The 54,608-nt window shown below is 69.5% G+C and carries 53 protein-coding genes (2 of these 53 cut by a window edge); 16 read left to right on the top strand and 37 right to left on the bottom strand.

Features of this window, described 5'->3' with window-relative positions; translation table 11 throughout:
* The 3 genes from AC07VX_RS23810 to AC07VX_RS23800 all read right to left on the bottom strand — a co-directional run.
* Positions 1-492: the 5' portion of a hypothetical protein gene (locus AC07VX_RS23810; RefSeq protein ID WP_493166894.1), read on the bottom strand. Its footprint begins 759 nt before the window's first position; 492 of the gene's 1,251 nt are visible here — the first part of the coding sequence; the start codon lies at positions 490-492; its stop codon lies off the left edge, out of view.
* A gap of 153 nt (positions 493-645) precedes the next feature.
* A complete protein-coding gene (locus AC07VX_RS23805) occupies positions 646-870 on the bottom strand; it encodes a hypothetical protein (protein ID WP_493166895.1) in 225 nt (74 codons plus the stop codon).
* Between the two features lie 138 nt (positions 871-1,008).
* Positions 1,009-2,991 (bottom strand): alpha/beta hydrolase family protein, encoded by a 1,983-nt coding sequence (locus AC07VX_RS23800; protein WP_493166896.1) that lies wholly within the window; start codon positions 2,989-2,991, stop codon positions 1,009-1,011.
* 72 nt (positions 2,992-3,063) lie between these two features.
* Here AC07VX_RS23800 and uvrA point away from each other — a divergent pair, with 72 nt between their 5' ends.
* Positions 3,064-5,958, top strand: a complete 2,895-nt coding sequence (gene uvrA / locus AC07VX_RS23795; RefSeq protein WP_493166897.1) for an excinuclease ABC subunit UvrA — start codon at positions 3,064-3,066, stop codon at positions 5,956-5,958.
* An 11-nt stretch (positions 5,959-5,969) separates the two neighbouring features.
* On the opposite strand, the gene AC07VX_RS23790 is transcribed toward uvrA, so the two are convergent.
* Positions 5,970-6,770 carry an MHFG family PEP-CTERM protein gene (locus AC07VX_RS23790; RefSeq protein WP_493166898.1) on the bottom strand — a complete coding sequence of 267 codons (801 nt, stop codon included), beginning with the start codon at positions 6,768-6,770 and terminating at the stop codon, positions 5,970-5,972.
* 218 nt (positions 6,771-6,988) lie between these two features.
* On the opposite strand from AC07VX_RS23790, the gene AC07VX_RS23785 reads away from it, so the two are divergent.
* A complete protein-coding gene (locus AC07VX_RS23785) occupies positions 6,989-7,381 on the top strand; it encodes a response regulator (protein WP_493166899.1) in 393 nt (130 codons plus the stop codon).
* 227 nt (positions 7,382-7,608) lie between these two features.
* On the opposite strand, the gene AC07VX_RS23780 is transcribed toward AC07VX_RS23785, so the two are convergent.
* The 7 genes from AC07VX_RS23780 to AC07VX_RS23750 all read right to left on the bottom strand — a co-directional run bounded on the left by AC07VX_RS23780 (position 7,609) and on the right by AC07VX_RS23750 (position 14,109).
* Complete coding sequence (locus tag AC07VX_RS23780) at positions 7,609-8,040, bottom strand: SWIB/MDM2 domain-containing protein (RefSeq protein ID WP_493166900.1); 432 nt, start codon at positions 8,038-8,040, stop codon at positions 7,609-7,611.
* A 298-nt stretch (positions 8,041-8,338) separates the two neighbouring features.
* The gene (locus AC07VX_RS23775; protein ID WP_493166901.1) at positions 8,339-8,884 is read right to left on the bottom strand and encodes a cytochrome b/b6 domain-containing protein; all 546 of its coding nucleotides are present in this window, start codon (positions 8,882-8,884) and stop codon (positions 8,339-8,341) included.
* A gap of 6 nt (positions 8,885-8,890) precedes the next feature.
* Complete coding sequence (locus AC07VX_RS23770) at positions 8,891-9,175, bottom strand: PepSY domain-containing protein (RefSeq protein WP_493166902.1); 285 nt, start codon at positions 9,173-9,175, stop codon at positions 8,891-8,893.
* A gap of 10 nt (positions 9,176-9,185) precedes the next feature.
* Positions 9,186-10,316, bottom strand: coding sequence for an alpha-hydroxy acid oxidase (locus AC07VX_RS23765; RefSeq protein WP_493166903.1), 1,131 nt, complete (start codon positions 10,314-10,316; stop codon positions 9,186-9,188).
* Positions 10,313-10,996 carry a Fe2+-dependent dioxygenase gene (locus AC07VX_RS23760; protein WP_493166904.1) on the bottom strand — a complete coding sequence of 228 codons (684 nt, stop codon included), beginning with the start codon at positions 10,994-10,996 and terminating at the stop codon, positions 10,313-10,315. The genes AC07VX_RS23765 and AC07VX_RS23760 overlap by 4 nt, the downstream gene beginning before the upstream one ends.
* A gap of 24 nt (positions 10,997-11,020) precedes the next feature.
* Positions 11,021-13,264 carry a TonB-dependent receptor gene (locus tag AC07VX_RS23755; RefSeq protein ID WP_493166905.1) on the bottom strand — a complete coding sequence of 748 codons (2,244 nt, stop codon included), beginning with the start codon at positions 13,262-13,264 and terminating at the stop codon, positions 11,021-11,023.
* A gap of 98 nt (positions 13,265-13,362) precedes the next feature.
* On the bottom strand, positions 13,363-14,109 hold the full coding sequence (locus tag AC07VX_RS23750; protein WP_493166906.1) for a TonB family protein: 747 nt from the start codon (positions 14,107-14,109) through the stop codon (positions 13,363-13,365).
* A gap of 125 nt (positions 14,110-14,234) precedes the next feature.
* On the opposite strand from AC07VX_RS23750, the gene AC07VX_RS23745 reads away from it, so the two are divergent.
* The gene (locus AC07VX_RS23745) at positions 14,235-14,588 is read left to right on the top strand and encodes a phage holin family protein (protein ID WP_493166907.1); all 354 of its coding nucleotides are present in this window, start codon (positions 14,235-14,237) and stop codon (positions 14,586-14,588) included.
* Here AC07VX_RS23745 and AC07VX_RS23740 read toward each other — a convergent pair.
* Entirely contained in the window at positions 14,560-15,213 is a 654-nt protein-coding gene (locus tag AC07VX_RS23740; RefSeq protein WP_493166908.1) for a TetR/AcrR family transcriptional regulator, read from the bottom strand. The genes AC07VX_RS23745 and AC07VX_RS23740 overlap by 29 nt on opposite strands.
* 69 nt (positions 15,214-15,282) lie before the next feature.
* On the opposite strand from AC07VX_RS23740, the gene AC07VX_RS23735 reads away from it, so the two are divergent.
* Both AC07VX_RS23735 and AC07VX_RS23730 read left to right on the top strand, forming a co-directional pair.
* Positions 15,283-15,912 (top strand): glutathione binding-like protein, encoded by a 630-nt coding sequence (locus AC07VX_RS23735; protein ID WP_493166909.1) that lies wholly within the window; start codon positions 15,283-15,285, stop codon positions 15,910-15,912.
* A 98-nt stretch (positions 15,913-16,010) separates the two neighbouring features.
* Positions 16,011-17,537, top strand: a complete 1,527-nt coding sequence (locus AC07VX_RS23730; RefSeq protein ID WP_493166910.1) for a DVUA0089 family protein — start codon at positions 16,011-16,013, stop codon at positions 17,535-17,537.
* A gap of 25 nt (positions 17,538-17,562) precedes the next feature.
* Here AC07VX_RS23730 and AC07VX_RS23725 read toward each other — a convergent pair whose 3' ends face one another.
* Positions 17,563-19,164, bottom strand: coding sequence for a M48 family metalloprotease (locus tag AC07VX_RS23725; protein ID WP_493166911.1), 1,602 nt, complete (start codon positions 19,162-19,164; stop codon positions 17,563-17,565).
* 238 nt (positions 19,165-19,402) lie between these two features.
* Here AC07VX_RS23725 and moaC point away from each other — a divergent pair, with 238 nt between their 5' ends.
* Complete coding sequence (gene moaC / locus AC07VX_RS23720; RefSeq protein ID WP_493166912.1) at positions 19,403-19,891, top strand: cyclic pyranopterin monophosphate synthase MoaC; 489 nt, start codon at positions 19,403-19,405, stop codon at positions 19,889-19,891.
* Here moaC and AC07VX_RS23715 read toward each other — a convergent pair.
* From AC07VX_RS23715 to recA, 16 genes are all read right to left on the bottom strand, one after another.
* Positions 19,883-21,583, bottom strand: coding sequence for a PglL family O-oligosaccharyltransferase (locus tag AC07VX_RS23715; protein ID WP_493166913.1), 1,701 nt, complete (start codon positions 21,581-21,583; stop codon positions 19,883-19,885). The two genes, moaC and AC07VX_RS23715, sit on opposite strands and share 9 nt — an antisense overlap.
* A 25-nt stretch (positions 21,584-21,608) precedes the next feature.
* Positions 21,609-23,186: an NAD(P)/FAD-dependent oxidoreductase gene (locus tag AC07VX_RS23710; protein WP_493166914.1), complete on the bottom strand. Its 1,578-nt coding sequence runs from the start codon at positions 23,184-23,186 to the stop codon at positions 21,609-21,611.
* Complete coding sequence (locus AC07VX_RS23705; RefSeq protein WP_493166915.1) at positions 23,183-23,641, bottom strand: GtrA family protein; 459 nt, start codon at positions 23,639-23,641, stop codon at positions 23,183-23,185. The genes AC07VX_RS23710 and AC07VX_RS23705 overlap by 4 nt, the downstream gene beginning before the upstream one ends.
* The gene (locus AC07VX_RS23700; RefSeq protein WP_493183965.1) at positions 23,638-25,521 is read right to left on the bottom strand and encodes a hypothetical protein; all 1,884 of its coding nucleotides are present in this window, start codon (positions 25,519-25,521) and stop codon (positions 23,638-23,640) included. The genes AC07VX_RS23705 and AC07VX_RS23700 overlap by 4 nt, the downstream gene beginning before the upstream one ends.
* A gap of 111 nt (positions 25,522-25,632) precedes the next feature.
* The gene (locus tag AC07VX_RS23695; protein WP_493166917.1) at positions 25,633-26,088 is read right to left on the bottom strand and encodes a pilin; all 456 of its coding nucleotides are present in this window, start codon (positions 26,086-26,088) and stop codon (positions 25,633-25,635) included.
* Between the two features lie 147 nt (positions 26,089-26,235).
* Positions 26,236-26,691, bottom strand: a complete 456-nt coding sequence (locus AC07VX_RS23690) for a pilin (RefSeq protein ID WP_493166918.1) — start codon at positions 26,689-26,691, stop codon at positions 26,236-26,238.
* A gap of 238 nt (positions 26,692-26,929) precedes the next feature.
* Positions 26,930-27,715: an MBL fold metallo-hydrolase gene (locus tag AC07VX_RS23685; protein ID WP_493166919.1), complete on the bottom strand. Its 786-nt coding sequence runs from the start codon at positions 27,713-27,715 to the stop codon at positions 26,930-26,932.
* Positions 27,716-27,990: 275 nt separating this feature from the next.
* On the bottom strand, positions 27,991-28,644 hold the full coding sequence (locus tag AC07VX_RS23680) for an FHA domain-containing protein (protein ID WP_493166920.1): 654 nt from the start codon (positions 28,642-28,644) through the stop codon (positions 27,991-27,993).
* A gap of 37 nt (positions 28,645-28,681) precedes the next feature.
* Positions 28,682-29,491 carry a Stp1/IreP family PP2C-type Ser/Thr phosphatase gene (locus tag AC07VX_RS23675; RefSeq protein WP_493166921.1) on the bottom strand — a complete coding sequence of 270 codons (810 nt, stop codon included), beginning with the start codon at positions 29,489-29,491 and terminating at the stop codon, positions 28,682-28,684.
* A complete protein-coding gene (locus AC07VX_RS23670; protein WP_493166922.1) occupies positions 29,488-30,627 on the bottom strand; it encodes a serine/threonine-protein kinase in 1,140 nt (379 codons plus the stop codon). Before AC07VX_RS23670 ends, AC07VX_RS23675 begins: the two co-directional genes overlap by 4 nt.
* A 10-nt stretch (positions 30,628-30,637) precedes the next feature.
* Positions 30,638-31,333 carry a TerC family protein gene (locus AC07VX_RS23665; RefSeq protein WP_493166923.1) on the bottom strand — a complete coding sequence of 232 codons (696 nt, stop codon included), beginning with the start codon at positions 31,331-31,333 and terminating at the stop codon, positions 30,638-30,640.
* A 131-nt stretch (positions 31,334-31,464) separates the two neighbouring features.
* On the bottom strand, positions 31,465-32,358 hold the full coding sequence (sucD, locus tag AC07VX_RS23660; RefSeq protein WP_493166924.1) for a succinate--CoA ligase subunit alpha: 894 nt from the start codon (positions 32,356-32,358) through the stop codon (positions 31,465-31,467).
* 21 nt (positions 32,359-32,379) lie between these two features.
* A complete protein-coding gene (gene sucC / locus AC07VX_RS23655) occupies positions 32,380-33,540 on the bottom strand; it encodes an ADP-forming succinate--CoA ligase subunit beta (protein WP_493166925.1) in 1,161 nt (386 codons plus the stop codon).
* Between the two features lie 25 nt (positions 33,541-33,565).
* Positions 33,566-34,141: a DUF2889 domain-containing protein gene (locus AC07VX_RS23650; RefSeq protein WP_493166926.1), complete on the bottom strand. Its 576-nt coding sequence runs from the start codon at positions 34,139-34,141 to the stop codon at positions 33,566-33,568.
* 174 nt (positions 34,142-34,315) lie between these two features.
* The gene (locus AC07VX_RS23645) at positions 34,316-34,822 is read right to left on the bottom strand and encodes a regulatory protein RecX (RefSeq protein WP_493167099.1); all 507 of its coding nucleotides are present in this window, start codon (positions 34,820-34,822) and stop codon (positions 34,316-34,318) included.
* Between the two features lie 12 nt (positions 34,823-34,834).
* The gene (gene recA / locus AC07VX_RS23640) at positions 34,835-35,872 is read right to left on the bottom strand and encodes a recombinase RecA (protein WP_493166927.1); all 1,038 of its coding nucleotides are present in this window, start codon (positions 35,870-35,872) and stop codon (positions 34,835-34,837) included.
* A gap of 201 nt (positions 35,873-36,073) precedes the next feature.
* On the opposite strand from recA, the gene AC07VX_RS23635 reads away from it, so the two are divergent.
* On the top strand, positions 36,074-36,745 hold the full coding sequence (locus tag AC07VX_RS23635; RefSeq protein ID WP_088484344.1) for a response regulator: 672 nt from the start codon (positions 36,074-36,076) through the stop codon (positions 36,743-36,745).
* 3 nt (positions 36,746-36,748) lie between these two features.
* Positions 36,749-38,266, top strand: a complete 1,518-nt coding sequence (locus tag AC07VX_RS23630; protein ID WP_493166928.1) for a sensor histidine kinase — start codon at positions 36,749-36,751, stop codon at positions 38,264-38,266.
* On the opposite strand, the gene rodA is transcribed toward AC07VX_RS23630, so the two are convergent.
* The 5 genes from rodA to AC07VX_RS23605 all read right to left on the bottom strand — a co-directional run bounded on the left by rodA (position 38,256) and on the right by AC07VX_RS23605 (position 44,114).
* Positions 38,256-39,410, bottom strand: coding sequence for a rod shape-determining protein RodA (gene rodA / locus AC07VX_RS23625; protein ID WP_493166929.1), 1,155 nt, complete (start codon positions 39,408-39,410; stop codon positions 38,256-38,258). The two genes, AC07VX_RS23630 and rodA, sit on opposite strands and share 11 nt — an antisense overlap.
* Positions 39,407-41,416: a penicillin-binding protein 2 gene (gene mrdA / locus AC07VX_RS23620; protein WP_493166930.1), complete on the bottom strand. Its 2,010-nt coding sequence runs from the start codon at positions 41,414-41,416 to the stop codon at positions 39,407-39,409. Before mrdA ends, rodA begins: the two co-directional genes overlap by 4 nt.
* A gap of 15 nt (positions 41,417-41,431) precedes the next feature.
* A complete protein-coding gene (gene mreD, locus AC07VX_RS23615; protein WP_493166931.1) occupies positions 41,432-41,953 on the bottom strand; it encodes a rod shape-determining protein MreD in 522 nt (173 codons plus the stop codon).
* Between the two features lie 100 nt (positions 41,954-42,053).
* Positions 42,054-43,046, bottom strand: a complete 993-nt coding sequence (mreC, locus tag AC07VX_RS23610) for a rod shape-determining protein MreC (RefSeq protein ID WP_493166932.1) — start codon at positions 43,044-43,046, stop codon at positions 42,054-42,056.
* 24 nt (positions 43,047-43,070) lie between these two features.
* The gene (locus AC07VX_RS23605) at positions 43,071-44,114 is read right to left on the bottom strand and encodes a rod shape-determining protein (protein WP_056191483.1); all 1,044 of its coding nucleotides are present in this window, start codon (positions 44,112-44,114) and stop codon (positions 43,071-43,073) included.
* A gap of 209 nt (positions 44,115-44,323) precedes the next feature.
* Here AC07VX_RS23605 and gatC point away from each other — a divergent pair, with 209 nt between their 5' ends.
* Genes gatC through gatB form a run of 3 tightly spaced genes read left to right on the top strand, consistent with a single transcriptional unit; the run spans position 44,324 to position 47,582 of the window.
* The gene (gene gatC / locus AC07VX_RS23600; RefSeq protein ID WP_493166933.1) at positions 44,324-44,623 is read left to right on the top strand and encodes an Asp-tRNA(Asn)/Glu-tRNA(Gln) amidotransferase subunit GatC; all 300 of its coding nucleotides are present in this window, start codon (positions 44,324-44,326) and stop codon (positions 44,621-44,623) included.
* Positions 44,620-46,110 carry an Asp-tRNA(Asn)/Glu-tRNA(Gln) amidotransferase subunit GatA gene (gene gatA / locus AC07VX_RS23595; protein ID WP_493166934.1) on the top strand — a complete coding sequence of 497 codons (1,491 nt, stop codon included), beginning with the start codon at positions 44,620-44,622 and terminating at the stop codon, positions 46,108-46,110. Before gatC ends, gatA begins: the two co-directional genes overlap by 4 nt.
* A gap of 2 nt (positions 46,111-46,112) precedes the next feature.
* Complete coding sequence (gene gatB, locus AC07VX_RS23590; RefSeq protein WP_493166935.1) at positions 46,113-47,582, top strand: Asp-tRNA(Asn)/Glu-tRNA(Gln) amidotransferase subunit GatB; 1,470 nt, start codon at positions 46,113-46,115, stop codon at positions 47,580-47,582.
* A 91-nt stretch (positions 47,583-47,673) separates the two neighbouring features.
* Here gatB and AC07VX_RS23585 read toward each other — a convergent pair whose 3' ends face one another.
* The 3 genes from AC07VX_RS23585 to AC07VX_RS23575 form a co-directional block, all read right to left on the bottom strand.
* Positions 47,674-48,357, bottom strand: coding sequence for a hypothetical protein (locus tag AC07VX_RS23585; RefSeq protein ID WP_493166936.1), 684 nt, complete (start codon positions 48,355-48,357; stop codon positions 47,674-47,676).
* Positions 48,357-49,028 carry an orotate phosphoribosyltransferase gene (pyrE, locus tag AC07VX_RS23580; RefSeq protein ID WP_493166937.1) on the bottom strand — a complete coding sequence of 224 codons (672 nt, stop codon included), beginning with the start codon at positions 49,026-49,028 and terminating at the stop codon, positions 48,357-48,359. Before pyrE ends, AC07VX_RS23585 begins: the two co-directional genes overlap by 1 nt.
* A 138-nt stretch (positions 49,029-49,166) precedes the next feature.
* Positions 49,167-51,497 carry a TonB-dependent receptor gene (locus AC07VX_RS23575; RefSeq protein WP_493166938.1) on the bottom strand — a complete coding sequence of 777 codons (2,331 nt, stop codon included), beginning with the start codon at positions 51,495-51,497 and terminating at the stop codon, positions 49,167-49,169.
* Positions 51,498-51,659: 162 nt separating this feature from the next.
* Here AC07VX_RS23575 and AC07VX_RS23570 point away from each other — a divergent pair, with 162 nt between their 5' ends.
* The 5 genes from AC07VX_RS23570 to AC07VX_RS23550 form a co-directional block, all read left to right on the top strand.
* Positions 51,660-52,442, top strand: coding sequence for an exodeoxyribonuclease III (locus AC07VX_RS23570; protein WP_493166939.1), 783 nt, complete (start codon positions 51,660-51,662; stop codon positions 52,440-52,442).
* A 195-nt stretch (positions 52,443-52,637) separates the two neighbouring features.
* Positions 52,638-52,994 (top strand): hypothetical protein, encoded by a 357-nt coding sequence (locus AC07VX_RS23565; RefSeq protein ID WP_493166940.1) that lies wholly within the window; start codon positions 52,638-52,640, stop codon positions 52,992-52,994.
* Between the two features lie 34 nt (positions 52,995-53,028).
* A complete protein-coding gene (locus AC07VX_RS23560; protein ID WP_493166941.1) occupies positions 53,029-53,838 on the top strand; it encodes a hypothetical protein in 810 nt (269 codons plus the stop codon).
* A gap of 126 nt (positions 53,839-53,964) precedes the next feature.
* Positions 53,965-54,510, top strand: coding sequence for a L,D-transpeptidase (locus AC07VX_RS23555; protein WP_493166942.1), 546 nt, complete (start codon positions 53,965-53,967; stop codon positions 54,508-54,510).
* A 38-nt stretch (positions 54,511-54,548) separates the two neighbouring features.
* A protein-coding gene (locus AC07VX_RS23550; RefSeq protein WP_493166943.1) for a glycosyltransferase family 2 protein crosses the window boundary here: on the top strand, positions 54,549-54,608 show its start. The gene runs 924 nt beyond the window's last position; only the first 60 of its 984 coding nucleotides appear in the window; the start codon lies at positions 54,549-54,551; the stop codon falls past the right edge of the window.

The following is a 54,608-nucleotide window of genomic DNA, read 5'->3' as shown; positions in this document are numbered from 1 at the left end:
CAGCGAGAAGCCGACGGCGTCGAACAGGATGACGGCGCGGTCTTCCACCAGGCGGATGCCGTAGCGCGCCGCGATGGCGGCGATCAGCGGCAGGCCCAGGCCCCGCTCGGGCGAGAAGGGCAGCGCGATGAGGCGCGGTGTGATGGCCAGCGCCGCGCTGACGGCGTCGAAGGCCTGGGCGTCCAGGTGCTCCTGGTTGGACAGCAGCTTGTCCAGCAGCCGGGTGCGGCGGGTGATCTCGGTCTGCGCCAGCGTGCCGTCACCCAGGGCGTATTCGGTCAGCATCTGGTGCGGCGCGACGAGCACGCGCAGGCCGCGCGGCTCGGGCGTCCAGGCGTAGATGAGGTTGTCGCCCAGGTTCCACAGCGCGTAGAGCGCCTGGTCCAGCAGGATGATGTTGTCGCGCAGCGAGGTCTCGCTCAGGCCGGCAGGGGCCGGGTAGGCCATGAAGCCATCCAGCCAGGATCGGCGTTTGCGCAGCTCTTCTTTCACAAGCGGGCTCCGTTCAAGAAGCCCGGATTGTCTTTCAGAGACCGCGATTTCGCTGACGCCAAGCCGACTCGTCGGCGCAGGCCCGGCCACCGGCCTGCTGCGCCGGCGACTCGGCTCGGGTGTTTTCGGTGCTTCGCATCGTCATGCGAAGACTCAGGCGCGGCGGGCGGTGATGGTGACGCGCGGCAGCTGGGCGACCTCGCGGGTGGCGTAGCCGGTGACGACGACGCGCGGCAGTTGGGCGACTTCCTGCGTGGCCTTGCCGGTGATGACGACGCGGGGCAGCTTCTGCATTTCTTGCGGGCCGGCGCTGGCGGCGAAGGCGGTGAACGCGAAGGCGGCGACGGCGGCAGCTTGGATCAGGACGGTGGCTTTCATGAGGCTTCCTTTCGGGGGTGTCACAGCGGGATTGCTGTGTCGATGGAAGCAGTTTCGTCACCGGAGCAGGGCGCCGCCACGGCGCTGCGATGAATCGCCGGACGCTGGCCGCGAGCTGCATGCGGCCGCGATGAACGGTCAGTTCCCCGGCGCCAGATGCCGGGCCAAGAAACGCTCCACGCGCCCCCAGAAGTCCTCGTTGGTCCCGAGGTTGAACCAGCCATGCCCCTCGTCGGGATAGACGACCCATTCGAGCGGCTGGTCGGCGCGCAGCGCGGCCTTCATGGCGGTGCCGTGCTTGAGCGGCACGCGCCGGTCCTCGCCGCCATAGGCCATCAGCAGCGGCATGCGGATCTCGCCGGCGCGTGCCAGCGGCGAGGTCTTCCTGATCTGCTCGGCGTCGCTGTCGGGGTCGGCGACGAGGCGCTTCATCCCATAGTCCTTCCACTCGTCGGACATGTCGCTCCAGCTGATGCTGGACAGCAGGCCGATGTCGGTCACGCCGACCCAGTTGACGGCGCACTTGAACAGCTCGCCCTGGGTGACCGCCGCCATCATGGCCGCGTAGCCGCCGTAGCTCGCGCCCATGACGCAGGCGCGCCCGGGGTCGGCCCAGCCCTGCTTGACGGCCCAGGCCAGGGTGTCGGCGAGGTCGTCCTGCATGGCCAGGCCCCACTGCTTCCAGCCGGCCTGGAAATGCTTGAAGCCGTAGCCCGTGCTGCCGCGGAATTCGGGTTCCAGCACGAGGTAGCCGCGGCTGGCGAGGAACTGGGCATAGGGCGACCACGGCCAGTGCGTGCCGCGCACATAGGGCCCGCCGTGCACGAGCACGACGGTGGGCGCGCTGCCCTTGAGGCCGCCAGCGGGCTGCGTGACGAGCACGGGCAGCTCCAGGCCGTCGCGGGCCTTGATGCGGTGGTAGTCGCGCTGGCCCATGGCGGCGGCGGGCAGGTCGGGCCGGGTGCCGGCCAGAGGCTGCAGCTGCTTGCTGGCGGTTTCGTACAGGTAGTACAGCGGCGGGCGCTTGTCGGACAGCGAGGTGACGACGTAGTGGCTGGCGTCCATGCAGCGCAGGCATTCGATGAGGTTGACGCTGCCGGGCAGGCTAGCGTCGATGTCGGCCTGGCGTGCCTTCATCGCCTTGTCCAGCCAGACGGTGCCGGGCGCGTCGGTCTCGAAGCGCACGCCCAGCAGTCGGCCGCTGCCGGGCTCGGTGACGAGGCGGCCGGCGAAGTCGTACCCCGGCGTGGAGACCAGTGGCCCGCCGTCGGCGCGGCCGCTGGCCGGATCGAGGCGGAAGACGGCGTCGTAGCCGCGGTGGCCCTGCGTGCCCAGCGTCAACCCGTCCGGCCCGAGCCAGGTCGGCCAGGGTCGCTTGCGCGCCTCGGGGTCGTCCTCGTACCAGAGCTGCCAGCGGCCCGCGTCGTCGCGGCGGTACAGCCGGCTCTTGCCCTGGTTCAGCGTGTCGATGACGCGGGGTTCGCCGCGCCAGTCGAGCAGCCAGTGCCGGCTGTGGTCGGGCATGCCTTCGCTGAGTGTGCGCGTGAGGCCGCTGCGGGTGTCCAGGCGTGCCAGCTGCACGCCGGTCGCGGCGCGCTCGTTCGACCAGGGTCGGCGCAGCACGACGACCTCGCCGCCGTCCAGGCCGGGCGGCACGCTGTGCAGCGTCCAGTTCACGTCAAGCCGGCGGTCGGCGATCAGCGTGGCGGTGGTGAGGAAGGGCTTGTCGGTCTTGATGAGCTGGCGCAGCTGGCCGCCGTCCCGGTCCACCGCCCACAGGCCCTGGCCGCCGACGCGCGTCGTGCCGTCGGGCGAATCGGACACGTCGAACACCAGGCGGTCCTCGCTGATCCAGTGCTGGGTGGCGATGTCGGCATCGTTGAAGCCGGCGATGAACTTCGGCGCCTGCAGGGTCTGCAGGTCCAGCACGGCCAGCCACATGCGGTCGCCCTTGCCGGCGGCCTGGATGGCCAGGAAGCGGCCGCTAGGGCTGAGCTTGGGCGCGCGGATGGCGGCGCGCTTGAAGAAGGCAGCGGCGGAGGGCGGCGCCTCGACCGCACCTGCGGCAGGCGCCAGCATGGCGGCGATGGCAAACAGGGCAGCGGCCAGGCGGTGCTTCATGGATGGGGGGCTCCGGTTTGGAGCGCCGGATTGTGGCGGCCTATCATGGCCGGTTCGCTTGTGAAAACTGCCATGGCTGCCCCGGATCTGCCCGAGTCCAAATTCATCCGCGTGCGCGGCGCACGCACCCACAACCTCAAGAACATCGACGTCGACCTGCCGCGGCACGCGCTGGTCGTCATCACCGGGCTGTCCGGCTCCGGCAAGTCCTCGCTCGCCTTCGACACGCTCTATGCCGAAGGCCAGCGCCGCTACGTCGAGAGCCTGTCCAGTTACGCGCGGCAGTTCCTGCAGCTGATGGACAAGCCCGACGTGGACATCATCGAGGGCCTGTCGCCGGCGATCTCCATCGAGCAGAAGGCTACCTCGCACAACCCGCGCTCCACCGTCGGCACCGTCACCGAGATCCACGACTACCTGCGCCTGCTCTATGCCCGCGCCGGCACGCCGTTCTGCCCCGACCACGATCTGCCGCTGGAGGCGCAGTCGGTCAGCCAGATGGTGGACGCCGTGCTGGCCATGCCGGACGAGTCGCGGCTGATGCTGCTGGCACCGGTCGTGCGCGACCGCAAGGGCGAGTTCGTCGAGCTGTTCCAGGACCTGCAGGCCCAGGGCTATGTGCGCTTTCGCGTCGACGGCGCGACGGTGGAGGCGCCCGACGTTCCGGCGCTGAAGAAGGCCGAGAAGCACGACATCGACGTCGTCATCGACCGCATCAAGCTGCGCCACGACGCGGCCGACAGCCTGCGCCAGCGCCTGGCGGAGAGCTTCGAGGCGGCGCTGCGGCTAGCCGACGGGCGCGCACTGGTCATGAACATGGACTCGAACGAGACGACCCTGTTCTCCAGCAAGTTCGCCTGCCCGGTCTGCTCCTACTCGCTGCCCGAGCTGGAGCCGCGCCTGTTCTCCTTCAACTCGCCGGTGGGCGCCTGCCCGAGCTGCGAGGGCCTGGGCCAGGTGACGGTGTTCGACGAGGACCGTGTCGTCGCCTTCCCGACGCTGAGCCTGGCCAGCGGCGCGGTGAAGGGCTGGGACCGGCGCAACCCCTACACCTTCTCGCTGCTGGAATCGGTGGCGGCGCACTACGCCTTCGATGTCGAGGCGCCCTGGGAGACGCTGCCGGCCACGGCGCAGCAGGTGCTGCTGCACGGCTCGGGGCAGGAGGACATCGCCTTCGTCTACCAGGCCGAGTCGGCCAGCGGCAAGAAGCGCTCGGTCAAGCGCAGCCACCCCTTCGAAGGCATCCTGCCCAATCTGCAGCGCCGCTACAAGGAAACCGACTCGGCCGCCGTTCGGGAAGACCTGGCCCGCTACATGGCCGCCAGGCCCTGCCCGGCCTGCGAGGGCTCGCGCCTGCGCCGTGAAGCGCGCAACGTCGTGCTGCAGCCGGCCGATGCGCCGTCGGGCGTGCGCGGCCGGCCCATCTATGAGGTCGAGCATTCGACGCTGCGCGAATGCCTGGACTATTTCGAGGGGCTCAAGCTCAAGGGCAACAAGGCCGAGATCGGCGACAAGGTCATCCGCGAGATCGCGTCGCGGCTGCGCTTCCTCAATGATGTGGGCCTGAACTACCTGAGCCTGGACCGCAGCGCCGACACGCTCTCCGGCGGCGAGGCCCAGCGCATCCGCCTGGCCTCGCAGATCGGCTCGGGCCTGACGGGCGTCATGTACGTGCTGGACGAGCCCAGCATCGGACTGCACCAGCGCGACAACGACCGCCTCATCACCACGCTGCGGCGGCTGCGCGACCTGGGCAACTCGGTGCTGGTGGTGGAGCACGACGAGGACGCCATCCGCGCGGCCGACTGGGTGCTGGACCTCGGCCCCGGCGCCGGCGTGCACGGCGGCCGCGTGATGGCCCAGGGCACGCCCGACCAGGTGGCGGCCGACCCGAACTCGCTGACCGGCCGCTACCTGAGCGGTGCGGCCCGCATCGAAGTGCCGGTCCGGCGCCACGAGCCGGTCGCGCAGCAGAAGCTGCGCATCGTCAACGCGCGCGGCAACAACCTGAAGGGCGTGACGGTCGAGGTGCCCGTGGGCCTGTTCACCTGCGTGACCGGCGTGTCCGGCTCGGGCAAGAGCACGCTGGTCAACGACACGCTTTATGCCGCCGTCGCCAAGAAGCTCTACCAGAGCCACGCCGACCCGGCCGCCCATGACGAGATCGAGGGCCTGGACGCCTTCGACAAGGTCATCAACGTCGACCAGAGCCCCATCGGCCGCACGCCGCGCTCCAACCCGGCCACCTACACGGGCCTGTTCACGCCCATCCGCGAGCTGTTCGCCGAGATGCCCACGGCCCGCGAGCGCGGCTACGGCGCCGGCCGCTTCAGCTTCAACGTGGCCGGCGGCCGCTGCGAGGCCTGCCAGGGCGACGGCGTGCTCAAGGTGGAGATGCACTTCCTGCCCGACGTCTACGTGCCCTGCGACGTCTGCCAGGGCCGGCGCTACAACCGCGAGACGCTGGAGGTGCTCTACAAGGGCAAGAACATCACCCAGGTGCTGAACATGACGGTGGAGGACGCCTTCGAGCTGTTCAACGCCGTGCCCACGCTGGCGCGCAAGCTGCAGACGCTGCTGGACGTGGGCCTGGGCTACGTGAAGCTGGGCCAGAGCGCGACGACGTTGTCCGGCGGCGAGGCGCAGCGCGTGAAGCTGGCGCTGGAGCTCTCCAAGCGCGACACGGGGCGGACCCTCTACATCCTCGACGAGCCCACCACCGGCCTGCACTTCGCCGACATTGCCCTCTTGATGAAGGTGCTGCACCAGCTGCGCGACGCGGGCAACACCATCGTCGTCATCGAGCACAACCTGGACGTCATCAAGACGGCCGACTGGCTCATTGACATGGGGCCGGAAGGCGGTGCGGGTGGCGGCACGCTGCTGGTGGCCGGCACGCCCGAGGCGGTGGCGGCCTGCGAGGCCAGCCACACCGGGCGTTACCTGGCGCCGCTGCTCCGCCGTTGATCAGGCGCTGATCAGCGCCGCTGGCGGGCGCGGAAGACCACCACGAGCAGGCCCAGGGCGATCATGGCCCAGGAGCCGGGTTCGGGCACCGCCGGGACGCTGTCGCCGGGCAGCGGGGCCTCCGCCGTGGACACGCGGCCTGGCGGCAGCGCCGGCATGCCGAGGTTGACCAGGCCGGGTGCACCGCCCGGCGCGGTGGCGGGGGTGGGGGCGTTGCCGCCGGGCAGGCTGAAGCCGCTCGGGGCCGGGGCGCCACCCAGCGTCGGCACGCCGGACGCGGAGGCGAAGGTCTCGGGCGCGGCGGCCATCGGGCCGGCGGCCGGCGCCTCGAATTCCAGCGGTGCGTCCTCGCTCGCGCGGGTGGACGAGGCGACGTTGCTGGCCTGGGCCGGCGCGGCGGCGGGCTTGTCCAGCCGGCGGATGCGGCTGACGTTGCGGCAGACCGTCGGCACCAGAATGCACTGGCCGTCCTCGCAGTAGACGAGGCCGCGCTCCTGGGTCGTGGCCGTCCACTTGGTGCGCGTCACCGTGCGGCAGACGGCGCCGGGCCCGAAATGCATGTCGCGGATCTCGGGGTCATAGCTGCCCTTGCCCTTGATGGCGTCGCGCTCGATGACGGCGATGTCGTCGTAGCTGCGCGCCTTCATGCGGGCCTTGAGCTTCTCGCGGGTCGCCGCCGGGATGTCCTGGTAGCGATCGACGGCCGCCACCACGTCGCCCATGAAGGGGTTGACGCCCGGACGGTCCCAGCTGCACTGCGGCAGCGTGGAGCCGGCGGAAACGGCGAGGGCAAGAGTGGCGATCAGGGACATGGCGCGGTCCAAAAAAGGGAAAGCGCCCGAGGTCGGGCGCACGGGACAGATACTAGAGATTCCTAGGGTTTGTACGCGTTGAAGACCCGCAAAGCGGGGGTGTCCGGCGGGTGAGATAAATCACGCAAAGCCCCGGAAACGATGGCCGCGGCGCTGTGTCGCCGGGGCGGGCATTGCTGCTATCGTGCCGACCGCTTTCCGCAGTACCCGAATCCGCCATGCCCAATCGCGCCCCGCCGCTGGTGCTCTACGTCGAAGACGACCGCATCCACACGATCCTGATGGAGGAGGTCTTCCGGCTGTTGCCCGGCTGCGAGCTGCGCTGTGCCGAGACGGGGGCCGAGGCGCTGGCCGCGCTGGCCGAGTGCCGGCCCGCTCTGGTGCTGGTGGACATGAACCTGCCCGACATGACGGGCCTGGGCCTGCGCGCCTGCGTGGCAGCGGATGGCGATCTTGCCGAGGCGCTGCAGGACACCCGCTGGGTCGCGCTGTCGGCGGACGACCCGAGCGATGTCGTGCGCGCTGCTCGCGCAGCGGGCTTCCACGATTACTGGCTCAAGCCGATCGACGTCGCGCAGATGCAGACCGCGCTGCACCGGCTGCTGGGCTGAGCGGGCATTGCCCCTCGCCCAGCCACGCGTCGCTGCAAGCGAGCGAGTCTGGTGGGTTCCCCGTGGGGGCGGCGATGTGCTTGGGGCGGCCCGGCGCTCGGCCCGGCTGCTGCTCGAAATACCCCAGATTCATCCGTTGCGGATGGCGCATCGCACGTGAACAACTGACGAAAAAAAGCCCGGCATTGCCGGGCTTCGTTCCGCAGAGCCGCTGGCGCGGCGCCGCATCACTTCAGGTGGCTGTTGATCAGCTTGGTCATCTCGAACATGTCGGCCTTGGCCTTGCCGAAGATTTCCTTCAGCTTGGCGTCGGCGTTGATGACGCGCTTCTGCAGCTCGTCCTGCAGCTTGTTCTTCTTGATGTACTCCCAGACCTTCTTGGTCACGTCGGTGCGCGGCAGCGGGCTGGCGCCGACGATGGCCGCGAGAGCGGCGCTGGGGGTCAGGGCCTTCATGAAGGCGGCGTTGGGCGTGCGCTTCTTGGCGGGGGCTGCGGCCTTCTTGGCCGGAGCTGCCTTCTTCGCCGGGGCGGCCTTCTTGGCCGGAGCCGCAGCCTTCTTCGCAGGCGCCTTGGCGGGCGCTGCCGCCTTCTTTGCCGGGGCGGCCTTCTTCGCCGGTGCCGCCTTCTTCGCGGGCGCGGCCTTCTTCGCAGTTGCCATGTCGATTCACTCCATCAAAGGTTGTTGATGTGCCGGGTCTGGGTGAAGGCCGCGTAAGCCTTCAATACTCGCTAGCACCCTGCGACGGCGATGGTACTGCGCTCCCCAGGGGAAGAGAAGGCTTTCATAGAGGGGATGACCCGCAGAGGCCCATGAAATCGGGCCTTTCGTGCCTTGCATGTCGCGAGGCCGCATCACTCGGGCCTTCGCGAGCCTTGCATTCACTGGTGCGCCCTTCGGCCTGCGGCCTGTCCTGCCGCGCTGGCGCGAGCTTGCTTGGGGCTGCTCGACGCCGCGCTCAGTCGATGTCGCTGCCCTCGGGCGCGCGCTTGGCGCCGCTGAACATCGCGCCGACGAGGTTCTCGTGATGCCGCCAGCTCGTCATCACGACACCGCCGAGATGCGCGCCAACGAGGGCCGCGACGAGCCAGCCGAGCGCGGCGTGCAGAGCTTCGAGCCATGCATAACCCCACAGCCACTCGGTCGTGTAGAGCCAGCCGGTGATGGAGAGTGCCGCCGCGCACAGCCACAGCGTGAGTGCCATCCAGCCGCCGAGCGGGTTATGGCCGATGTAGCGCGGCTCATGGCCTGCGCGCAGCGCGCGCGCGTAAGCGAGCACGGCGCGCGGTCGGCGCAGGAACTGCGCAAGGCGCGCGTGGCGGCTGCCGGTGAAGCCCCAGATCAGGCGCAGCGCGACGGCCGCGAGGGCGACATAGCCCGCGGTGTGGTGCGCCGCGTCGAAGTCCTCGGGCAGCCAGTGGCCGCTGATCCAGGCCGTCGCGACGGCGCCGGCCAGCGTCCAGTGCAGCAGGCGGACGAGGCCGTCCCAGACGCGGATGCGCATGCCGCCTTACTTCTTGTCGGCGGCCTGCTCGCCTTCCGGGTAGACGCGCTCGAAGGTCTTGGGGTTGTAGAAGGCCTCGGCCTTCTTGCCCTGGCCGTCGAAGCCGTAGACCTCGTAGCAGCCGTTGTAGTTCTTGACCTGGCGCACCTTCCAGCCCTCGGCTTCGAGCTTCTTCTGCAGCTCCATCTGCGGCTTTTTCTCATCCTTGGGCACGGCGGGGCAGGAGACATTGCCGTGGGCGAAGGCGGCGGAGGCGGTGAACGCGAGAACGAGGGCGGTGAGCGTTTTCATGGTGAGTCCTTCAACGGGAGTTGCCGGGCCAGATCAATGCCGGGCCGGCGTCGGCAAGGGTCTTGCAGCCGGAGAGCGCCATGGCGATCTCCAGCTCGTCGCGCAGCAGGCGCAGCGCATGGGCCACGCCCAGCGCGCCGCTGGCGGCGAGGGCGTGGACGTAGGGGCGGCCGAGCAGCACGGCGTTGGCGCCCAGGGCGATGGCCTTGAGCACGTCGGTGCCGCGGCGGATTCCGCCGTCGACGAGCAGGGGCACGTCGGGGCCCAGCGCGGCGCGCAGCGGCGGCAGCAGCTCGGTGGTGGGCGGCAGCGTGTCCAGCGCGCGGCCACCGTGGTTGGAGACGACGAAGCCGCTCACGCCCCGGGCCAGGGCTTCACGGGCGTCGTCGGGGTGGGTCACGCCCTTGAGCAGCAGCGGCAAGGAGCTCTCGGTGCGCAGCCAGTCGATCTCGGCCCAGCTGGCGGCGCGTGGCATCAGGCCATCGAAGAGTGCGCTCTGGCCGGGCTGCAGGTCCAGCGGCTTCTTGACGCCGCCGAGGTTGACGGCGCGGATGTGCCCCGGCAGCTGGAAGCCGGCGCGGCGCTCGCGGTCGCGGGCGCCGTGCACGGGTGCGTCGACGGTCAACACCAGAGCCTGGAAGCCGGCGGCCTCGACGCGCCGCAGCAGCGCGCGCATGAAGTCGCGGTCGTCGCGCCAGTAGAGCTGGAACCACAACGGTCCGGCCGCGGGGTCCGCGAGCATGGGCGCGGCCACGGCTTCCATGTCGATGCTGGCCTGGGCGCTGAGCACGAGGCCGGCTTCCTGCGCGGCGGCGGCGTGGGCGACGGCCAATTCGCCGTCGGCATGGAAGAGGCGCTGGTAGGCGATGGGCGCGAGCAGGACGGGATGGTGCAGCGCGCGGCCCAGCAGCGTCACGCGGGTGTGGCCGCCGGCCAGGCTGCGCAGCACGCGGGGCTGCAGCCGGATCGCGTCCCAGGCCGTGCGGTTGGCGCGCAGCGTGATCTCGTCGGCCGCGCCGCCGTTCAGATAGGCCCAGGCGGCGGCGCTGCCGCTGGCTTCAAGGCGGGCTCTTGCCGGGGCCTCGAAGTCGGCGAGGTTGGCGATGCCGTCGGGCAGCTTCTCGATGAGCGGAGCGCTCATGTGTCGGCCCACATCCGCAAGAGGTTGTGATACGTGCCGGTGAGCTGCACCAGCTCGGGCGTTTCGCCGAGTTCGCCGCGCAGCTTCACCAGGCTCATGTCCATCTCGTAGAGCAGGCGGCGCTGTTCGTCGGCGCGCACCATGCTCTCGATCCAGAAGAAGCTGGCCAGCCGCGCGCCGCGCGTGACGGGCTCGACGCGGTGCACGCTGGTGCCGGGGTAGACGACCATGTCGCCGGCGGCGAGCTTGACGCGCTGCTCGCCATAGCTGTGCTCGATGACGAGCTCGCCGCCGTCGTAGTCGGCCGGGTCGCTGAAGAACAGCGTGCAGGAGATATCGGTGCGCACACGCTGGATGCCGCCGGGCAGGTAGCGCACGGCCTGGTCCACATGGCTGCCGTAGGCGTTGGCCGCGCCGGTGTAGCGGTTGAACAGCGGCGGCAGCACACGCTTGGGGAGGGTGGCTGAGAAGAACACCGGGTGCCGGTCCAGCGCCTGCAGCACCAGCGCCTGCAGCTCGCGGTGCGGTTCGCTGCCGGGCTGCAGCTGCTGGTTGTTCTTGACCTGCGCGGCCTGGCTGCCCGCGGTCGTGCGGCCATCGACCCAGGCGGCCGCGGCCAGCAGCTCGCGGGCCCGGGCGACGCCGGCGGCGTCGAGGATCTGGGGGATCTTCAGCAGCATGGCGTCGCGTGGTCCGTCGTCAGGTCAGAACTTGTAGCTGCCGGTCAGCGCGACGATGCGGCCTTTGCCGGGCACGTAGTGGCCGGTGTAGAGCGTGTCGGCGTAGCGCTTGTTGGCCACATTGTCGACGTTGAGGCGGAAGATCAGCGCGTCCTCGACGACCGTGTACTCGGCCATCAGGTTGCCGACGATGAACTTGGGTGCGTAGAAGCCGGGGTTGCGGTTGGGCTGCTGGCCGCTGCGCGCGTTGAAGCCGCCGCCGACGCGCCATTGGGCGTTCAGCCTGTAGGTCGTCCACAGGCTGCCGGAGTACTGCGGCGTCAGCGAGGGGCGCGTGCCCAGGCCCTCGGCGCCCTCGGCGGCGATGTCGATCTTGGCGACCGGCATCCAGGTGAAGCTGCCGTAGATCTCCCACTCGGGCGTGATGCGGCCGGTGATGTCCATGTCGATGCCGGCCGCGTGGCGCTTGCCGGACAGCGTGACAAGGGCGGTCAGCGGGTCGGTGTTGCGCTCGTGCAGCTTGGTGGCGCGGAAGATGCCGAAGCGGGTGGTGAGCCTGCCGTCGGCCGAGTCGTACTGGCCGCCGAGTTCCAGGTTGACGGATTTCTCGGGCGGGATGTCCTGGTTGGCCGCGCTCAAGGAATAGGTGTCGCCCGAGGTGTTGAAGGACGTGGCGCCCATCAGGTGCAGCGACACCTGGGCGCTGGGCTGGAACAGCACGGCGGCGCGCTTGCTCCACTCGGCGATGCGCATCGCGTAGGGCTGGGTCGTGACCGGCGTGGGCGCGTTGGCCGGGATGTTGTAGACCTTGTAGTCGCCGTCGAGCTTGTCGTAGCGCAGGCCGGCCATCAGCTTCCACATCGGCGCGACCTGCACCATGTCCTGCACGTAGGCGCCATAGCCTTTGGAGACGTAGTCGTTGTTGGTGCGCAAGCTGCGCAGGCTCTCGTCGATGGCGGCACCGTCGTCGGGGCGGCCGATGGTCGTCGTCGGCTTCGCCGGCACGATGCCGCCCTGGGCCGCGGCATAGGCGGCGTAGACCTGCTTCTTCTCCTGCGCGAAGTCCACCCCGGTCTGCAGGCTGTGCGCCATGCCGGCGGCCTTGAACCGGGCGCTCAGGTCGCTCTGCACGGTGACCGTCTGCATGTCCTGCACCTTGAGCTGGGTGCCGCGGTTGACGACGGTGTCGGGGCCGAAGGTCTCCAGCGACACGGCGACCTTGGTGGGCTGCAGCGCCGCGGCCGCGAAGCGCACGGTGCCGGCGCGCTGGTCACGCGTGTAGCTCGCGTAGCGGGCCTTGGTGACGAGCTCCACCGCGGGGCTGAAGCGGTGTGTGTGGGTCAGCATGCCGTAGTTGGCCGTGCCGTTGTTGTAGTCGCTGGCCATGCCGTAGTAGGCCGTCGGGGCCAGCGGCAGCAGCGTCGTCGCGCTGGTGGGCGCGCTCGGCGAGGGCTTGATCCAGGGCATGCCGTAGTTCATGCCGTTGTTGTTGTCCAGGGTGTAGAGGGTCAGGCTGAACTCGTCGGCCTCCTCGATGCCCCAGCGCAGGTTGGCGGCGACGCCGCGCTTGTCCTGCGACGAGCCGGCGCCGTCGTTGTCGGCGGTGGTGCTCATCGCGCTGACGCGCAGTGCCGTCGTCTCGCCCAGGCGCTGGTTCAGGTCGCCCACTACGCGCAGGCCGGCGTGGCTGGACATCGTCATGTCGATCTGGTTCTGGTCGGCAAGCACGGCCTGCTTGGTGACCTGGTTGACGGCGCCGCCGCTGCTGCCGCGGCCGAACATCAGCGCGCCGGAGCCGCGCAGCAGCTCGACCTTGTCGAGGAAGAAGGTGTCGCGGTCGTAGAAGGCCGGGTCGCGCATGCCGTCGATGAAGATGTCGCCGGTGCTCTGCAGCGAGATGCCGTGGATGCGGATGTCCTCCTCGCCGCCCTCTGCCGCCATGAAACTGATGCCGGCGGTGTTCTTCAGCACCTCCTTGACGTTGTCGAGGTTGCGGTCGTCGATGAGCTTCTCGGTGACGACGGTCAGGGACTGCGGAATGTCGCGGATGTCCTGCTTGCTCTTGCCGATGCGGGTCTCGGTGGCCTGGTAGCCATCCTTGCCCTGCGGCTCGGCGCTGGCGCGGGCGCGCACGGTGGGCAGCACGTTGTCTTCCTTGGGCGGCGTGGCGGTCTGCGCCAGCGCGGCCGAGGCCAGGCCGAAGCCGGCGGCGAGCGCCCCCAGGGGCAGCAGCGACGGCGGCTTGGACTTGTTGTTCTTGAGGGGCATGGAACTCTCCGATGGATCGTGATGACTGGGCATGGCTTTGCCCACGACGGCATCGGGCGCCGCCCACGGCATGGCTACTCGGGGGGAAAGGGGCGGGGTCAGCGGTCGACTTCGTAGGACATCGGCGCGATGACCTCCCACTCGACGGGCTGGCCGTTCTCGGTCTGCGGCGCGAAGCGGGCGCTGCGCATGTCCTGCAGCGCCTGCTCGTCCAGGCGGGCGAAGCCGGAGGACCTGGCCAGCGCGACCTCGCGCGGCAGGCCGTTCACGTCCACGACGACACGCAGGTGCACGACACCCGACTCGCGCAGCCGCTTGGACATCAGCGGCACCGTCATGCGCGGCTCGCGCACGTAGCGCACGGCGCTGGCCGGGATGCGCTTGAGGGCGGGCGGTGCCGGTGGCGGCGCGACCTGGGCGACGGGCGCGGGTGCCGGCTGGACCTGCACCGGCGTAGGCGGTGGCGGCGGCAGGGCGGCGACGACGGGTGACGGCGCGGGCGCGGCGGCCACGGCGATGAGCGGCGGCTCGATCAGTGTCAGCGCCGGCGCCTTCATGTCAGGCATCGCGACTGGCGTGCGTGGCTGGGGCTTCGGCGGCTCGGCCGGGGCGACCAGGCGCACCACGACCGGCGCGACCTGGGCCACGGTGCGCCTGAAGTCCTGGACCTGGCTCAGGCCCCAGAACCCTAGCAAGTGCAGGGCGGCGACGCCCACCAGCAGCAGCCGGCGGCTGCGTGGCGGCCTGGAGAGCTCCGCATAGCTCGCCTGCGGCGGCACGCGCTGCACAGCGGGCCGAGACGGGGCGGCAACCAGCGTGGGGGCGACGAAGGCAAGGGGCTTCACGGACAGCGCATTCGATTCGATCAAGAAAAATGTTAACACGAATGCGAACGATTCTTATTTGATGAATGTCAAGCTGCGGCAGCCATGCCACACCGCCGCGGGCTGCGCCCGATATGCTGTGGCGCATGAAGATCCTCATCCGTTGGCTGCTGCTGGCCGGGGCGCTGCTGCTCGTGGCCCACCTCTACCCCGGCGTCGTCGTGACGAGCTTCACCTCGGCGCTGATCGCGGCGCTGGTGCTGGGCCTGCTGAACACGCTGCTGCGGCCCATCCTCGTGCTGTTGACGCTGCCGGTGACGGTGCTCAGCCTGGGCCTGTTCCTCTTCATCATCAACGCGCTGATGTTCTGGGCTGCCGCTTCGGTGCTGGACGGCCTGGCCGTGACCGGCTTCTGGGCGGCGCTGGTCGGCTCGCTGATCTACAGCCTGTGCGGCATGGTCATCGACGTCGTCATCGAGCGGCTGTTTCCGGGCGACTGAGCACCAGGGCCACCCCGGCCGCCGCCAGCGCGGCCAGTTCCTCGCGGGCGTCTCCGGCGCGGGCGCGCAGCGCCATCGAATGCAGCACGGCCGAGGCCAGCTGGGCGCGCATGGCCACGTCCGTGCCGGGCGGCAGCTCGCCCTCGTCCACCGCGCGCCGCAACCGCGCCTCGAAGGCGGCGGTGAAGCCGCGCAACGACTCGCCCAGCTGCTGGCGGATGGCCTCGTCACGCGGGGCCTCGGTGGCGGCCGTGCCGATCAGCAGGCAGCCGCGCGCCGCCGCACCGGTGGGGCAGTAGAGCTGCAGGGCCAGCTCGTAGACCCGTGCCAGGCCCTCGCGCAGCGATCGACCCTCGAAGGCGGCTGAGATGGCGGCATGGGACTGCTCGGTGTAGAGCTTGAGCGCCTGCAGATAGAGCGCGTGCTTGTCGCCGAAGGCGCCATAGAGGCTGGGCCGGTTCAGGCCTGTGGCGGCGCTCAGGTCGTCCAGCGAGGTGGACGCGTAGCCGCGCTGCCAGAAGGTCAGTGTGGCCTGGGCCAGGGTGGTGCCCGCGTCGAAGCTGCGCGGCCGGCCGCGGCGGCGCGGCGCAGGCGTCTTCGCGGCGTCTTCAGATTTTTGTACCACGATGAATGAAATTCATTGACGACGATTAATTCTATTCAATACAGTACAAAAACACTGTTGGAGATCCAGATGGAATTGTTCTTTTCCCCCATGGCCTGTTCGCTGGCGAGCCGCGCCGTGCTCTACGAGGCGGGTGCCGAAGCCCGCTTCACGCAGGTCGACAGCAAGGCCAAGCGCACGCTGGACGGGCGCGACTACTGGCAGATCAACCCCATGGGCCAGGTGCCGGCGCTGCGGACGTCCGACGGCTGGGTGCTGACCGAGAACCCAGCCGTGCTGCAGTACCTGGCCGAGGCCTGGCCCGAGGCCGGTCTGCTGCCTGCCGAGGCCGACGCGCGTGCCCGCGTGCGCCAGTGGCTGGGCTTCATCGGCACCGAGCTGCACAAGGCGGTCTTCGTGCCGCTGCTGGACGCCGAGGCCGGCGCCGACGTGAAGGCCTACGCGATGGACAAGGCCGCGCTGCGCCTGGCCACGCTGGAGGCGCATCTTCAGCGGCACGAGCACCTGGAGGGCGGCTACGGCATTGCCGACATCTACCTCGCCGTGGTGCTGAACTGGGCGCCCTACGCCGGCGTGGACCTGGCGGCCTGGCCGGCCGTCAGGGCCTACCACCGCCGCATCAACCAGCGCGAGGCCGTGGCGCGCGCGCTGGGCGAGGAGTTCGCGCTGTACCAGGAGGAGCAGCGCCGGCGCGCCTGACCCCCCCGGATGAGCGGCACATCGCCTGTCGCAGCCCGGCGGGCGTTGGCGTCTTGTACAGGAGGGGCCGCTCCGGCCTCGACCTGCAGGAGATTGCGATGCGTTGGCTCATCAGCCTGGTTCTTCTGGCCCTTAGCGCGGCGGCGGCGGCCGGTTCGGCCAGCTACGGCGGCCGGTTCGGTGCCGACGACGAGCATTTCTCGCTCGGCTTCACTCTCGCCGCCGGCGGACCGGTGCAGGTCGACACCCAATCCTTCGCCGCAGGCGGCTTCGCGCCGGTGCTGTCGCTCTTCGACGCTGCCGGCCAGCTGATCCAGCTCGACGCCGGCAGCAGCCATGTGTGCAGCGGCGCCGGCAGCTTCTGCTGGGACGCGCGGCTCGCGCTCGACCTCGGCGCCGGCAGTTACACCCTGGTGCTGACCCAGGACGGCAATCTGCCGCTGGGCCCCGACCTGGCCGATGGCTTCTCGATGACGGGCCAGCCCGACTACACCGGTCTGGCCTATCTGGGTCAGCCGGGCCTGCGCTTCATCAATGTGGACGGCAGCACGCGCACCGGCGACTGGGCCCTGACGCTGCAGGCCGCCGCGGTGCCGGAGCCTGCGACCGGCTTGCTGCTGGTGCTGGGGCTGGCCGGACTGATCTGGCGCCGCCGCGCCTGGCTGCTGGGCGCGGGGCTGGCCGCCTCCCTGCCCGCCCTGGCGCTGGAGGCACCGCTGGCCGCGGACGCCCACATGGCCAGCACCCAGCCGGCCGTGAATTTCGGCAGCCTGCCCACGCTCAACGTCGGCGGCGGCTCGACGGCGCTGCTGCGTTTCGACCTGGGCACGCTGCCCGCTGCGACCACGGCCGCCAAGCTGGTCAAGGCCAACCTCGTGCTGTACGTGAACCGCGTCGGCGCGCCTGGTGCCGTGGAGCTGCAGACCGTGAACAGCGCCTGGACGGAGGCCGGCGTGACGGCCGCGGCGGCTCCGGCCCTGTCGGGGGCCGGCAGCGGCGTCACGCTGCCGGTCGCGGCCGCCGGCCAGTTCGTCAGCGTGGACGTGACCAATGCCGTCAGGGCCTGGATCACCAACCCCGCCAGCAACTTCGGCTTCGCGCTGACACCGGCCCTGACGGCGCCGGGCACCGTGGTCTTCCTCGACAGCAAGGAAAACACGGCCACGGCCCATGTGGCGCGGCTGGACCTGACCCTGGCCGACCAGGGGCCTAAGGGCGACAAGGGCGACACCGGCCCCCGCGGCGCGACGGGCGCCACCGGTGCCACGGGCGCTGTGGGGGCGACCGGCGCCACGGGTGCCACCGGCCCGATGGGGCAGCAGGGACTCACCGGGCCGGCCGGTCCGACCGGTGCCGCGGGCGTATCCGGCTACCAGCAGGTGCAGACGACGGGCACCATCCCCGCCAGCTTCATCTCGCAGTTCGACATTGGTTGCCCGTCGGGCAAGCGGGTGCTGAGCGGCGGCTACAAGCTGCCGGACGGTGTCACCGGCACCCAGGCGGTCAACGTGGTGCCGCGGGTGAGCTATCCGGTCAACGACACGACCTGGCGGCTGTGGGTCAGCAACGTGAACACGGCCCCCATCACCCTCAATCTCTACATCGTCTGCGTGACCGCGCTCTAGGCGGCCCGGCCGTGCGCCGGCCGCCTCAGTTCGGCAGCTCGACGTCCGGCGGGATGTAGCGGCCCCGGTACATCTCGCCCAGGATGGCCTGGCGCTCGTAGACCAGCGTGCGCAGGCGGGCGTCGATGACCGAGGCCTCGACCTGGTCGGCGTCCGGGCCGCGCGACTGGCGCAGCCCGGAGCGCAGACGGTCGATGGCGCCGTTCAGGTCGCCGGCGGCGGCGCGCGTCTCGGCCTGCGCGCGCACCGCGCGCAGCGGCTGGCCGAGCTTTTCCCAGATCAGCGCGAGCTCGTGCCAGGCCAGTGCGTCGGTCGGCTCCAGGCTGACGTGGGTCTGCAGCGCGTCGGCGGCCTCGCGCAGCGCGGCGCCGGCCGTGGCTGCGGGGCCCGAGGCCAGCGCCAGGCCCACGCGCTGCATGAGCATCGGGCGGGACTTCTCGCCCTGCAGCGTGTCCAGCGCGGCGATGCCCTCCATCGGCCGGCCGCGCGCCTCGGCCAGCTCGGCGCGCAGATAGGTCAGCAGCCGGCGGGCCGCGACGGTCTCGGCAGCGCTGGGGGCGATGAGCTGCAGCGTCACCTCGGCACTGCGCAGCGTGGCCTCGGCGCGGTCGTAGTTGCGCAGCTTGATGGAGGCGAGCGTGGCGGCGTAGCGGGCGCCGAGCTGCTCGTAGCCGCCGCTCTCGCGGATGTTGCGGGCGCCGGCGTCGTAGTTCTCCAGCACCTTCCAGGCGTCCACGCGCGGGTCCATCAGCACACGCGAGCGCGCCGCCATCAGCGCGTGCTCGGCCAAGCCGCGAGGGCGGGCGAAGGGTTCGAGGGCCAGCCGCGTGCGCGCGTCGCCAATGCGCTCGCTCGTCAGCGGGTGAGAGCGCAGGTACGGGTAGGCGCCGTTGTCCATCAGGTGGTAAGCCTGCTCCATGCGCTCGAACATGCTGACCATGCCGCTGCCGGCGAAGCCCGCCTCCACCAGCACGTTGAAGCCGACACGGTCGGCCTCGCGCTCCATGTCGCGCGAGAAGTTCAGCGACAGCTGCGTGGCTGCGGCCTGGCCGCCGACGATGCCGGCGTTGGCCATGTCGATGTTGCCGCGCGAGGCGGCCAGGATGCCCAGCAGCAGGCCGGCGACAGCGATCATGCTGTTCTTCGAATCGCCCGCGATGCGCCGCGCGATGTGGCGCTGCGTGATGTGCGAGAGCTCGTGCGCCAGCACCGAGGCCAGCTCGTCCCGCGACACCGTCATCTGGATCAGCCCGAGGTGGGTGCCGACGAAGCCGCCCGGCAGCGCGAAGGCATTGACGCTGCGGTCGCGCACAAGGAAAGGCTCCCAGGCGAAGCGGGCCTGCGTCTCGTCACCGATCTGGCCCAGCTTGCGCGCCGCCTTCACGAGCGGGTCCCAGATGCCGTCGAGGTATTCCTGCAGCAACGGGTCGAGCACGTAGTCGGGGTCGATGCGGATCTGGCGCATGACCTGGTCGCCCAGGCGGCGTTCGGCGCCGACGTCCAAGTCCTGCGACACCGAGTCGCCCAGGGCCGGCAGGTTGACCTGGGCGTTCAGTGGCGCGCCGGGCAGGGCCAGCGTTGCCGCGGCGAGCAGGCTGAGCAGGGGGCGTTGCAGTAGCTTCTTCATCGGACGGTGGCGCGAGCCGGGAACGAGCCTCCTATGATGCCTGCAACACCTTGCCCCTTTGTTTCCAGGTCTCACGGCGCCCCTCGCCCAGCCGAGCATCGCTGAACGCGAGCGCATCTGCGCGGCCCCCCGAGGGGACGGCGACGCTTGCGGCATTGAGCCGCCAGCACATCGCCGGCGCGGGTCGGCTTGGGAGCAGCCCGGCGCTCGGCCCGACAGACGCAAACCGATGGACGACATGAGCAACCCTCTCACCCATTTCGACGCCCAGGGCCAGGCCCACATGGTGGACGTGTCGGCCAAGGCCGAGACCCACCGCGTCGCCGTCGCCGCCGGCGAGATCCGCATGCAGCCCGCCACCTTCGCGCTGATCGCCAGCGGCACGGCCAAGAAGGGCGACGTGCTGGGCGTTGCGCGCATCGCCGCCATCCAGGGCGCCAAGCGCTGCAGCGACCTGGTGCCGCTGTGCCACCCGCTGCCGATCACGCGCGTGGCGGTGGACTTCGAGTTCGACGAGGCGGGTAGCCGCGTGCTGTGCCGCGCCCAGGTGGAGACGCTGGGACGCACGGGCGTGGAGATGGAGGCTCTGTGCGCCGTGCAGGTGGGCCTGCTCACTATCTACGACATGTGCAAGGCTGCCGACCGCGGCATGGTCATTGGCAACGTGCGCGTGCTGGAGAAGCAGGGCGGCAAGTCGGGCGAGTGGCACGCCGCCGAGTCAGCGTAGCGTCCGCCAGTCCCGCACGCCTGAGGCCGGCTGGCATTGCGGCATCTCGGGTGCCGAGGCGGCTTCGGCGCAGGCCGAGAACCAGGTGTCGCCCGTCGGGTTGCGGAACTCCCGCAGCCGGTCGGCCAAGAAGCGCGCACCCTCCGTGTCGCCGGTGGCCTCCAGCGAGCGCGACCAGTGCATCAGCAGCCGCGCGTCGATCAGGCTGAAGGCCGTGCGGCGCGTGGCCGCGAGGGCCAGCTTGCCGGGCGGAAAGCTGGTGGCGGCGGCGTAGTCGGCCTGGTGGCTGAAGAAGACCGAGCGCTGGCCGGTGGCGATGCGCTGGTTCAGCGGCGCGGCATCCTCGGTCGGGGCGTAGATGACGACGATGCGCTGGTAGTCCCAGACGGCGAAGAGGCTGCCCGCGACCAGCAGGGCGCCGACGACCTGCCAGGGACGCGCCGGCGCCGGCGTGGCGGGCGCGTCGGCCGGCAATGCCAGGCCGAAGGCGAAGCAGGCCGGCAGCAGGAAGTAAGCGTACCAGAGCGGGTACTCCAGCAGGCTGTGTAGTGCGATGGTCAGCACGATCATCAGCGCCGCGCGGCGCAGCGGCGCGTCATCGGCCGCGCGCGCCGCGCCGCGCCAGGCCCTGCACAGCGCCCAGCCGAGCAGGGCCAGCACGGCGCCGGCCCAGGGCAGGCCGAGCTCGACGGCGAGCTGCGAGGGCAGGTTATGGGTGTGGTCGAAGAAGGCGATGGGGCGCGTCGGGAAGGGTGTCAGGCTCCAGGCGAAATTGAACTCGCCCCAGCCGACGCCCAGCAGCGGGTTGGCGAGCGTCAGCGCCCAGGCATTGCGCAGGATGGCCAAGCGCGACGGCGAGCCGGCGCCTTCGGACAGGCGCGAGGCGGCGCCGAAGGCATGGCCCTCGGCCGACCACTGCGCCATCAGCCACCAGGCGAGGCCCAGCATCAGCGGCGTTGCCAGCAGGGCCAGGCGGGCGCTGCGCGAGAGTTTGCGGTCGACGAGCCCCCAGATGGCCAGCATGGCGATGCCGATGAAGCCGGTGCGCGAGGCGCTCAGCACGACGGTGAAGACACAGGCGAACAGCAGCGGCGCGAGAAGCCAGCGCCAGCCGCGCCGCTCGGTGATGAAGACGGCCGCAACCGAGGCCCACATCATCAGGCTGGCCAGGTGGTTGGGCTGACGCAGATTGCTGACGGCGCGGCCCGGGATGCCCGAGCGGGCGATGAGGCTGCCGTCGGCCCAGCCGGGCGCGAAGACCTGCACCAGGCTGATGGCGATGCTGGCCAGGCCGGCCGCGAGCAGGCCCCAGCACAGGGCCTCGCCGGCGGCGGCGCGCAGGCCGCGCGGCAGGCCCTGCGCCACCAGCAGCACGGCCAGGCCGGCGCCGAGGATGGCGGCGGCGCCCAGGCCGAGCGAGGCGGGCAGGTCGCGCCAGAGCACGGAGCTCAGCGGCGCGACGACCAGCAGCGCCAGGGCGATGGCGGCGGGGCTCTTCAGGCCGTCGCGCCAGCCGGGAGTCATCCGGGCCCACAGCAGCAGTGCCAGCCCCCATCCGGCCAGGGCGAGCAGCTGGTTGTAGAGCGTGGCGGCCGGCGTCTGGTTGAAGGCCAGCAGCGGTGGCAGGGCGGCGGCGATGACGAGGCCGAGCAGGGCGGCCTGGGGATGGGAGGAGGACGTCGCGGCAGACATGGGCGCGGATGATGGCACGGCAGCCTCAGCGCCTGGTCTCGGCTTCCTCGTGATAGTCGTCGTCGATGTTGACGGCCCAGATCGCGTCGCGGCCGGCGCCGCCGTTCATGATGGCCTGCGCGGCCAGGCGCGCGGACAGCATGGAGTGGTCCTGGTTGTTGTAGCGGTGCATGCCGTTGCGGCCGCACAGGTAGAGGTTGTCCAGGCCGTCCAGCCAGGTGCGCAGTTCGTCGAAGCGCTGGAAGGCCGCGCCGAAGTAGCCGGGATAGGCCTTGGGCTGGCGCAGCACGGTGGCGTCGAGCAGCTCGGTCTCGTCGGCCAGGCCCAGTTGCTGCATCTCGCGCACGGCCAGCGCCTTCAGCGCGTCCTCGCTCATGGCCCACAGCGCGTCGTCGTCGCGGGCGAAGAACTCCAGGCCGAGCCAGACCGTGTCGGGGTCGGCCACCATGTAGGGGCTCCAGTTGTTGAAGACCTGCACGCGGCCGACCTTGACGCCGGGTTCCTGGATGTAGATCCAGTTGTCGCTCACGTGGCGGGCCTTGCCGGCGACCTTGGCGCTCATGCGGCGGTAGAGCAGGCCGACGGTGATGAAGTCGCGGTATTCGAGGCCGGACGCGATGGCCAGGGCCGGTGCGTCGGCCGCGGGGCGCAGGGCCTGGGCGAGCTCGCGGATGGGCATGGTCGAGACGACGGCGCCGGCGTCGAAGGCCAGCCGCTGGCCGACCTCGTCGCGTGCCAGCACGCGCGTCACGCGCCGGTCCTCGCGGTGGATCTCGTCCACGCTCAGGCCGCGCAGCAGCTGCCCGCCCAGGCGCTCGAACTCGCGCGCCGCGGTTTCCCACATCTGGCCGGGGCCGTACTTGGGGTAGAGGAAGCTCTCAATCAGCGAGGTGTGCTGGGTGTCGGTGCTGCCGGTGACGATCTTCTTCAGCGCCTGCTTCGCGGCGCTGCCGATGGACAGGCTCTTGATGCGCTGCGCGCCCCAGTCGGCGCTGATGTCGCGGCAGGGCACGCCCCAGACCTTCTCGGTGTAGTCCTTGAAGAACTGCAGATAGAGCTGGCGGCCGAAGCGGTTGATGAAGAAATCTTCCAACGTCTGCTCGGGCTTGATGGGCCGGGCCGCGGCGGCCATGTAGCTGCCGGCGAACTGCAGGCAGCGCGCGAGGCCCATGTTGCGCACCAGGTCCAGGCCGGGCTTGAGCGGGTAGTCGAAGAAGTTGCCGCCGAAATAGATGCGCGACTGGCGGCTGCGGATCAGCATCACCTCGTCGTCCGCCTCGCTGGCCGTGGCCGCGTGGCTGCCGAGCAGGCGCTGCTGGCCCTGGTAGGCCAGGCGAGTGTCGCTGCTGCCGCCCGCGGGCCTGGCGACCGGCAGCACGCCGCGCCACCAGTCCATGACCCAGTCGGACTTGGAGAAGAAGCGGTGGCCGCCGATGTCGATGCGGTTGCCCTTGTAGTTGACCGTCTTGGAGATGCCGCCGATGGCGTCGGTGGCCTCCAGGATCGTCACCTGCGGGTAGCCCGCGCGCAGCAGCTCCAGGCCGGCGGTGAGGCCGGCGGGGCCGGCGCCGATGATCAGGGCGGAAGGGGAGGTGGTGGTCATCGGGGCATCGGGCGCGAGAACAGCAGCAGCTTGCGCAGCGTGAAGTTGAAGGCGAAAACGCCCACGGCGGTCAGCAGCTTGGCCGGCACGGGCGACCACTGGTGCCGGCTCACCAGCCACCAGAGGCTGGCCTGTGTCAGCAGCAGGCCCAGCAGGCCGATCAGGGCGAAGGCAGCGAATTCTGCGCGGCGGTCGCGCAGGCGGTGCTGGTGGAAGACCCAGATCACGCTGCCCGCATAGGCGACCGTCAGGCCGACGGCGAAACCGAGGGCAATGGCGATGGCCAGCGGTGCCCCGGACCGGTAGGCCAGGGCATAGGCGGCGGTGTCGGCCGCCAGCGCCACGGCACTGGTGACACCGTATCGCCAGCCCTCGCGCCAGACCGCAAGCAGCCGCGCCGGCAGCGGTGGGCGGCCGGCGGGGGAGGGCGTGGCGGAGGCGGTGAGCGGCGTCATGGCGCGGCGTTCCCGGTGGCGGCGGGCGGCTGGAACTGCCGGCAAGCGTAGAGGGAGAAGCGCGACGCCCCCGTCGTCAGGACGGACAGGGGCGGTACGGGCAGGGGCGTGCCGAAGACCATGAAGTCCGGGTGCACGGCCTGTCCGCAGAGCTCGGCGATCAGCTCCATGCGCGGCGTGGCGCAGGCGGCCAGGGCCTCCCGGGCTCCACCCAGGGCTGCGCCCATCTCGCACTGCTCGCGGGCCTCGTCGATGTGCCGGTAGGCCTGGCGCAGCGGGGCGAGGGTCTGGGCCGTCGTGCGGCTGAACAGCATGCCTGCGCTCTGCAGCCGCGAGAAGTGGCTGGCGCGGCCCAGCAGGGCCCAGACCGCGCCGAGGTTGTCCGGCCAGTACACCGTCGCGGCCGTGGGGATGAGGGCGGTGAACGGCGGGCGGGGCGGCGAGGCTTCGACGAGCGTCGAGAACTCGTCCCGGCGATCCCAGGCCGCGACCGCCAGGCACAGGCCGAGCCCGCCGGCCGCCAGGGCCGTGCGCCGGGCCCAGGCGCCGCGTGAGGCCAAGACCCATAGCAACGCGGCCATGGCGACGGCGAGCAGGGGCTCGGTGGCCACGCGCGCCGCGCGCGACACGAGGCCGGCGTGGGGCTGCAGCCACGCGATGCGCTGCAACTGCAGTGCCAGGTGTGCCCCGCTGTAGCCGAGGATGGCTAGCAGGCACAGGCCGAGCAGCAGGTGGAGCACGGCTCGCGACACCGTCACGCCGCGCCACGCCAGGGTCGCGCTGAGCAGCCCGCCCAGCAACAGCGGGCCGCCGTAGCCGGGGCTGGACTGGGCGTCCAGCAGCGCCAGCACGATGAAGGCCGCCGTCAGACGCCACATCCCCTGGCGCTGCCAGAACTTCCACAGCACGAAGGGGGCCAGCGCGACGGCCAGCAGATGGGTCAGCCACAGCACTCGCCAGGGCTGTATCTGCGTGACCAGCACGCTGTGCAGCAGCACCGTGCCGACGCAGCTCAGCATGAGCAGCAGGGCGGTGCTCGCCAGCACGGCCGCGACGAAGCGCCGGCGCCGCTCGCCCGGTGCGAACAAGGCCATCGCGCAGGCCAGCACGCCGGCGTCGGCCAGCACGCTCCACCAGTCGCGCAAGTCCCAGTTGGTCAGCAGGACCTGGCGGTTGACGCCCGCGACGAGCGACCACCAGGACGGGTCGTAGAACTGCAGCAGCCGGTCCATCGGCGGCACGCCCCAGGCCGCCGGCAGCAGCAGCGCGGGCAGCAGCGCCAGGGCCCACAACCAGCGTCTGTTCTCGCCGACGGCGAGCATCCAGGTCATGGCGATCGCGGGCAGGGTCATCAGCGGGTGCAGGGCCAGGGCCAGGATCTGCAGGGCCAGGGCCAGCCCCAGGCGGCCCTGCACGCCGACCATCAGGCTGACGAGCACGAGGGGCTCGGCCAGGCTGCGCGCGGTGAGGAAGGGCTCGGTGTAACTGAAGATGCGCATGCCGCCGTACAGCGGCGACAGCACGGCCACGGCCAGCAGGCCCCAGGGCGCCCAGGTCCGCAGACCGAGGCTGCGCAGCAGGGCGAGCACGGCAAGCGCCGTGCCGGCCAGCCCGAGCAGGAGCAGGGCCTGGTGGGTCGCGTTCAGCCCCCACAGTTCGTAGAGCGGGGCGATGAGGACGGAGTACAGCGAGAAGGCGTCCTGGGAGCCGCCGCTGAAGAAGGGGTCGGCCCGCAGGACCGGCACGCGGCCGCGCACGAGGGCCTGGCCGCTGTAGAGGATGCCGTCGTGCTGCAGGCCTTCATAGCCGCGGGCGAGCAGGTACAGGGCCGAGCCGACCAGACCGACCACCAGCGCAGGTGGTCTCGGGATTCGTTGCATTGCGGGGGAGGACAAGGGAACGAATTCTGCGTGACGGCGGCCCTCTGTCGCGTGCCGACGGCCAAGAAAAACAGGGGCCGAAGCCCCTGTTTTGCGGTCAGCGCTTGCAGATCAAGAGTAGGAGTTCTTCTCGATGGCCTGCTTCAGCACCGGCGCGGTGACGCTGGTGGAGATCGTCCAGTTGACGGCGGAGTTGCCGAGCGTGGGCGTGAAGGTGACCGTCTGGCCGCCCAGGTCGTTACCGACCTTGGAAGCAGCGGCGAAGGTCAGCGTGATGATGCCGGTGCTGGTGATGGTGGCGGAGGCGACTTCGTTGGTCGGGGTGAAGGTGGCGGCGCTCAGGATGCCGGCCTGGTTGCAGTTGGTCAGCGCGCCTTCTTCCTGGCCGCACAGGGCCACGGCGTTCTTGAAGGAGTCGATGGCAACGATGGCGTTGCCGACCTTGGCCTTGGCGGTGTAGTCCTTGTACTGCGGGATCGCGACCGCAGCCAGGATGCCGATGATGGCCACGACGATCATCAGTTCGATCAGGGTGAAGCCTTGTTGGGCGCGTGCTTTGAGATTCATATCAGGACTCCAGCAAGAGTGAATGGAAGTGAAGACGAACTTGGTGGATGCAGGTGCCGTGCCAGCTTTTTGCGCTCAGTTGGCCCGTACGCACCACAGCCTAAAAAAACAGGGGCCAGGGCCCCTGTCCATCGGGCGGTCAGCCGATCAGGAGTACGAGTTCTTCTCGATGGCCTGCTTCAGCACCGGGGCGGTGACGTTGGTCACAATCGTCCAGTTGACGGCGGAGTTGCCGAGCGTGGGCGTGAAGGTGATCGTCTTGCCACCCAGGTCGTTACCGACCTTGGAAGCGGCGGCGAAGGTCAGCGTGATGACGCCGGAGCCGGTGATGGTGGCGGAGGCGACTTCGTTGGTCGGGGTGAAGGTGGCGGCGCTCAGGATGCCGGCCTGGTTGCAGTTGGTCAGCGCGCCTTCTTCCTGGCCGCACAGGGCCACGGCGTTCTTGAAGGAGTCGATGGCGACGATGGCGTTGCCGGCCTTGGCCTTGGCGGTGTAGTCCTTGTACTGCGGGATCGCGACCGCAGCCAGGATGCCGATGATGGCCACGACGATCATCAGTTCGATCAGGGTGAAGCCTTGTTGGGCGCGTGCTTTCAGGTTCATGTCATTGCTCCGGCGAAAGTGAGTGGGAGGAGGGCTCACCCCCTGAATGCAGGGGGCGTGCCAGCCCTCCGAGCACGGTCGGCCCGTGCAAAAGCACACGAATCGGGATTCCAGATGGCGTCGGCTGACAAAAAACGTCACTTTGGGCTGACAGGTTCTGTCATGACGGCTCGTCGGGCCGAGAAACGTCAGGCGTAAAAAAGGCGCCTCGAAGGCGCCGGCGACGGGGTGGGCGGACTCAGAGCCGCATCTCCTGCCCCGCCTGCAGCGCGCTGATGCGATGCGGGCTGTTCAGGGCCTGCACGCCCTGCATGACGGCCTCGACCTCGCCCGGCTTGATGTGGGTGATGCGCACATCGACGCTGCCGGCCAGCTGGGTCAGTTCATGGCCCAGCTCACTTGGGCAGAGGTGCTGGCTGACATGTGCGACCTCGGCCTCGTCGTCGCTGAAGGCGGTCTCGATGACGAGGTGGGACAGGCGCAGGTCGGCCAGCCGGCGCCACAGGGCCGGGTTGGGGCCGGTGTCGCCGGTGAAGACCCAGTGGGCATGGCCGCCGGCAGGGCCGGCGTCCACGGCGAAGCCGACGGCAGGGACGGTGTGCACCGCCGGCAGCACCTCGATGGCGCGGCCGCCGAGGTTCAGGCGCTCGCCGATCTGGAAGGCATGCAGGGACAGCACCGGGGCCTTGGCCGTCGGCAGCGCGGTGAAGTCGGGCCAGATCACGCCGTTGAAGACATGCTGGCGCAGCGCCTGCAGCGTCTCGGGCAGCGCATGGACCTGGATGGGGGGGCGGCCGGCCGCGACGCGCAGGCGCAGCACGGCGTCGGCCAGCAGCGGGATGCCCAGCACGTGGTCCAGGTGGGAGTGGCTGAGCAGGATGTGGTCGATGGCCGCCAGGGCATCCAGCGGCAGGTCGCCCACGCCGGTGCCGGCGTCGATGAGGACATCGTCGTCGAGCAGGAAGGCGGTGGTCTTGTAGCCGGCGGCAATGGCGCCGGAGCAGCCCAGGACGCGGATGTTCATGCGGTGCGTGGCTCGGATTGAGGTGCCGCGCGTCGGGCGAGGCAGAGCCAAGAATGTACGCAGCCCCCGGCGCCGTATGACGGTCGGATTACCGACTTGGGGGCATCCGCTCCGTGAGGATGTCACAGCAGCCGCTAAGCCGGCTGCTCCCTCCGGCAACTCCCGCCGATCCAGCTCTGCCGGGCGGCCGGCATAGCCCCTTGAGAGGGCTGGAGCCGGACATCAGGAGCGCTGAGGACTCCCTGTTCCTGCCGAATGCCGCAGGGGGAGGTTCGTTACCCCTGGATGAACTGCATCTGCGTGCCGGCCAGCTCGATCAGGTCGCCGGTGCGCAATGCAATCGATTCGCCCGTCAGCGGGATGCCGTTGACGCTGGGGCGCTGGGCGCCCTCGACATGGGCGAAGACGTAGCCGGTGGGGCGCTTGGTGATGGAGGCGACCTGCACGCCGGGCTTGCCCAGCGTCGTGACGACCTTGGTCAGCGCCACCTCGCGGCCGGCGGCTGCGCCGGTCAGTACCTTGATGGAGGCCGGGCCGATGACGGTGCCGTTGCCCAGCGAGCCGAAGGACGAGGTGAGGCCCAGGTTGGGCGGTGCGCCGGCCCCGGGCTTGAGGATCATCGTCTTCTCGTAGTCGCCACCGTCGTTCAGCAGGAACTTGATCTTGTACTTGCCGATCTCGACGGTGTCGTTGTCGGCCAGCAACTGCTTCTTGATCGCCTTGCCGTTGATGTAGGTGCCGTTGGTGGAGTTGAGGTCTTCGATGAAGACGTCGGCGCCGACCATCTGCAGCACGGCGTGTTCGCCCGACACCGCGAGGTTGTCGATGACGATGTCGTTGTACGGACGCCGACCGAGCGTGGTCTTGTCCTTGGTGATCTGGACTTCCTTGATCACCACGCCGTCGAGCGACACCACCAGTTTGCCCATGTATGACCTCAAGTTCTGTTGTGCTTGCCGCGACTCTTCAGGCAACGGAGTCCTTGCCGCCACGTCGACCGAAAGGCCACCAGCCTCGTCCTTCAGTACGTTGGCGGCCCTCGGCGCGGGCCAGGATGAGCGCGATGTTATCGCGCCCGCCGGCGTCATTGGCCGCGTTGACCAGCGCACGTGCAGCTTCGGGCAAGGCCGGATTGCCGTTGAGCAGGTTGGCGAGGCTGTCGTCGTCGAGCATGTCGGACAGGCCGTCGGAGCACAGCAGATAGGTGTCGCCGGGTTGGACTTCGTGCAGATGCAGCTCCATCAGCACCGTGTCTTCGACGCCGACGGCGCGCGTGACGAGGTTCTTGTTGCTGGAGAAGGCCGCCTCTTCGACGGTCAGCAGGCCGGCGTCGATCTGTTCCTGCAGCAGGGAATGGTCGCGCGTGACCTGCATCAGGCGCCCGCCGCGCAGGCGGTAGGCCCGCGAGTCGCCGACATGGCCCAGCAGCAGGCCTTCGGGGCGGAAGACGCCCAGCACCAGCGTCGTGCCCATGCCGGCGTAGCGTGGGTTGGTGTTGGCGGCGTTGAATATCGCGCGATTGGCGTTGTCCACGCAGATGTCCATGGCGCGCTTGACTTCGCCGGCGCGGGCTTCACGGCCGGCGTCCTTCAGCCAGCGGCCGAGTTCGGTGGCGACGAAGCTGGTCAGCATCTGGCTGGCCACCTCACCGGCGTTGTAGCCCCCCATGCCGTCGGCCAGCACGGCCAGGCCGGCAGCCTCGTCGAGGGCGACCGAGTCCTCGTTGTTGTCGCGCGCACGACCCACGTCGGTGGCGCTGAAGAACTCCAGGGTCATGAGGCTTGAGAGGGATCGGACGGCTCGGCGCCGGGGGCATGGGAGCGGCGATTCTGCCCTGCTTCCTCGGGCGTCAAGCGCAGTGTTTGTGCGAAGGCGGCATCCTCCGGGGACTTGACGGCCTCGGGCAAGGCCGGCTCGGCCTGCAGGGCCATGACGAGGACGGCTTCGAGGTCGCGCGCCATCTGCTCGCCGGAGGCGTAGCGCAGCTCAGGGCGCTTTTCGAGGGCGACGGCCAGCACCAGGGCCAGCGATTCCGGCAGGCCCGGGCGGTGGGTGCGCACGTCGGCGGCGGGCTCGGTGGCGATCTGCTGCATCAGCCGGGCCATGGAGTCGCTCTGGTGCGGCAAGGTGCCGGTCAGCAGCTGGTAGAGCAGCACGCCGAGGGAATAGAGGTCGCTGCGGCCGTCCACCGTCAGTCCGGCAAGCTGCTCGGGCGACATGAAGGATGGCGTGCCGAGAACCAGCCCGGTGCGCGTGCGGCTGCCGTCGCCGACGCGGGCGATGCCGAAATCCATCAGCTTGAGGCTGCCGTTGACGCGGTCCAGCATGACGTTGGCGGGCTTGATGTCGCGGTGGATAACGCCCTGGCTGTGGGCATAGTGCAGCGCCCGTGCCAGACGGGCCCCGATTTGCACCACCTCGCGCGCCGGCAGCAGCTGACCGGGCTTGGTGAACAGGCTGAGGTCGCGGCCCAGCACGTACTCGAGGGCGATCCATGCGTCGTTGCCGTCCTGCCCGGCGTCGACGACCTGCAGGATGTCGGGGTGTTCCAGCGCACGCGCCGCACGCGCCTCGCGCATGAAGCGGTCGCGCACGTCGGCCAGATCCTCGGACGAGAACTCGCGGCTCAGCGCCAGGCGCTTGATCGCCACCTGGCGCCCGGTGGAGCGCTGCGTGGCCTTGTAGACGACGGCCATGGCACCGCGGCCAATCTCGGCCCCGATGTCGAAATCGCGCAGATCCGGCGGCGTGCCGCCCTTGGCCTGGGGCGGCGAGGCGCCCGGTGCCTGGGTCTGCTGCACGGCCGGCAGCGTCGAGGGCTCGCTGGGCGGCGCATCGTCCGCATCGACCACACGACCGATGAGGCGCTGCCAGAAGCCGCCGGCCTTGCCGGGTTTGTCGCCGCTTGCCATGCGGCCGATCTTAGGGCGCCTCGCGCTTGCCGCGGCGGGCGAGGGCCAGGCCGACGGCCACGACGAAGACCGCGCAGCTGATGCTGACCGCGTAGTCCAGGCCATGCATGTGGGCCTCGAACCAGTCGTGCACGGCAGCGTCGGTCGTCGCCATCTCGCCGGCCACGAAGCCCAGCAGCGCCGCACCCATCGTGATGATGGCCGGGAAGCGCTGCATCAGCTTCAGCAGCAGGGTGCTGCCGAAGATGATGAGGGGGATGGACAGGCCCAGGCCGATGACGAGCAGTAGCACGCGGGCACCTTCGGGGGCGCTGTTGGCGGCGGCCGCGACGGCGATGACGTTGTCCAGGCTCATGACCAGGTCGGCGACCAGGATGGTGCGGATGGCCACCCAGACGCTGTTGCTGGCATGCACCTCGGCGTCGTCCTCGCTGTCGGCGAGCAGCTGGACGCCGATCCACAGCAGCAGCACGGCGCCGACCAGCTTGAGCCAGGGCAGCTGCAGCAGCTGCACGGCGAACAGCGTCAGCACCACTCGCAGCACGATGGCGGCGCCGCTGCCGAAGATGATGGCGCGCTTTTGCTGGTCGGCGGCGAGGTTGCGCGCGGCCAGCGCGATGACGACCGCGTTGTCGCCGGACAGCAGGATGTTGACCCAGATGATCTTCAGCAGCGCGATGAAGAAGGCGGCGTTCAGCAAATCCATGGCAGGAGCGGGGGTTGACGGCCCGAGTGTCGGTCCGCCCGGGTGGGCCGCGCCTGCGTGCAACTACGCAGGCCGCAAAAAGGAAAAGGGCCGTTCTGCGAACGGCCCTCGGTCAGCTGCGCGAGGCGGGTTTAGAGCAGTGCCTTGAGCAGCTTGCCCATCTCGGACGGGTTGCGCGTCACGGTGAAGCCGCACTCTTCCATGATGGCGAGCTTGGCATCGGCCGTGTCGGCGCCGCCGGCGATCAGCGCGCCGGCGTGGCCCATGCGCTTGCCCGGAGGGGCGGTGACGCCGGCGATGAAGCCGACGATGGGCTTCTTCATGTTGGCCTTGCACCAGCGGGCGGCTTCCGCCTCGTCCGGGCCGCCGATCTCGCCGATCATGATGACGGCGTCGGTGTCCGGGTCATCGTTGAAGGCCTTCATCACGTCGATGTGCTTGAGGCCGTTGATCGGGTCGCCACCGATGCCGACCGCCGACGACTGGCCCAGGCCGATTTCGGTCAGCTGCGCCACGGCTTCATAGGTCAGCGTGCCGGAGCGCGAGACCACGCCGATGCGGCCCTTGCGGTGAATGTGGCCGGGCATGATGCCGATCTTGATTTCTTCCGGCGTGATCAGGCCCGGGCAGTTGGGGCCCAGCAGCAGCGTGCGCTTGCCGCCAGCGGCTTCCTTGGCCTTCATCTTGTTGCGCACTTCCAGCATGTCCCGGACCGGGATGCCTTCGGTGATGCAGATCGCCAGGTCCAGGTCGGCCTCGACGGCTTCCCAGATCGCAGCAGCAGCGCCTGCAGGCGGCACGTAGATGACCGAGACGGTCGCGCCGGTCTGGCCAGCGGCTTCCTTGACGGTCGCGTAGATGGGGATGTCGGAGAATTTCTCGCCAGCCTTCTTGGGGTTCACGCCCGCGACGAAGGCGTTCTTGCCGTTGGCATAGGCCTGGCAGCCCAGCGTGTGGAACTGGCCGGTCTTGCCGGTGATGCCCTGGGTGATGACCTTGGTGTCTTTGTTGATGTAGATGGACATGTCTGATTCCTCTGGGCTGGCTTAGGCGACGGCGGCGACGATCTTGGTCGCGGCTTCGGCCATGGTGTCGGCGGCGATGATGGGCAGGCCGGATTCGGCCAGCATCTTCTTGCCCAGCTCTTCGTTGGTGCCCTTCATGCGCACGACCAGCGGCACTTGCAGGTTCACGGCCTTGCAGGCGGTGATGACGCCTTCAGCGATGGTGTCGCACTTCATGATGCCGCCGAAGATGTTGACCAAGATGCCTTTCACGGCCTTGTTCTTCAGCATGATCTTGAAGGCCTCGGTCACCTTCTCGGCCGTGGCGCCTCCGCCGACGTCCAGGAAGTTGGCCGGCTCGCCGCCGAACAGCTTGATGGTGTCCATCGTGGCCATGGCCAGGCCAGCGCCGTTCACCAGGCAGCCGATGTTGCCGTCCAGCGAGATGTAGGCCAGGTCGAACTTCGACGCTTCGATCTCGGCCGGGTCTTCTTCGTCCAGATCGCGGTAGGCCACGATCTCGGGGTGACGGAACAGCGCGTTGGCGTCGAAGTTGAACTTCGCGTCCAGGGCCATCAGGTTGCCCTTGCTGTCACGGTTCAGCGGGTTGATTTCCACCAGCGACGCGTCCGTGTCCATGTAGCACTTGTAGAGCTTCGCAAACAGGTCGACGGCCTGGTCGACCGTGTGGCCTTCCATGCCGATGGCGGCGGCGATCTTCTTCGACTGCTCGGTGGTGATGCCGGTCAGCGGGTCGATAATCTCCGTGATGATCTTCTCGGGCGTGCTGTGGGCCACCTCTTCGATGTCCATGCCGCCTTCGCTGGAGGCGATGAAGGCCACTTTTTGCGTGGCGCGGTCGGTCACCAGGGAGATGTAGAACTCCTTGCCGATGTCGGCGCCGTCCTCGATGTAGAGGCGGCGGACCTTCTGGCCTTCGGGACCGGTCTGGTGGGTCTTGAGCTGCATGCCCAGGATGCCTTCGGCCTTTTCCTTCAGGTCTTCGATGGTCTTGGCAACCTTGACGCCACCGCCCTTGCCGCGGCCGCCGGCGTGGATCTGGGCCTTGACCACCCAGACCGGGCCACCCAGCTTCTGGGCGGCCTCGACGGCCTCCTGCACGGTGAAGGCCGGGATGCCGCGCGGCACCGGCACGCCGAACTGGCGCAGGATTTCTTTGCCCTGGTATTCGTGGATTTTCATGGCTGGGTCTCTCGGGTCGGGGAAGTCAGGAAGCGGTTTCGGCGGACTCTGGGATGGCCAGATGCCAGCGCGGATAGAACTTGGCGACGGTGGTGCCGTCGCGACGCAGGGCGTGGCAGCGGTCGAGCTGGAAGGGCGGGTTGCCGGCGGCGTCACCCTCGCGGGTGTCGATGACGGAGCCGGCCATGGCCTGGATGACGGCGGTGGGCAGCACCTGGCAGAGTTCCGTCAGATGGGTGCAGCCGCGCGTGCCCGCCAATCGTTCCTGGACGGACTGACGGAAGCCTTTCATCAGGTTCAGGCCGACGAGCCGGGCATAGGCGTCGCCGTGCTCATTGCACGCGCCGACGTAGGGCATCCACAGCGTCTCGGACGTGGCCGCGGTGATGGTCAGCGTCGCGTCGACCGTCAGATGCAGCCGCATCTCATGGATGGGGTCGCCGGCCTTGCGCGGCACGCCGGCCAGCGGCACGTCGTGCGTCTTGGTATCGGTAAGGCCGGCTTCGACGTCGAACAGGCCGTCATCGCGGGCGAACACCTGCACATCGAGGGCGCGGCGATGAAGCGGGCGGCGCGTGACGGACGGGATGGCGGGGGGCATGGACGGGGTGTGGACGGAACAGCCCGGCCGGTGCCGGGGCGGCTTTTATCGGCACTCACGGCCGCTTTGCCGAGAAGCCAATGGCTTGTAACCGGATGAACCACCGTTCTGGCGGCAGCCGGCAATGTAGCACGTAGGGTAAAAACTACCCCTGCGCGCTCGGTCAAGCGGCCCTTAGGCCCTCAGCAAGCGGCGCACCACTTCGGGGGAAAACCCCCGTGCCAGCAGGAAGCGGGTCTGCCGCGCCTGCTCGGCGGCGTTCCGGGCCGGCTCCGGGCCGAAGCGTTTGAGCCAGACCTCGCGGGCTCGCTCCATTTCGGTGGCGCGCAGTTCTGTTTGTTGCTGGGCGTCCAGCCGCAGGCCGTGCTGGGCCAGTTCCTGCTGGATGCGCTGGACACCGAACCGCCCGGCGCGAACATGCAGACGGGACTCGATGAAGCGTGTTTCGTCGAGGTAACCGGCCGCAGCGAGCGCGTCGAGCAGCGCATCGATGGCGGCCTCGCCGGCTTCTGCGGCTTCTTCTTCAGGCGCGTCTGCCGCGCCGGCAGCGGCGGACGCCGCACGCGCGCGGCGCTCGATGCTCAGCAACTTGCGCCTGAGTTCGACGCGGCTGTGCTCGCGCTGGGCTAGCAGGCCGATGGCGCGGGCCTTCAGCGATAGCGGCGCGCGCGCCATGACCAGCGGCAGCCGGGTTTACTCCTCGGCCGGCGCGCTCAGCAACGCCACGCCCAGCGATTCACGGATCTTGTTCTCGATCTCGCGGGCGATGTCGGGGTTCTCGCGCAGGAATTCGCGGGCGTTGTCCTTGCCCTGGCCGATCTTCTCGCCGTTGTAGGCGTACCAGGCGCCGGACTTGTCGACGATCTTGGCGACCACGCCCATATCGACGATCTCGCCCTCGCGGCTGATGCCTTCACCGTAGAGGATGTCGAACTCGGCCGTCTTGAACGGAGGGCTGACCTTGTTCTTGACAACCTTGACCTTGGTCTCGGAGCCGATGACTTCCTCGCCCTTCTTGATCGAGCCGATGCGGCGGATGTCCAGGCGCACGGAGGCGTAGAACTTCAGCGCGTTGCCGCCGGTGGTCGTTTCGGGCGAGCCGAACATGACGCCGATCTTCATGCGGATCTGGTTGATGAAGATGACCATGCAGTTGGTCTTCTTGATCGTGGCGGTGAGCTTGCGCAGGGCCTGGCTCATCAGGCGGGCCTGCAGGCCGGGCAGGCTGTCGCCCATCTCGCCTTCGAGCTCGGCCTTGGGCGTGAGGGCCGCGACCGAGTCGACGACGATGAGGTCCACCGAGCCGGAGCGCACCAGCGCGTCGACGATCTCCAGCGCCTGTTCGCCGGTGTCGGGCTGGCTGATCAGAAGCTCCTGCAGGTTCACGCCGAGCTTCTGCGCGTACTGGATGTCGAGCGCGTGCTCGGCGTCGATGAACGCGGCGGTGCCGCCGAGCTTTTGCATCTCGGCGATGACCTGCAGCGTCAGCGTCGTCTTGCCGGACGATTCCGGACCGTAGATCTCGACGACGCGGCCGCGCGGCAGGCCGCCGACGCCCAGGGCGATGTCCAGGCCCAACGAGCCGGTGGAGACGACCTGGATGTCTTCGATGACCTCGCCTTCACCCAGGCGCATGATGGAACCCTTGCCGAACTGCTTTTCGATCTGGGCGAGGGCGGCCTGCAGGGCCTTGGCTTTTTCGGTGTTGAGGGCTTTGACCGGGGCGTCCATGCGAATCTCCGTGGGGAATGGCTGAATTATGGGGCAATCTGTATGTTTGTACAGTGGTTTGTCCCCCGATGTGCGGCAGCGAGCCGTCTCAGGATTGAGCAGAGTTTGCGCGCCGGGTGGCTCATGACGTGAGCCAGGCTTGCGCTTTCGCAAGCTGGCCACGGGGCCTGGGCACATAACATCGGCGCAGGAGACAAGACGATGCGCATCCTCATTGCGGAAGATGATCAAGTACTGGCCGACGGGCTGTTGCGCGCGCTGCGCGCTTCGGGCTATGCCGTGGACCGGGTCAGCAGCGGCACCGAGGCCGATACGGCGCTGGCAACCCATGAGTTCGACCTGGTGATCCTGGACCTGGGCCTGCCGCGCCTGCACGGGCTGGAGGTGCTGCGCAAGCTGCGCGCCCGCGGCTCGACGATGCCGGTGCTGATCCTGACCGCGGCCGACAGCGTCGAGCAGCGCGTCAAGGGGCTGGACCTGGGCGCCGACGACTACATGGCCAAGCCCTTTTCGCTGCAGGAGCTGGAGGCGCGTGTGCGGGCACTGACGCGCCGCGGCCTGGGCACGGCCAGCAGCCTCATCAAGCATGGGCCGCTGACCTTCGACGCCACCGGTCGCGTCGCCTACATCAATGAGCAGATGCTGGAGCTGTCGGCGCGCGAACTGTCGCTGCTGGAGGTGCTGCTGCAGCGTGCGGGGCGCCTGGTCAGCAAGGATCAGCTCGTGGAGCGGCTGTGCGAGTGGGGCGAGGAGGTGTCGAACAACGCCATCGAGGTCTACATCCACCGGCTGCGCAAGAAGATCGAGCAGGGGCCGATCCGCATCGCGACCGTGCGCGGCCTGGGCTACTGCCTCGAAAAGATCGCCTCTTAATCGATGCCCAACAAAGACGGCGTCAGCCCCCAGCAGGGCTCGCTGTTCGGCGAGATCCTCGACTGGATGCTCGCCCCGCTGCTGCTGATCTGGCCGATCAGCGTCGCGCTGACCTGGCTGGTTGCGCAGGGCATTGCCAGCCGGCCCTACGACCGCGAGCTCGGCGAAATGGCGCGCAGCCTCGGGCTGCAGGTGGCGGCGGAAACCGCGCCGCCAAGCATCGGCAAGGGCAAGGACCGCTACGCCCTCGCGCCCGAGGCCGCGGCCCTGCTGCGGGCCGACGCGTCGGACACGGTCTTCTACCAGGTGCTGGGTCTGCGCGGCGAACTGCTCAGTGGCGACGCGACGCTGCCGGTGCCGTCCGAGGAGGCGCCCATCGTGCCGTGGGAGCTGCATTTCCGCGACGACGAGGTGGGCAGCGACGCCGTGCGCGTGGCTTATCTCTGGGTGGCGCCCGAGGGCCAGGCGGGTTCGACCAAGACCATGCTCGTGCAGGTCGCCGAGACGCTGGGCAAGCGGGCCCGGCTGACGAACGAGATCATCAAGGGCGTCATCCTGCCGCAGTTCGTCATCCTGCCGCTGGCGGTGCTGCTGGTCTGGCTGGCGCTGGCGCGTGGCATTTCGCCGCTCAACGAACTGCAGCGGCGCATCCGTTCGCGCGAGAGCTCGGACCTCTCACCCATCGACGAGCAGCGCGTGCCCGACGAGGTGGCGCCGCTGGTGCAGGCCATCAACGACCTGCTCATGCGCCTGGACTCCTCGATGAGCCGGCAGAAGCATTTCCTCGCCGACGCGGCCCATCAGCTCAAGACGCCGCTGGCCGGCCTGCGCACCCAGGCCGAGCTGGTGCAGCGCGAGATAGACGCCGGCCGCTCCTCGCCCGAGGAGCTGAAGCGTTCGCTGGCGCAGATCGCCCGCGCCAGCGAACGTGCGGCCCACATGGTCAACCAGCTGCTGGCGATGGCACGCGCCGAGGACGCGGAGCAGGCCATGCGCCGCGAGCCGGTCAACCTGGCCGAGATCGCCATAGATACCGTGCGCGACTTCGTGCCGCGGGCGCTGGAGCGGCGCATCGACCTGGGCTATGACGGCGTCGTGCCCGACGAGAGCCGGCTGCGCGTGCAGGGCCAGCCCGTGCTCATCGGCGAGCTGATCCGCAACCTCGTCGACAACGCGCTGCTCTATACGCCGGCGGGCGGCGTTGTGACGGTGCGTGTCGTCGAGGACCCCTTCGGCCAGGTCGTGGTGCTGCAGGTGGAGGACACCGGGCCGGGCATCCCGCCAGGCGAGCGCGAGAAGGTCTTCCAGCCCTTCTACCGGTCGCTGGGCAGCGGCGTGGAGGGCTCGGGGCTGGGCCTGGCCATCGTGCAGGAGATCGTGCAGCAGCACGAGGCCGAGCTGACGCTGGACGACACCCGCGTGCGCCGCGCGGCGGGGGGCGAGTCGCCCGACGGTCAGGGTCCGGGCGCGCGGTTCACGATCCGTTTCCCCGCAGCGCTGGCGGCGGCCATCAAGTCTTGACGAGCTTCCTGACCCGCGCGATCGACATCAGCAGGCCCAGCGACAGGCCCAGCGTCACCATCGCCGTGCCGCCATAGCTGATGAAGGGCAGCGGCACGCCCACGACGGGCAGGATGCCGCTGACCATGCCCATGTTGACGAAAACATAGGTGAAGAACGACAGCGTCACCGCGCCGGCCATCAGCCGCGTGAAGAGGGTCGGCGCGTCAGACGCGATCATCAGCCCGCGCAGGATCAGCGCCGTGAAGCCGGCCAGCAGCGCCAGCGCCCCCATCAGGCCGAACTCCTCGCCGAAGGCCGCGAAGATGAAGTCGGTCGTGCGCTCGGGGATGAACTCCAGGTGGGTCTGCGTGCCCTGCATGAAGCCCTTGCCGGTCACGCCGCCGGAGCCGATGGCGATCTCGCCCTGGATGATGTGAAAGCCCTTGCCCAGCGGGTCCTTGCTCGGGTCCAGCAGCGTGCAGATGCGGTGCTTTTGGTACTCCTTGAGCACCGGCCATTTCAGGTCGGGCTCGCAGATGGTGTCCTCGCTGAGCACCAGGGCGGTGGCGCCAGCCGCGGCCAGCACGACGGCTGGCACGATGAGCTTCCAGGGCAGTCCGGCGAAGAAGATCACGTACAGCCCGGCCGCCAGCACCAGGATGCCGGTGCCGAGGTCCGGCTGCTTGGCGATCAGCAGGAAGGGCACCAGCAGCAGGCCGAAGGCGGCGATGAAGTCCGGCCAGCGCAGCAGGCCTTCGCGCTTCTGGAACCACCAGGCCAGCATCAGCGGCGTGGCCAGCTTGAGCAGCTCGGACGGCTGGATCTGCGTGACGCCGATGCTCAGCCAGCGCGTCGCGCCCTTCTTCGTGACGCCGAACAGGGCCGTGGCAACGAGCAGCGCCACGCCGAAGGTGTAGAGCGGGATGGCCAGGGCCATCAGCTTCTGCGGCGGCACCTGTGCGACGATGAACATCAGGCCCAGGGCCAGCACCATGTTGCGGGCGTGGTCCACGAAGCGCGTGCCGTGGTCGTAGCCGGCGGAGTACATGCACAGCAGGCCCCAGCCGCACATCCACAGCACGGCCAGCAGCAGCGGGATGTCGAAGCCGCTGAGCCAGGGCTTAAGCCGGCTCATCAGCGGCGGGCGTTCGATGACGGTCATCGCGAAGCTCCCGATGCAGGGGCCGAGGGCGCCGAGGCGGTGGCGGCCGGTGGCTGCCAGCCTGTCAGCGGCACGTCGGCCGCCTTGCGCGGCGTGCCGACGGGGGCGAAGGACTGGCCCTTCTGCGTCAGCGCGATGTCCTCCTCGCTGGGGTACTGGCCCAGCAGCAGGTAGTCGAACACGCGGCGCGCGATGGGGGCGGCCGAGGCCGAGCCCCAGCCGGCGTTCTCGACGATGACGGCCAGGGCCACCGTCGGCTGGTCCACCGGCGCGAAGGCGACGTAGAGCGAATGGTCGCGCTTGCGCTCGTCGGCCTTGATGCTGCTGTATTTCTCGCCGGCCTTCAGGCCGATGGCCTGGGCTGTACCGGTCTTGCCGCCGCTCTGGTAGCCGGCGCCCAGGAAGACCTGGCGCGAGGTGCCCTCCAGCGTCACGCCGTTCATCGCGTTCTGGATGACGGCGACGTCGGCGGGCTTGAGCGGCAGGGCGGGCAGCGCGTCGCTGGCGACGCGGCGCTGCTCGTGCCGGACCACGTCCTCGATCTCGCGCACCAGGCGCGGCTTGTAGCGCTGGCCACCCGAGGCGATGGTCGAGTAGGCCGTGGCCATCTGCAGCATGGTGAAGCTGTTGTAGCCCTGGCCGATGCCCAGCGAAATCGTCTCGCCCGGGAACCACTTCTGGTTGGCCGGGCTCTTGGCGAAGTAGCGACGTTTCCAGTCCTGCGAGGGCAGCACGCCGGTGACCTCGCCCTGCACGTCGATCTCGGTCCTGCGGCCCAGGCCGAAGGGCTCCAGCTGGTCGTGGATGAGGTCCACGCCCATCTCGTTGGCCAGGCTGTAGAAGTAGACGTTGGAGGAGCTGACGATGGCCAGGCGCATGTCCTTGGGGCCGGCGCGGTCGGTCTCGGGGCTGCCGAAGGTGCGGCCGCCGAAGCTGTAGGTCAGGTTGTCCATGATGACCGTGCCGGGCGCGCGCTTGCCGCTGTTCAGCGCGGCCATGGCCATCAGCGGCTTGAAGGTGGAGCCCGGCGGGTAGGTGCCGCGCAGGGCCCGGTTGAGCAGCGGCTTGTCGATGTCCTCGTTGAGGTCGCGCCAGCTGTCGGCATCGATGCCGTCGACGAAGAGGTTGGGGTCGAAGGTGGGCTTGGAGACGAAGGCCAGCACCTCGCCGTTGCGCGGGTCGATGGCGACCAGCGCGCCGCGGCGCTCGCCGAAGAGCTTTTCCACCAGGGCCTGCAGCTTGATGTCGATGGACAGGTTCAGCGTGTTGCCCGGCGTGGGCGGCTTGTGGTCCAGGCGGCGCACCGCGCGGCCGCCGGCGCTGGTCTCGACCTGCTCGAAGCCGGTCACGCCGTGCAGTTCCTTCTCGTAGGCCTGTTCCAGCCCCAGCTTGCCGATGTATTCGGTGCCGCGGTAGTTGGCGAGGTCCTCCTCCTCCCAGTCGTCCATCTGCTTCTTCTCGGCCTGGTTGATGCGGCCGATGTAGCCGATCAGGTGCGAGCCGATGTCGCCGAGGGGGTAGGAGCGGAACAGCCGCGCCTTGATCTCCACGCCGGGGAAGCGGAAGCGCTGGGCCGTGAAGCGCGCCACCTCCTCGTCCGTCAGCTTGGTGCGGATGGGCAGGGAGTCGGTGTGCTTGGCCTCTTCCAGCAGGCGCTTGAAGCGGCGCTTGTCGCGGGCCTGGATGTCGATGACCTGGGCCAGGGCCTCGATGGTGGCGTCTAGGTCGGCGACCTTCTCGGGGTTAATCTCCAGCGTGTAGGCCGAGTAGTTGCTGGCCAGCACGACGCCGTTGCGGTCCTTGATGAGACCGCGGTTGGGCACGATGGGCACGACGGCGATGCGGTTGGACTCGGCGCGTTCGGCAAAGCTGTCGTACTGCACCACCTGCAGCCACAGCAGCCGCGCGACGAGCAGCCCGAAGCAGAACAGCACGAACGCGCCCGCGGCCAGCACGCGCAGTCGGAAGCGCGACAGCTCCTGGTGGAGGTTCTTCAGGACGACCACGAGGTTCTCAAGCGATCACAGAGGGCGGTGCGCGTCGCGATCCGGCGCCCGGCGTTGTGGGGCCAGCAGCAGCACGCTCGCCACCGGCCACAGCGCCGCCTCGAACACCGGCGCCAGCAGCACGCCCCAGCCCGGCCACATGCCGCCGACGAGCATGCGCACGATCAGCGCCAGCGCATGGGCCGCGAGGAACAGCGGCAGCACCTGCACGGCCTGGGCGCCCAGCGGGAACCAGGTCAGGCGGCGGTGCAGCATGATGGCGCCGAAGCTCAGGCCGCTGTAGGCCAGCGCATGCTGGCCCAGCAGCGCGCCGTCGTGCACGTCGATGAGCAGGCCGAAGACGAAGGCCCACAGCACGCCGATGCGCCGCGGCTGGTGCACGCCCCAGAAGACGAGCACGACGGCCAGCACGTCGGGCATGGCGGCCATGCGCCCGGCCGGCACCATGTCGATCATCAGCGCGACGATGAGCGTGAGGCCTATGAACCAGGGGTTGGCCGGCAGCAGCAGCTGGTCGGCGGCGCGCGGCATGATCATGACGCGCTCCCTTCAGGCCGCGCGCCGGGCCGTCCCAAGCAAGGCCTGGCCCCCTCGGGGGGCCGCCGCAATGCGGCGAGGGGCTGACATCCCAGCATGATCATTGGCTGGCTCCCGAGGCCTTCGCCGCCGCCTTGGCGGCGCGCTCTTCCTTCTTGGCCGCGCGCACGGCGGCCTTGGTCGCGGCGGCCGAAGCCGCTTCCTCAGCCGCGGCGGCCTCGGCCTCCTTCTTGGCGGCCAGGTGGCGGTCCTGCGGCAGCAGCACCAGCACATGGCGGGCGCTGTCCGGCTGAGCGATGGGCGCCAGCAGCACCTGGGCGAAGCTGGAGTCGCCACGGCGCTCGACGACGGCGACCCTGGCCACCGGCAGGCCCGGTGGGTAGACGCCGTCCAGGCCCGAGGTCGTCATCAGGTCGCCGACCTTGATGTCGGCATTGGCGGCCAGGAAGCGCAGCTCCATGCCGGAGCCGTCGGACCGGCCGGCCGCGGCGTTGCGCATCTGCGTGCGGGCGTTCAGCACCGGGATGGCAGCGTCCTTGTCGGTCAGCAGCGTCACTTCGCTGGATAGCGGGTAGACGCGCGTCACCTGGCCCAGCACGCCGGCCTCGTTGATGACGGGCGAGCCGGCGGCCACGCCCTGCGTCGCGCCGCGGTCGATGACGACGCGGCGGGAAAAGGGATCGGGCGCTTCGAAGAGCACCTCGGCAGGCACCGAGGGCACGCTCAGCGAGGGTTGCAGGCCCAGCAGCCTGCGCAGGCGCTCGTTCTCGGCCTGCAGGGCTTCGGCGCGCGACAGCCGTTCGGCCTGCCGGGCCAACTGGCGCTTGGCCTCGTCCTCGGCCTCCATCGCGCGCTTGGTGCCGCGCAGGTAGTCGCCGGCCGTCTCCCAGGCGTCCACCGGCGTCAGCAGCAGGCGCTGGACCGGGTGGAGCACCAGCGCCAGCGCGGCGCGGGCCGGCTGCATCAGCTTGAAGCGGGCGTCCGCCACCATCAGCAGCAGGGCCAGCGCCGAACATAGCGCGAGCTTGGTCAGCGCCGACGGACCCTGGCGGAAGAACGGCGGGGGGGTACGGTCTAGGGTGCCGAGGGGCATTGCGCGCCTGGCGGGGTTAGCGGCTTATTCCGACGTGAAGATGCTGCCCAGGCGCTCCATGCGCTCCAGGGCCATGCCGCAACCGCGCACCACGCAGGTCAGCGGGTCTTCGGCCACCAGCACCGGCAGGCCGGTTTCCTCGCCCAGCAGGCGGTCCAGGTCGCGCAGCAGGGCGCCACCGCCGGTCAGCATCATGCCGCGCTCGGCGATGTCGGCGCCCAGTTCCGGCGGCGTCTGCTCCAGCGCGTTCTTCACGGCGGAGACGATCTGGTTGAGCGGGTCGGTCAGGGCTTCCAGGATCTCGTTGGAGGAGATGGTGAAGCTGCGCGGCACGCCCTCGGAGAGGTTGCGGCCCTTGACTTCCATTTCCTTGACCTCGGAGCCGGGGAAGGCACTGCCGATGTTCTTCTTGATCGCCTCGGCGGTGGGCTCGCCGATCAGCATGCCGTAGTTGCGGCGGATGTAGTTGATGATGGCTTCGTCGAACTTGTCGCCGCCGACGCGCACGCTGCCCTTGTAGACCATGCCGCCCAGCGAGATGACGCCGACTTCCGTCGTGCCGCCGCCGATGTCGACGACCATGGAGCCCGAGGCCTCGGCCACCGGCAGGCCGGCGCCGATGGCGGCGGCCATCGGTTCCTCGATCAGGTAGACCTCGCTGGCGCCGGCGCCCAGGGCGCTCTCACGGATGGCGCGGCGCTCGACCTGGGTGGAGCCGCAGGGCACGCAGATGATGATCCTCGGCGACGGCTTGAACGTCTTCGAGTCATGGACCATCTTGATGAACTGCTTGAGCATCTGCTCGGTCACCGTGAAGTCGGCGATGACGCCGTCCTTCATCGGGCGGATGGCCTCGATGTTGCCGGGCACCTTGCCCAGCATGGCCTTGGCCTCGCGGCCGACGGCCTGGATGGTCTTCTTGCCGTTGGGGCCGCCCTCGTGGCGGATGGACACGACGGAGGGCTCGTCGAGGACGATGCCCTTGCCGCGCACGTAGATCAGCGTGTTGGCGGTGCCGAGGTCGATGGCGAGATCGGTCGAGAAGTAGCGGCGCAGGGAGGCGAACATGGTGTGGCGCAGGGAGCCTCGCCGGCGGGGCGCGACTCGAAAAATCGGGCGGCTGGAAAGCCAGAGGCCGCCCGGCCGGCGACGAAACGCGTCGCTGAAGGGGCAGCCTCGAAGGCCATGAAGATGGGCGGCGATAATAACCGATCACCCTGTTTTTTAGCCCGCCAGCACTAGGTTTCTGGCATCCGGCTTACATCTGAAAACCCTTCATGAGCCTCACCCCTGACGACGTGAGCCGCATTGCCAACTTGGCCCGGCTGGAACTGCAGCCGGCCGAATCCGAGGCGATGCTGGGCAACCTGAACGATTTCTTCAAGATCGTGGACCAGATGAGCGCCGTGGACACGGCGGGCGTCGAGCCGCTGTACACGCCGCTGTCGGCCATCCAGCAGGTGCAGCTGCGCCTGCGGGACGACGTGGTCACCGAGAGCAACCAGCGCGAGCTCAACCAACGCAGCGCCCCGGCCGTCGAGGACGGCCTCTTCCTCGTTCCCAAGGTCATCGAATGAAGCCCGTTCACGACATGGGCGTGGCCGAGCTGGCCGCCGCCCTGAAGAGCCGTGCCCTGTCCAGCCGCGAGGCGACGCAGGCCTTGCTGGACCGCATCGCCACCCACGACAAGGCGCTGGGTGCCTTCCTGCACGTCGACGCCGAGGGCGCCCTGGCCCGCGCGGCGACTGCAGATGCGCTGCTCGCCGCGGGCAGTGCCGGCGCGCTGGCCGGCGTGCCGCTGGCGCACAAGGACATCTACGTCACGGCCGACATGCCCACCACCGCCGGCTCGAAGATCCTCGCCGGCTACCGCAGCCCCTTCGACGCAACCGTCGTCGCCAGGCTGAATGCGGCCGGCACGGTCTCCTTGGGCAAGCTGAACTGCGACGAGTTCGCCATGGGCTCGGCCAACGAGAACAGCGCCTTCTTCCCCGCCAGCAACCCCTGGGACGCCAGCCGCGTGCCGGGCGGCTCGTCTGGCGGCTCGGCGGTGGCCGTGGCTGCGCGCCTGGTGCCCGCCACGACCGGCACCGACACCGGCGGCTCCATCCGCCAGCCGGCCAGCTTCACCGGCATCACCGGCATCAAGCCGACCTACGGCGTGTGCTCGCGCTACGGGATGATTGCCTTCGCGTCCAGCCTGGACCAGGCCGGCCCCATGGCCCGCTCGGCCGAGGACTGCGCGCTGCTGCTCTCCGCCATGAGCGGCTTCGACGAACGCGACGCGACGAGCGTGAACCAGCCGCCGCAGGACTTCCATGCGCAGATGCTCAGCGTCCGCGAAGGCGCCACGGCGGCTCAGCCGCTCAAGGGCCTGCGCATTGGCCTGCCCCGGGAGTTCTTCCCCGCCGGCCTGTCGGCCGACGTGAACGCCGCCGTGCGTACTGGCCTGGCCGAGCTGGAGAAGCTGGGCGCCACGCTGGTGGACGTCAGCCTGCCCCGCACCGAGCTGGCCATCCCCGTCTACTACATCATTGCCCCGGCCGAGGCGAGCTCCAACCTCTCGCGCTTCGACGGCGTCAAGTTCGGCCATCGCGCGGCCCGGTACGACGACCTGCTGGACATGTACAGGAAGACGCGCGCCGAGGGCTTCGGGCCCGAGGTGAAGCGCCGCATCATGATCGGCACCTACGTGCTCTCGCACGGCTACTACGACGCCTACTACCTGCAGGCCCAAAAGCTGCGCCGCATGATCGCGGACGACTTCCAGCAGTGCTTCACGCAGTGCGACCTGATCGCCGGCCCGGTGGCTCCCACCGTGGCCTGGAAGCATGGCGAGGGCAAGGACGACCCGACCCAGGCCTATCTGGCCGACATCTTCACGCTGCCCGGCTCGCTGGCCGGCCTGCCCGGCATGAGCGTGCCGGTGGGCCTCGGCGCCGGCGGCATGCCCGTCGGCCTGCAGCTGATCGGCAACTACTTCAAGGAAGGGCAGCTGTTGCACACCGCGCATGCCCTGCAGCAAGCCACCGACTGGCACCTCGCCGCGCCTTCGGGACTCTGAACATGCCTACAACGCCCAAACTCATCCGCGGCTACGAGGTCGTCATCGGCCTCGAAAACCACGTCCAGCTCTCCACGCAGAGCAAGATCTTCAGCGGCAGCTCCACCGCCTTCGGCGCGGCGCCCAACACGCAGGCCTCGCCCGTGGACCTGGCCCTGCCCGGCACGCTGCCGGTGCTGAACCGCGCCGCCGTCGAGCGCGCCATCCGCTTCGGCCTGGCGGTCGGCGCCAAGGTCGCGCCGCTGTCCATCTTCGCCCGCAAGAACTACTTCTACCCCGACCTGCCCAAGGGCTACCAGATCAGCCAGTTCGAGATCCCGGTGGTGCAGGGCGGCTCGGTCGAGTTCTTCGTCGGTGACGTCAAGCACAAGGTCAACCTGACCCGCGCCCACCTGGAAGAAGACGCGGGCAAGAGCCTGCACGAGGACTACCACGGCCAGTCGGGCATCGACCTGAACCGCGCCGGCACGCCGCTGCTGGAAATCGTCTCCGAGCCCGACATGCGCTCGGGCGCGGAAGCCGCCGAGTACGCCAAGACGCTGCACGCGCTGGTCATGTGGCTGGGCATCTGCGACGGCAACATGCAGGAAGGCTCCTTCCGCTGCGACGTCAACGTGTCGGTGCGCAAGCCCGGCGAGCCTTTCGGCACGCGCCGCGAGATCAAGAACCTCAACAGCTTCCGCTTCCTGGTGGACGCAGTGAACTACGAGGTGAACTGGCAGATCGACGAGATCGAGGACGGCCGCAAGATCCAGCAAGCCACCGTCCTCTACAACCCCGACACCGGCGAGACCCGCGCGATGCGCAGCAAGGAGGACTCGGCCGACTATCGCTACTTCCCCGACCCCGACCTGCCGCCGCTGGTCATCGCGCCGGAGTGGGTGGAGCGTGTGAGGGGCGAGATGCCGGAGCTGCCGTCGGTGATGGCGGCGCGCTTCGAGAGCGTGGACGGCCTGCCGGCCTACGACGCGACCATGATGACGCAGAGCCTGGCGACGGCGCGCTACTACGAGGCCGCCAAGGCCGCCGGCGCGACGCCCAAGCTGGTGGCGAACTGGGTCATGGGCGAGATCAGCAAGCGCCTGAACGCCGACGGTGGCGAGATCGACGCCGCGCCCGTCGGCCCAGAGCTGCTGGCCAGGCTGATCGGCCGCATCTCGGACGGCACGATCTCGAACAACGCCGCCAAGCAGGTGTTCGAGTCGCTGTGGTCGGGCGAGTCGGCGTCGGTGGACGCCGTCATCGAGTCCAAGGGTTTGAAACAGGTCAGCGACACCGGCGCCATCGAGGCCATCCTCGACGAGGTGCTGGCGGCCAACCCGAAGTCGGTGGAGGAGTACCGCGCCGGCAAGGACAAGGCCTTCAACGCGCTGGTCGGCCAGGCGATGAAGGCGACCAAGGGTAAGGCCAACCCGGCGCTCGTCAACGAGCTGCTGAAGAAGAAGCTGAGCCAGGGCCAAGGACAGTCCTGAGGACTGTCCGACGCCTGGCGAAGGACCACGGGCCGCCCTCTCGTGGCGGCGAGCCTGAGAGGGTGGCCCCAGGGTTTCTCCGAGGCCGAATTCAGCGCTTGGGCGTCGGCGCCGGCGTCGTCGGCTGCAGCTCGCCCAGCGGCGGCATCGAGCCCGGCGTGGCGCCGGCCCACAGCTTCTTCAGCCGTGCCAGTTCGGCGTCGAAGCTCTTGTTGACGCGCACGAGCTCGGCCTTCTGGTTCTCGATGAGCACCTGCTGGGCCTCGATGCTGGCGTCGTTGGCGTCCAGCGATTGCTTGAGCTTGGCCGGCAGCGGCTTGCCCTTGTAGAACTCGGCCTCGTCCAGCAGCGGCTTGCGCTCGGTGGTCAGGTCCTTGATGCGGCGCTCGGAGATGCGCATGGCCTTGTTCGAGTCGTCCAGCGCGGCGTTGCGCGCGCGCTGGTGGGCGGCCTCGTTGGGGTAGCGCAGCATCAGCGTGCGGTCGCGGCGAATGGCGTCCTGCTGGGCGATGCGCTCGGCGGCGGCGCGGCGGTCGGCGGCCTCCTTGGTGGCCCGCTCCTCGGGGCTGAGGAAGGGCGGCAGCGTCGTGCGCTGCGAGCCGTCGGGATTGAGCACGCGCTGCTCGCGCGACGTGCATTCGGGAATCGGCCGGTCGCTGGTCAGCTTGCGGCCATCGACCGTCGTGCAGGTGTAGATGCCCTTGGCGGGCGTGCCATCCTGCGCCAGCGCGGAGCTGGCGGCGAGGAGCGCTGCAACGACGGGCAGGACGCGCATCAGACCCCGTAACGCTCTCGGTAGGCCAGCACGGCCGGGCGGTGCGCGGACAGCTCGGGCGCGTCGTCGAGATAGGCCAGCAGGTCGGCCAGGCCGGCCACGGCGACGACCGGCAGGCCGTAGCGCTGCTGCACCTGCTGCACGGCCGACAGCGGGCTGTCGACCCCGCCTTCGGCGGCCTTCTCCTGGCGGTCCAGTGCGATGGACACGCCGCAGGGCGTGGCGCCGGCGGCCTCGATCATCTGGATGGACTCGCGCACCGAGGTGCCGGCGGAGATGACGTCGTCAATGATGAGGACGCGGCCCTTCACCGGCGCGCCGACGAGGGTGCCGCCCTCGCCGTGGTCCTTGGCTTCCTTGCGGTTGTAGGCGAAGGGCACGTTATGGCCGCGCCGCGCCAGCTCCATGGACACGGCCGCCGCCAGCGTGATGCCCTTGTAGGCCGGGCCGAAGATCATGTCGAAGGCAAGACCCGATGCGATCAGGCGTTCGGCGTAGAAGCCGGCGAGGCGGCCCAGCTTGGCGCCGTCGTCGAACAGGCCGGCGTTGAAGAAATAGGGGCTGAGCCGGCCGGCCTTGGTCTTGAATTCGCCGAAGCGCAGCACGCCCGCCTCCACGGCGAATGCGACAAAGGACTGGGCGAGGGAATCGACGGACGGCGCGGCGGACATGAGAAAGATTCTAGGGGTCAAAAAAACGGGCCCGACCCCTAGAAGGGGCCGGGCCGTCGATGGTTTTCACCGAGGGTTTGGGTGCCGCTCGGCCAAGGCGGGCCGGCCCGGGAGCGGCCCGGTGCCCGGCCCGAGGGCTTAGAACGAGGCCTTGAACTGCACGCCGTAGCTGCGCGGCTCGTTGACGATGCCGGTCAGGTTGTCGAAGTCGATGGCGGCGACGACCTGGCGGTGGTTGGTGATGTTGCGGGAATAGGCCGCCACCTCGTACTTGCCGTTGTTCCAGCCGTAGCCCACGCGCAGGCCGCCTTCCAGGGCCGACTTGGCGCGGTACTCGACGGCCTCGTACAGGAACATGTTGTACTTGTCCTTGTAGGCCCAGTCGGTCAGCACGGTCAGCTCGCCGGCGCCGATCTCGGTGCTGTACTTCAGCGTCCAGTTCCACACCACCTTGGGTGCGCGCGGCAGCGGGTTGCCGTTGATGCTGACGGTGCCTGCGAGCGGGCCAGCCGGGTCGAGCACCGTGCAGCCGGTGTTGGGCGTCAGGAACTGGAAGTTCGCGTTGCCGCAGGGCTGCACGAAGAGGTTGGCGTCCTTGATCTTCGTGTCGTTGTACGAGAAGCCCAGCGTCGTGCGCCAGTCGCGGGCGATGATGGCCTGCGCGTCGAGCTCGAAGCCCTGGCCTTCGGCCTTGGCGGCGTTGACGAGGCGGTTCTGGTTGGTGGAGCCCGAGCCGGCCGTCAGCTGCATGTCCTTCACGCGGTACTTGAAGACCGTGCCGGTGATGCGGGCGGTGTTGTCGAGCAGGTCGGCCTTGAAGCCGGCCTCGACGGATAGCACCTTCTCGGAGTTGGCCACCGAGATGGCGTCGCCGAACAGCACGCGGCCCTGGATGGACGGTGCGCGATAGCCGGTGGCGACGCGCGCGAACAGGCTGGTGGCCTTGTCGAGGTTGTAGTTGGCGCCCAGGTCCCAGCTCCAGTTGGTGGACTTGGGGTGGGTGTAGAAGGGCCCGATGATGTCGACGTTGTTGGCCTTGCCCGGCGTCCAGGTGCGCACGGCGTCGAAGTCCTTCTTGTCGTCGGTGTAGCGCAGGCCCGCGGTGAGCTTGAAGTCCGGCGTGACGGCGTACTTCACGTTGCCGAAGGCGGCCCAGGACTTGGCGTTCTGATGCTGCACGGCGTAGCCGTTCTGCGGATCACCGACGGCGAAGCTGTCGAAGTTGAAGCTGTCCACCTGCAGCTTCTCGTTGAAGTAGTACACGCCCAGGATCCACTGCAGTGCGTCGGCGGTGTTGGACTGCAGGCGGAATTCCTGCGTCGTCTGGCGCAGATAGGGGATGCCGTCGGCCGTCTGCGCGTCGAACGGGATGACGGAGGGGTAGGGCGTGGTGGAGCCAGAGGGGTAGTACTGCGGGCCGTCCGGGATGCCGCAGAAGCGGCAACCGAAGCCGCCGTCCACGTCACCGCGGCTGTAGAACTTGGCGCGGTCGTGGGCGGTGATGGAGTACAGCGACACGCCGTCGAAGTCCCAGCGCAGGCGGGCGCTGACCTCGCTGGACTTCAGCGTCTGCGAGTTGTAGCCGTCAGTGGGGTAGGAGCTGTCGTCGTAGCCGTCGACCAGGTCGTTGGTGCCGCGCTTCATGATGTTGGCGCGGAAGGTCGTGGCCGTGCCCTTGAAGTCACGCGCCTGGACCTTGAAAAGACCCTCGAAGTTGCCGTTCTTGTACAGGGCCTGCAGGCGCAGCGCCTTGTCGTTGTAGCCCTCGAGGTCCGCCGTCCCGCCCTTGGTTGCGGCAACGGGGTTGTGCACGCGGTCATCCTGGCGTTGCACGATGCCGGCCACGCGCATCTGCCAGTCCTGGCTCAGCGGCACGTTGACGGCCGCCTCCAGGTTGACGGAGTTCCAGCGGCCATAGCCGATGTTGGCGTAGCCCTCGAACTTCTTGCCCGGCTTGGCCGAGTCGAACTTCATGACGCCGGCCGGCGAGTTGCGGCCGAACAGCGTGCCCTGCGGGCCGCGCAGCAGTTCCACCTGGGCCATGTCGAACACCGGGAAGCCCTTGAGCGCAATGCTTTCCTGCACCACGTCGTCGTAGACCAGGCCCACCGGCTGGGAGGCGTTCATGTCGAAGTCGGTATTGCCCAGGCCGCGCACGTAGAAGCGCGGGAAGGTGCGGCCGTAGTCCGACTCGATGTTCAGGCTGGGCACCTTGCCCGACAGCGCGCGGATGTCCTGGCCGCTGGCGTTGTAGGTGTCCAGCTCCTCCGACTTGATGGCCGAGATCGACAGCGGCACTTCCTTCAGGTTCTCGGCGCGGCGGCTGCCGGTCACGATGACGGCCTCCAGCTGGCTGACGTCCTTCTTGGCCTCGGGAGCCGAGCCGGCCTGGGCCACGGCGGCTTGCATCGGGAAGGCCGCGCCCAGCGCCAGTGCGAGCAGGGTCGGGGAAATGCGGTGTGTCTGCATGGGAAATCCTCGGGTTGCGGGAGGGGTGAAGGGCGCTCGTGGCGCCTCTAATTCCTACGGGATCGTAAATATCATGTGACTGTTCCATGATGACGGCGTGCGCTGTGTTGTGCTTTTGCTGCACTGCCATACTTCTACTGGTCAACCCTCTCCCTAACTCCGATGCGCTTCATTACCGCCAACCTCAACGGTGTGCGTTCCGCCGCCAGCAAGGGCTTCTTCGACTGGCTGGACCAGCAGCAGGCCGATGCGGTCGGCGTGCAGGAGCTCAAGGCGCAGGCCGACGTCGTCGAGGCCAAGTTCCGCAGCTGCGACAAGCTCGACGGCCATTTCCACTACGCCGAGAAGAAGGGCTACTCGGGCGTCGGCCTCTACACCCGTGAGGAGCCCAGCGATGTCGTCACGGGCCTGGGGTTGCCCGAGTTCGACAGCGAGGGCCGCTGGGTCGAGAAGCGTTTCGACAAGCCCGGCCGCAAGCTCAGCCTCATCAGTGTCTACTTCCCCAGCGGCACCAGCGGCGAGGAGCGCCAGGCGGTCAAGTACCGCTTCCTCGACGCGGTCTACCCGCACCTGCTCGCGCTGAAGGCCGAGCGCGAGTTCATCCTCGTGGCCGACGTCAACATCGCCCACAAGCAGATCGACCTGAAGAACTGGCGCGGCAACCAGAAGAACAGCGGCTTCCTGCCCGAGGAGCGCGCTTGGATGACCAAGCTCCTCGACGACGGTGGCGTCGTCGACGTCTTCCGCACGCTCAACGACAAGTCCGAGCAATACACCTGGTGGAGCAACCGCGGTGCGGCGCGCGCCAACAACGTCGGGTGGCGGCTGGACTACCACCTGGCCACGCCCGGCATCGCCGCGCTGGCCCGGCGCGAGGCCATCTACACGGGCCAGATGTTCAGCGACCACGCGCCGCTGACCATCGACTACGACTTTTCGCTGTAAGTCTCCTGCCCATACTGTGACCGCCGCACGCCGCCGCGTAACCGGCGGCTACGGGCTGGGCGTGCCTCCTACAGCGCATTGGACGGCGGGCCGACGTCGCGCGGGATGGGCGCGGCCTAGAGTGGATTCCAGCCGGTGGAAATGCCCGGCCTCGCCGCCCGGCCCCGCCGGTCCCCGCTTTGAAAGGAGTCCCCCATGTCCCACCTCAAGACCGCCACCAGCGTGCTGACGGCCGCCCTCCTCGTGACCGGCATCGGCCTGGCTGTCGCCCAGACCGAAGACCAGCAGCCGCCGGCCGAGCCGATGGCCGCCACGGCGACCGCCGGCCTCAGCGAGCAGACCCCCGCCGATCCCAACGCCCTGCCGCCGGCGGACACCACCGCGCAGCAGCAGATGCCGCTGGCCTCCGACCAGCCCCAGGCCGCGCCGCCGGCCGACAGCAGCACCCCGCTGCCCGGCGCGACCCCGGCCCAGCCCGCCACGGACAGCAGCTACGCCGCGCCCGCCAGCACGACGCGGGCCGAGCCTGCCCCGCGCGCCGACCGCAACTGATCGCATCGGCCGGGCGCCTTCTCCGTCACCCGCCATGCGTTTCGGAGAAAGCGCCGATCGCGCCGCCGCCGCCCGGCGGCGCGACATCCTCGCCGGCCTGGGCCAGGGGAGCCTCGTCGCCGCCCTGGTGCTGGCCGGCGCGTTCCTGGTCTTCGCCGATCGGTTCAGGCACAGGCCGCCGCTCCCGCGCCAGGCCGCTGCGGCGGCGCCCGCGACGGTGCCGCCCGCCGTCATCGAGCGCCGGCTGGACTTCGGCAGCATCCGCGCTCCCAGCGACGTGATGCGCGTGGCCTCGTGGGCCGTCCGCGAGGCCGACAACGGCGACCGCGCCTTCGCCATCGTCGACAAGCGCCGTGCCAGGGTGTACGTCTTCGCCGCCAGCGGGCAGCTCATCGGCACCAGCCCCGTGCTGCTGGGCTACGCGGCCGGCGACCTGTCCGTGGCCGGCATCGGCCAGAAATCCATCGACGAGATCAGGCCGCAGGAGCGCACCACGCCGGCCGGCCGCTTCGTCTCCGAGCCGGGCCGCAACTCGCTGGGCCACGACGTCGTCTGGGTGGACTACGGCGCCGCCGTCTCTATGCACCGCGTGCGCGCCACCGATCCCAAGGAGCGCCGCCTGGAGCGCCTGGCCACGCCGACGGCTGCCGACAACCGCATCAGCTGGGGTTGCATCAACGTGCCGGTCGGGTTCTTCGACAGCACCGTCTGGCCCCACCTCGGCCGCGGCCGTGCGGTCGTCTATGTGCTGCCCGAACGCCGCCCCCTGACCGCCTTCTTCCCCGCCGCCGCGCCGCCCCAGCTGCTGGCCGGCGCCAGGCCAGGTAACAGCGCCAAACCGTGAACTCCTCGCCTGTCGGTGACAGGCCCCGCTTCCTAGACTGCCCCGCAGGGCTGGCGCGATGGTTGCGCCGCCCGGGACAGGGGGCGTCGAGTGGGCAGCAGTTGGTCGGGTCGGGTCAGGGCCGGGGTGTGCGGCATCGTCAGCGCGTGCAGCGTGGCGGCCGGTGCGCAGGCCGTCACCCGGCCGGTGGCGGGCGATGCCCGTGACGGCCGGCCGTTTGCCATCGTCGACAAACGTGAGGCCACGCTGTCCGTCTATGCCGCCGACGGCCGCCTCGTCGGCCGCACGCCGGCACTGCTCGGCCTGGCGCCGGGCGACGCCGAGCCGGCCAGTTCCCGCGGCAAGGTGCCGTCGGCCCTGCTGCCGCACGAACGCGTGACGCCGGCCGGCCGCTTCGAGGCCCAGCCGGGCCGCAACCTCAGCGGCGAGCGCATCGTCTGGATCGACTACGAGGCCAACCTCGCCATCCACCGCCTGCGCCCGGCGCCAGCCAGCCAGCGCCGCGCCGAACGCCTGGTCTCCGCCGACCTGCGGCAGCGCCGCATCACGCTGGGCTGCGTCGTCGTCGAGCCGGCCTTCTTCGACCAGGTCGTGCTGCCCACGCTGGGCGGGGGCAGCAGCCTCGTCTACATCCTGCCCGAGCGTGAATCCGTTCTTGCCGCGGCGCCCTGAGTTCCTGGCCCTGCGGCCAGGCCCTAGGATGCGGCCGCATGACCCTGATCAGCATCGTCACCAGTTGCCTGAACGAGGCCGACAACGTCGCCGAGTTG

The sequence above is a fragment of the Roseateles sp. GW821-FHT03B02 genome, from assembly GCF_059421025.1.
Note: the sequence above shows the minus strand (reverse complement) of the source record. Positions and strands in the feature narration are given on the sequence as shown.

What these genes read in the sequence shown, in the direction of transcription:
- AC07VX_RS23570 (WP_493166939.1), top strand. Translation starts at nt 51,660, where the DNA reads ATGCGCTTCATTACCGCCAACCTCAACGGTGTGCGTTCCGCCGCCAGC.
- gatB (WP_493166935.1), top strand. Translation starts at nt 46,113, where the DNA reads ATGCCTACAACGCCCAAACTCATCCGCGGCTACGAGGTCGTCATCGGC.
- AC07VX_RS23605 (WP_056191483.1), bottom strand. Translation starts at nt 44,114, where the DNA reads ATGTTCGCCTCCCTGCGCCGCTACTTCTCGACCGATCTCGCCATCGAC.
- AC07VX_RS23565 (WP_493166940.1), top strand. Translation starts at nt 52,638, where the DNA reads ATGTCCCACCTCAAGACCGCCACCAGCGTGCTGACGGCCGCCCTCCTC.
- AC07VX_RS23560 (WP_493166941.1), top strand. Translation starts at nt 53,029, where the DNA reads ATGCGTTTCGGAGAAAGCGCCGATCGCGCCGCCGCCGCCCGGCGGCGC.
- sucD (WP_493166924.1), bottom strand. Translation starts at nt 32,358, where the DNA reads ATGTCCATCTACATCAACAAAGACACCAAGGTCATCACCCAGGGCATC.
- sucC (WP_493166925.1), bottom strand. Translation starts at nt 33,540, where the DNA reads ATGAAAATCCACGAATACCAGGGCAAAGAAATCCTGCGCCAGTTCGGC.
- AC07VX_RS23680 (WP_493166920.1), bottom strand. Translation starts at nt 28,644, where the DNA reads ATGGGCAAACTGGTGGTGTCGCTCGACGGCGTGGTGATCAAGGAAGTC.
- AC07VX_RS23735 (WP_493166909.1), top strand. Translation starts at nt 15,283, where the DNA reads ATGGAATTGTTCTTTTCCCCCATGGCCTGTTCGCTGGCGAGCCGCGCC.
- AC07VX_RS23730 (WP_493166910.1), top strand. Translation starts at nt 16,011, where the DNA reads ATGCGTTGGCTCATCAGCCTGGTTCTTCTGGCCCTTAGCGCGGCGGCG.
- AC07VX_RS23675 (WP_493166921.1), bottom strand. Translation starts at nt 29,491, where the DNA reads ATGACCCTGGAGTTCTTCAGCGCCACCGACGTGGGTCGTGCGCGCGAC.
- AC07VX_RS23770 (WP_493166902.1), bottom strand. Translation starts at nt 9,175, where the DNA reads ATGAAAACGCTCACCGCCCTCGTTCTCGCGTTCACCGCCTCCGCCGCC.
- AC07VX_RS23785 (WP_493166899.1), top strand. Translation starts at nt 6,989, where the DNA reads ATGCCCAATCGCGCCCCGCCGCTGGTGCTCTACGTCGAAGACGACCGC.
- AC07VX_RS23745 (WP_493166907.1), top strand. Translation starts at nt 14,235, where the DNA reads ATGAAGATCCTCATCCGTTGGCTGCTGCTGGCCGGGGCGCTGCTGCTC.
- AC07VX_RS23725 (WP_493166911.1), bottom strand. Translation starts at nt 19,164, where the DNA reads ATGAAGAAGCTACTGCAACGCCCCCTGCTCAGCCTGCTCGCCGCGGCA.
- pyrE (WP_493166937.1), bottom strand. Translation starts at nt 49,028, where the DNA reads ATGTCCGCCGCGCCGTCCGTCGATTCCCTCGCCCAGTCCTTTGTCGCA.
- gatA (WP_493166934.1), top strand. Translation starts at nt 44,620, where the DNA reads ATGAAGCCCGTTCACGACATGGGCGTGGCCGAGCTGGCCGCCGCCCTG.
- AC07VX_RS23800 (WP_493166896.1), bottom strand. Translation starts at nt 2,991, where the DNA reads ATGAAGCACCGCCTGGCCGCTGCCCTGTTTGCCATCGCCGCCATGCTG.
- AC07VX_RS23705 (WP_493166915.1), bottom strand. Translation starts at nt 23,641, where the DNA reads ATGACGCCGCTCACCGCCTCCGCCACGCCCTCCCCCGCCGGCCGCCCA.
- AC07VX_RS23695 (WP_493166917.1), bottom strand. Translation starts at nt 26,088, where the DNA reads ATGAATCTCAAAGCACGCGCCCAACAAGGCTTCACCCTGATCGAACTG.
- AC07VX_RS23755 (WP_493166905.1), bottom strand. Translation starts at nt 13,264, where the DNA reads ATGCCCCTCAAGAACAACAAGTCCAAGCCGCCGTCGCTGCTGCCCCTG.
- AC07VX_RS23670 (WP_493166922.1), bottom strand. Translation starts at nt 30,627, where the DNA reads ATGGCAAGCGGCGACAAACCCGGCAAGGCCGGCGGCTTCTGGCAGCGC.
- AC07VX_RS23635 (WP_088484344.1), top strand. Translation starts at nt 36,074, where the DNA reads ATGCGCATCCTCATTGCGGAAGATGATCAAGTACTGGCCGACGGGCTG.
- AC07VX_RS23805 (WP_493166895.1), bottom strand. Translation starts at nt 870, where the DNA reads ATGAAAGCCACCGTCCTGATCCAAGCTGCCGCCGTCGCCGCCTTCGCG.
- AC07VX_RS23650 (WP_493166926.1), bottom strand. Translation starts at nt 34,141, where the DNA reads ATGCCCCCCGCCATCCCGTCCGTCACGCGCCGCCCGCTTCATCGCCGC.
- AC07VX_RS23575 (WP_493166938.1), bottom strand. Translation starts at nt 51,497, where the DNA reads ATGCAGACACACCGCATTTCCCCGACCCTGCTCGCACTGGCGCTGGGC.
- AC07VX_RS23765 (WP_493166903.1), bottom strand. Translation starts at nt 10,316, where the DNA reads ATGAGCGCTCCGCTCATCGAGAAGCTGCCCGACGGCATCGCCAACCTC.
- AC07VX_RS23630 (WP_493166928.1), top strand. Translation starts at nt 36,749, where the DNA reads ATGCCCAACAAAGACGGCGTCAGCCCCCAGCAGGGCTCGCTGTTCGGC.
- AC07VX_RS23790 (WP_493166898.1), bottom strand. Translation starts at nt 6,770, where the DNA reads ATGTCCCTGATCGCCACTCTTGCCCTCGCCGTTTCCGCCGGCTCCACG.
- recA (WP_493166927.1), bottom strand. Translation starts at nt 35,872, where the DNA reads ATGGACGCCCCGGTCAAAGCCCTCAACACCGAAAAAGCCAAGGCCCTG.
- AC07VX_RS23775 (WP_493166901.1), bottom strand. Translation starts at nt 8,884, where the DNA reads ATGCGCATCCGCGTCTGGGACGGCCTCGTCCGCCTGCTGCACTGGACG.
- uvrA (WP_493166897.1), top strand. Translation starts at nt 3,064, where the DNA reads ATGGCTGCCCCGGATCTGCCCGAGTCCAAATTCATCCGCGTGCGCGGC.
- mreC (WP_493166932.1), bottom strand. Translation starts at nt 43,046, where the DNA reads ATGCCCCTCGGCACCCTAGACCGTACCCCCCCGCCGTTCTTCCGCCAG.
- mreD (WP_493166931.1), bottom strand. Translation starts at nt 41,953, where the DNA reads ATGATCATGCCGCGCGCCGCCGACCAGCTGCTGCTGCCGGCCAACCCC.
- AC07VX_RS23760 (WP_493166904.1), bottom strand. Translation starts at nt 10,996, where the DNA reads ATGCTGCTGAAGATCCCCCAGATCCTCGACGCCGCCGGCGTCGCCCGG.
- AC07VX_RS23700 (WP_493183965.1), bottom strand. Translation starts at nt 25,521, where the DNA reads ATGCAACGAATCCCGAGACCACCTGCGCTGGTGGTCGGTCTGGTCGGC.
- AC07VX_RS23665 (WP_493166923.1), bottom strand. Translation starts at nt 31,333, where the DNA reads ATGGATTTGCTGAACGCCGCCTTCTTCATCGCGCTGCTGAAGATCATC.
- gatC (WP_493166933.1), top strand. Translation starts at nt 44,324, where the DNA reads ATGAGCCTCACCCCTGACGACGTGAGCCGCATTGCCAACTTGGCCCGG.
- AC07VX_RS23715 (WP_493166913.1), bottom strand. Translation starts at nt 21,583, where the DNA reads ATGTCTGCCGCGACGTCCTCCTCCCATCCCCAGGCCGCCCTGCTCGGC.
- AC07VX_RS23685 (WP_493166919.1), bottom strand. Translation starts at nt 27,715, where the DNA reads ATGAACATCCGCGTCCTGGGCTGCTCCGGCGCCATTGCCGCCGGCTAC.
- AC07VX_RS23690 (WP_493166918.1), bottom strand. Translation starts at nt 26,691, where the DNA reads ATGAACCTGAAAGCACGCGCCCAACAAGGCTTCACCCTGATCGAACTG.
- moaC (WP_493166912.1), top strand. Translation starts at nt 19,403, where the DNA reads ATGAGCAACCCTCTCACCCATTTCGACGCCCAGGGCCAGGCCCACATG.
- AC07VX_RS23780 (WP_493166900.1), bottom strand. Translation starts at nt 8,040, where the DNA reads ATGGCAACTGCGAAGAAGGCCGCGCCCGCGAAGAAGGCGGCACCGGCG.
- AC07VX_RS23585 (WP_493166936.1), bottom strand. Translation starts at nt 48,357, where the DNA reads ATGCGCGTCCTGCCCGTCGTTGCAGCGCTCCTCGCCGCCAGCTCCGCG.
- AC07VX_RS23710 (WP_493166914.1), bottom strand. Translation starts at nt 23,186, where the DNA reads ATGACCACCACCTCCCCTTCCGCCCTGATCATCGGCGCCGGCCCCGCC.
- rodA (WP_493166929.1), bottom strand. Translation starts at nt 39,410, where the DNA reads ATGACCGTCATCGAACGCCCGCCGCTGATGAGCCGGCTTAAGCCCTGG.